The sequence below is a fragment of the Nonomuraea jiangxiensis genome (genome assembly GCF_900099965.1).
In the GTDB taxonomy this organism is placed as follows: Bacteria; Actinomycetota; Actinomycetes; order Streptosporangiales; family Streptosporangiaceae; genus Nonomuraea; species Nonomuraea jiangxiensis.
The window spans coordinates 57,367-112,308 of record NZ_FNDJ01000002.1 but is presented as its reverse complement, the minus strand read 5'-3'; the positions used below and the strand labels follow the sequence as shown (position 1 = coordinate 112,308).

Here is a 54,942-nt window from a genome sequence, read left to right as displayed (position 1 = left end):
CTCGGTGATGGTCCGCGGCTCTCGGTCGGCCGGCGGCGGCACCGGCTGCCCCGGGTCCTCGACGATCACCAGCAGCGGCGGCACGATGTCCGTTTCGTACAGGACCTCGTCAAGGATCCGCAGGAGCCGCGCGTGGACCGGATCATCCGCGTCGAGCACCAGCAGGGCGTACAGTCCGCGACCCCAGCTCGGCCACGGGATCCGCGGCCACTTGCGGTACGCCTGGCGCAGGTCCTCCAGCATCGCGTAGACCAGCAGCTTCTCGATCTCCGGCTCTGACGCGTTCATCAGCTGCAGCGCGTACTTGGGGCGGCTCTCGCCGGCGGTGCGGCGCAGGTCCTTGTACCGGTGGAGGCGGAACCACCGGGAGAAGGCCGTGCCGCGGATGAAGCGCACCGCCTGTAACGCGATCGCGCCGACGCCCAGCAGCAATGCGAGAAGGCCGGGTGCCAGCGGGATCAGGTCGGTGATCCCGGCGTCCAGCCACCAGGCGACCACGGTGGCGACCGGCACGAAGAAGACCGCGGCCCGCACGAGGAAGTCGCCCGCCGCCCACCGCTTGCGGCTGTCGGCCTGCAGGCTGGGACGCACCCCGAACCTGGCCCTGAACCGATGCTTGAGCTCCTCCTGCCCGGGGCGCGAGTCAGGAGGTGGCGGCCACCTTGCCTTCGGCCACTCCTCCGGCCTCTTGTCGCGCTGGGCCCGGGCCCACAACACGAATTCCGTCAGCGGGAAGCGTGGGGCGGGCAGCAGGGTGTTGCCGACCGTGTTGCCGCCCAGAGCGCCATTGGCGCCGGCCAGCGCGTCCACTAGCTCGGCCAGCGATTTGTTCGCGCCCTTCTCCGGCCTCGCGTACGGCAGGCGCGCCTTGAAACGCTCCGCCAGCTGCGCGGCCGCACCGGCCCGCGCTCCGGTGACGACCAACACGGGCAGCGGGAGGTCCCGCCAGAAGGGCCGCCGCAGCAGACCCTCCACCACCTCTCGCGAATCCTGTTCTGAGGGCATGGCGCCACCGCCGCTCTCGCGTCACGAACATGGCAGGTCCTGAGTTCCTCCATTCTGCGGCATTGGGGATCTTTTGGCTGTGGGGTTCTTCTCAGATTCCAGCCCCGGTCCCTAATCAACCCCGCGGGATCAGTCAGGTGGCTGACATCGTGATTCCCGCTGACCTCAAGCCCGCCGACGGCCGCTTCGGCTGCGGGCCCTCGAAGGTACGCACCGAGCAACTGGCCGCGCTCGCCGCCTCCGGCGCGAGTGTCATGGGCACCTCGCACCGCCAGAAGCCGGTCAAGAACCTGGTCGGCCGCGTACGCTCCGGGCTCGCCGACCTGTTCTCGCTGCCCGAGGGCTACCAGGTCGTGCTGGGCAACGGCGGCACCACTGCCTTCTGGGACATCGCCGCCTTCGGGCTGATCCGCGACAAGTCGCAGCACCTGTCGTTCGGCGAGTTCTCCTCGAAGTTCGCGACGGTCACCAAGAAGGCCCCGTGGCTGGCCGACCCGAGCGTCATCAAGTCCGAGGTCGGCACCTACCCCACGGCCGTGGCCGAGGAGGACGCCGACAACGACAAATAGCGATCCCAAAATCACGTCATCAAGCGATACAAGTCACAATCCACAGCGTGAAGTCAGCGGCGAGGTCTGCGAAATGAAGTGAGGTGTCCCTTGAACTGGGAGGATGGGAGTTCCTACGCTTCCATCGGCCCGCTGCAAAGGACACCTCGTAAGTTGGAATTCTCCCACGCCGCCAGCCGTACGCAGGCGATCTTCGACGACGAGCATGCGATCTCATTCGCGGGACTGGCCCCGGCGCTGCGGCTGGCCCAGCGGTGCGGACTAGAGCGACTGGTCGGCGAGCACGTGGCGCTGGGCACGGCCGACGGGGTCAACGCGCCGGCGAAGGTGGCCTCGATCGTGGCCGGAATGGCCTGCGGTGCTGACAGCATCGATGACCTGGACCTGCTGCGACATGGCGGGATGGACAGGATGTTCACCGGTATCCGCGCCCCCTCCACGCTGGGCTCGTTCCTACGCGCGTTCACCTGGGGCAACGTTCGCCAACTCGAAAAGGTCGCCCGCCAGGTGCTGGTGAGTCTGGCCGCCCACACGCCGTTGCTGCCCGGCAAGGACGTGCTGGCGTTCTTGGACATCGACTCGATGCAGCGGCGCACCTACGGGTATGCCAAGCAGGGCTCCGGCTTCGGCCACACCAAGATCCAAGGCAAGAATGTGCTGGTCAAGGGGCTGAACGCGCTGACCGTCACAGTGTCCACGCCGCTGTCGGCACCGGTGGTGGCCGCCAGTCGGCTGCGCGGCGGCACGACCGGCTCTGCGCGCGGCGCCTCCTGGGCGGTCCGCGAGGCCATCGGCACTGCACGTCAGGCAGGCTGCACCGGCACCCTCGTCCTGCGCGGCGACAGCGCGTTCTACGGCGCCGAGGTGATCGCCGCCTGCCGTGATCACGACACCCGCTTCTCGGTCACCGCCAAGCTGGACCCCAAGGTGAAGGCCGCGATCGCCACCATCGGCGGGGACGCCTGGAGGCCGATCGCCTACCCTCGGGCGATCTTCGATGAGCAGGCCGGTGGCTGGGTCTCGGACGCGCAGGTCGCCGAGGTCGGCTACACCGCCTTCACCAGCAAGAAGGGCAAGGCCGTCACCGCCCGGCTGATCGTGCGCCGGGTCAGGAAGCTCAACGAGCAGGCCGAGCGGGGCCAAGACGAGCTGTTCCCCGCCTATCGCTACTATCCGATCTTCACCGACAGCCCGTATACGCTCCTCCAGGCTGAAGAACAGCACCGTGATCACGCCGTGCAGGAACAGGTCAACGCCGATTTGATCAACGGGCCACTGGCGCATCTCCCCTCCGGCGTCTTCACCGCCAACGCCGCGTGGCTCACCCTGACCGCCATCACCCATAACCTGCTGCGCGCGCCGGGCTGCCTGGCTTCGGCCTTCCACGCCAAGGCACGCGGGGCGACCCTGCGCCGCCACCTCATCAGCGTGCCCGCCCGGCTGGCCCGGCGCGGCCCCGCTGCTGGGCGCGGCCACCTGACCCTGCACCTGCCCACCGGATGGCGCTGGCAGCCCGCCTGGATCAACGCCTTCACCGCCACCCACGATCCACCCGCCGCCACAGCGGCCTGACCAGCCGAAACCCAGGTCACACGCTGCTGACGACCCCTTGCGGTCACCCGCGCCTGCGCGCACCCCGAGCCCCTGACCAACCCCGGACAAGCCGCGACCCGAGCGCGGCGGCCCTCGCACGCCCGAAACAAGGCCTCTACCTGCAGGAGCAGCCCTCATCGAGGATGATGAACCGAAAACGATCAGACGAAATCACGCCATGGATTCAGGCTGAGCCCCTGTTGTCTGCAGGGAAAAGTGCACTTTCCGGGTGAGAGGGCGTATCTCGTCATACCCGCGTTTCCGTGCGTGAAGCCGACCCGGCGACCGCGCTCGGGCCGATCTGGCAGCGCCAAGTCGCCTTCGCCATCGCCTATCCTCAGGCGTTCTGTCGCCCAAAGCTGTAGCTCGCGCTGGCCCGATCCCGGGGGCGAGTAACGCGGGGACAGCCATTGGCGGTGAGATGGATCATGGTGCGGATCGTCACCGCTGGCCTGCGGAAACACTAAAGAGTGCATTATCGCGTCGGGCTATCCCACCATGTCCGGGGCCGAGAAGCTGACTTAACACGGTTGATCGTGCATCGCACTGACCTGGTCGAATAGCCCGTACCGCCAATGGGTGTCCCCGTGTTCCCGACCCCGGAATCGCCAGCCATGCTGCCGCTCGTGCCCGTGCCTGGCAGGGAGGTTTCACCAAATCTCGCCCTTGGCAATCCGTTGAAGCTTGGCGGATCCCTTTGCGCTGGCGCCATGGCTTCGCGTGCCAGGGTTCCCTCATCGTGTGCCACCTTGTTCCACGGCGTGTGGCTATGCCTTGCCGCCACCGCGCCGAATGCCGCCGGCTCGGCGGCCGGCGAGCCAGGCGAGCATCGAGGCTCAGGGGCAGGTGGCCAGGATGACGGAGATGACGGTGCAGGCCGCGGCGGCGCTGTCGTTGACCGGGTTGGGGTCGCCGGGAGCTGAGATGGTGCGGGTGGCGGTGACGTTGACCTGGCCCAGGGAGAGCAGGTTCAGCGGCAGCTGGAAGGTCTTGCTGGCGCCGGCGCCGCTGGCGATGGCGCCGTAGATGCAGGTGACCGAGCCGGGGACGCTGGTGCATCCGGACGACAGGTTGGTGGCGGTCTTGCCCGCGGGCAGGGTCGCGGTGAGGGTGGCGGAGATGACCGCGTCAGGGCCGGTGTTGTCAGCCGTCATCGTGTAGGAGAGATACGGCACCAGGATGCCCAGATGCGGCTGGGCGCCGAGGTCAACGTCGATGTCGGCGGCTTGAACGGTCGTGTTCTCGGCGTCGCTGTCGTTGGCCGAGGTGGGGTCGGGCTCGTTGCCGTCCACGCCGCCGGTGGCGATCACCGTGCCGGTCGCGGCCGGGGAGATGACCACATCGATGGTGGCCGAGTCGGAGCCGGCCAGGCTGCCCAGGCTGCAGGAGAGCGAGCTGGTGACCGTGCACGAGCCCTGCGAGGGGGTCGCGGACACGATGGTCGCCGAGGCGCCGGTCAGGGCGAGCGTGGCGGTCACACCGGTGGCGGCGGTGGGGCCGTTGTTGGTGACGGTGATGGTGTCGGTGAACGTGGTGCCGAGGTTGACCGGGTCGGCCGAGTCGGCCACCGACACGGCCAGGTCGGTGCCTGGCGTGTTGATCGTGGTGGACTGGGAGCCGTAGTAGTCGGTGCAGCAGTTGGCGAGCCGGGCCGTGGCGGTGACGGTGCCGGCCGCCGCGGGTGACACGGTCAGGGTGATCGTGCCGGGGGTGTTGATGAAGGGGGAGGCGGTGCACGGCACATAGGTGCTGGTGGCCGCGTGGCAACTGAGGGCGGGGTTGGAGGTGGCCACGCTGGTGACGGACGCGGACGCGCCCGACAAGGTGATGGCGCCGTCCCAGAGTTGGAAGCCGTCGTAGGCGACGGTGTAGGTGTAGCTGGTGCCGACGGTGACCGGGTCGGCCGAGTCGGTCACGGTGACCGAGGCGGCGTGCGCGGGGGTGACCACGGCCAGCACGCTCGCCGCGGCGAGCAGCACAGCGGCGGCCAGGCCCAGCAAACGGCCAGGCCAGCCGCGCCGGCCGCGGACACGTGGTGAGGGGATAAGCGCATCATGCGGAGTTCCTCCATTCGTGCACGCCCGTCCCCGGCCCGGCCCGGTGGCCGTGAACATCCGTGACGGCGTACCAGGGCGAGGCTCCCCGCAGCGTGCTGGACGCAGGACCAGCGCAGCCGCAGGGGCGCCCGGGGTCGCAGACGGTGAGAGCGTTCCGCCACCTGGCGAGAAGTCCCGCTCTCTTGCCTGACGGGGACTGGTCGCGGTGCGCTTTTTGAAAGGAGTCGGAGTCTCGTCTGTGCCCCGGGTCGGTTCGCCCGCCCGATGGTGCGCCCGCACCAAGGCCGACACAAGGGCAAATGCGCTACCGAACGGGCATTGGCCGAACCTGGCCACCAACAGGCCTGGACACTGGCTCCTGGCTTGGCGGCGGCCCTGGAGCACGACGGGGCGGTCATCGTGCAGGCCTGCCAGCTCTGGCTCCTGCTCGGCGAGGCCGACCCCGAACTCGTCTACGACCTGGACGGCGCCGAGGACGCCACGCACGAGCGGATGGACGTCCAAGCCCACCACCGGCTGGAGGCCGCCCTGTATGCGCAGGCGCCACTGACCGCCGCGGCGATGAACGCGCTGGCGGACGCGGAGTTCATCCTCCGCAACGCCGAGGACTTCGGAGGCCCGTGACAATGGCCAAGGTCCTGCCGCTCACTGGCGGCCCGACGCTGGCCGAGGCCGCCACCGCATTCCTGAGCCGCCGCGACCTGGACGCCGACGCCCTGCGCTCCTACCGCCAGACGCTGACCCGCCCGCGCACCCGAGTTCGGTGACGGCGCCATGCTGACCGACCTGACGGCCGAGCAGACGGCAGCGGTGTTCACCGCGGCGTGGGGGAACGCGGGCGCGAGGCGCTCGCGCTCACCGTCGCCGCGTGGGAGACGCCTCGCCAGCTTCCCCAGCCCGGGACAGCACCCCGCAGCTGATCATCATTCGCGACTGGACACTCCCTCACCGGGATCCTCCGCGTCCTCCAGGTCGAGGAGCAGGGGTTCGGCACCCGGGATCAGCAGTACGGCGGTGTGTGGGACTGGGCCGTACATCTGGCGAATGGCCACCAGCATGTCACTGGCCTGACGCAGTGGCCGGTGCCAGCAGAGCCGTTCTTCTGTGCCGTCCCCGTGCCAGTAAGTCACTCCGATGGCGCACGCCATGCGGCTCCGAGGCAGGTCCACCCCGCGCTCACCCACGGTTCCGTCGGGGGCGGCCGACCGCTGCCAGTCCGGCGCGCCGTTGAACCTGGTGAACGCATCGCCTTCCTTTTGCGCCGCCTCCAGGCCGATGTACCAGACGGACTCGGTGTCGAAGTCGTGGCCGAACCGCATCGCCACCCAGATGGCGCCGCCCGTGTTGTGTTCCATGATCTTCCTTCCCTCGCATGAGGGGAGAAAGAGTGCCGAGCCGATCGCCTTACGTCCTTCCACGACGGCACACCCAGCGGCGAAATCTGCCCACAACCGCTCAGGGCTCCCGAGTTCAGGCAGCGGAACAAGCTCGGACTGACAGTGCGGTCTGGCGTGTTCTCGCAGGTCGTCCTGCTCAGTGTCCATCACGATGTCAGCCGGTCAACATGATCATCAGCGCTTATCGCTGCTGGCTGCTCGGCTGTTCCCCAAGGCCGTGGTTGACCATGGCGGCACTGTCCAGCACCGTCACCCTCGCCATGTCGCCTCCGCCCTCCGTCGATGTCCTCGATCCCCCGGGGTTCGCCGGTGCAGCCCGCGCCGCGTCTGCCGAGACCCTCACCGGACCGACCGCCGTCACCGGCCCAGAGCATCCCCGCCGCCCGCGCTAACCCCCGACGCGCTACGCCGCGGTCATGGATCGGTGGAAGACCGCGGCCGGCTAAAAACGCTCGCCCCATGAGTTTTCCAAGTCGTACCAACTGACGTCTTTGGCCCAGAGGTAGACCGTGCCGAGCAGGTACGCGTAGGTTCCATGCCTGGGCGTTCCCTTGATGGGGCCGAGGCTCGGGCCCAGGAGCGGATTGCGCTTTTTCCAGTCGGGGCATGACGAGCATCCGAACGAAAAGTCCCGTTAGCAGAGCGGAGTTGAGCGGCTTGCCGTGACTTTTTCGTTCGGATGTGTCTCGCCGAAGGGTTGTCCGAGGTCACGGCCTATGTGCCTGGGTGGCCTCGACGGCCGTAACACGGGCGGCGTACACCCGGTGCGCCTTGCGCTCAGCCGGGCCGGCGCTGTCGGCGGCGGCAGCACTTTGCTCCAGCATGGCGCGGTGAAGTGCAAGCGGGGCCACTATGCGGACCGAATAGCCGGGGCCGCGGCGGAAGCCGCCCGCGAAGCGGCCCGGCGCCTGGCGGGGCAGGTCCATGTGGTGGGCCGGGATCCCGACGCGGAGCCATGGCGCGCACTCCTCCAGTGGATCAGGTGGGGGCTGTCCGGCCGGCGCCGCGGCCGACCGGTCGCTGCTGTTAGGGACGCGCCGTGGCAGGACATGGTCTCAGGCGAGCGGAGCGATGGATGGCGGACGCGCGCCGCCATCCTGGGCCGTGAGCACGCCTTCGCGGTCGACTACCACCTCTGCCGCCGCTGCCGCCTCGGCTGGGTCGAACACCCCTACACCATGCCCGAGTACCAAAGATGCGGACTGGCCAGCGCCGCCCTCGCCCAGCTGCGCGCCGAGCACCCGGGACTGTCCTGGCACACCCTCGGCGGCCACTTCCGCGAATCCCGGCCGTTCTGGGCCGCCGTCGGCGCCGGCGTGCCCGGCGGCTACCAGCAGCGCAGGGTCTGCCCCCACATCACGAACGGCTGATCCGCGGAACGGTCTGCGGCGTCGGATACACCTGGTCGGGGGTGATGGATGCGCCGACATCACCCCGGCAGAAGAGCCCTGGCACGACGCGGACGCCCTGCTGCCACATGGCCGCCAGCCGATGGCCGCCGTTGGTGAGCTGTACCTGCGTGATGGTGATGGGCTCGAGAACGAGGGCGCGTAGTCCCTCCCGCTCACGCTGGCCAAGCCGCTCCTCGACCTCGCGCAACCGGGCGGGAAGATCCGTGACGACTCCGTCCACGGCGTTGCGCTGCAGGAAGCCGTCGAAGGCCTCGCAGACCCGGTGCCAGTCAACGCGGTGGTACCAAGGCCCGTCCTTCCACAGCTCGTAGGAGCCGACGACACCGGCAACGTCGTCCAGGCGCACCTCGCACCAGATCAGCTCCTCTTCCCGCGCCGTCACGCGCCGTCTCCTGGTCGCCTGCCGGCGGCCTGCTGCGCGGCCTGTTTGGCCTGCAGCCGCTTGCGAACCACGGTGCCTGGCCAGGTGCTCGTGGCCCGCGGCTGGATCCCGTCAGCGGTCATGGCGAGCGGGTACTGCAGGCGAGCGCGATCGCCGGGCGGAGGGACGGAGCTCCTCTGGTCGTAGCCGGTCGCGGGAACGTCCCAGACCCGGATGCGCCACCACGTGTCGTAGTCGTCCTCGAACAAGAAGTACTCGACCGCTTCGGGCGAGACGGCGGCTAGGCGATCCAAGTAGGCGTCGAACGTCGCCCGGCCGAAGTCATGCGGGCTTCCTGGAGCGTCGTCGATCACGCCGCGCCCTACTACGGGGTTGTCGGCGTCGCCGTAGTCCGTGATCCACGACCATGATCCGTCCAGGTTGTCCTTCGTCTCGATCACGAAGGCGTACTGGCTGCCTGACGCGCTCATCCTCTGAGTCTGATCGGCCCTCTCGGCATGCGCCACCGGAACGCGTGTGCTACTGGTCGGTGGGGGCGAGCTCACCCTCGCCAACGAGGGCGGACAGGTGGCGGGTCCGGGCGAGCAGAGCACGCTGCGGATGTGCATGCTCTGGAGCGATCCGCCGCCAGCGGTCGGACAGCTCTACGATCCGATGCGCGAGCAGCTGCCCGAGGCGATGACCTGGCGGCTATCGCCGCAGGACGTGGAGTTGCTCATTGCGGTGCCAGGGTCGACATCGGAGGAGGTCGCGGCCACACGCGGGCGGCTGGGCCGGGCCCGCTTCGCTTTCATTGAGCGCTCGAACGTGCTGGTGTTGTGCCACCGGTTGGGTACGGGCGGGTGGACAGTGCAGCCGTGGCAGGCCGCCCGGCAGGACCACCTCGGCACGTACGCGCCGGACCTGCCTGCCGGTGATCGCTGCTGCAACGACGCGTCGTGCGCATGTCCGTGACGCGCCCGAATGAGGCCAGGAGGTGGTCGGTGAGCTGTGCTGCGCGATCATGAGCGCCATGTGCAGTACGTCAGATCCAAGCGCCGCCTGGCTGAGCAGATGAGCAGGCCACGCAGATGAGCAGGCCACGCTGACGAGACGCTCCTCATCAATGCTTCATCGTGCTCGTATTCGGGGTTCCTTGGCCTGCCTTCTGTCGTTCGCGGTATGCGCGCATGGTCACTTGGCTGCTGCAGCTGGGGCTGCAGTACAGGCCTGAGGAGTTGCGCGTTTTGTCGAAGAAGCCGACGTGGCAGGGGAGGTTGCGGCACATCTTCATGCGTGACCACATGTTCCGCTGGGCAATGTCGGCGATCGCAGCGAAGATCGTCCCGAACATCCCTGGTATGCCCTGCTGTGCGGAGATGAACTCGCATCCATCAGCGGTGATCACCGGCTGGAGAGGGTGCAGTGCAGCCGCCTGGCGAAGGCGCTGTTCCGCCTCGGCCAGCGCCCCCGCGGGTTCCTGCACGTCGACATGGGCGAGCAGGATGGTGACGAGCGCCTGTCGAAGGTCGCGTGCGGATGCCGCGTCTGCGTCGGAGAGCACCCAGTCGCCCAGGTCGATGACAGCCTCTTCGGCCCAGGCTCGCAGGGCGTGGGCGTCACCCAGCCGCTCGGGATCCCCGTTGCCTGTCGCCCGTGTGTTGACGAACCCCAGCACCAAGCCGGCTGCGTTTGGCGCAGTCAAAGGGCCACGGGTTGCCGTTGTCTCCTGCACTGCCCATCCACCTCCTGCTGCCGTAGAGCTTACTTCAGCTCTGATCTGCCTGCGATGAGTGAACAGAGATCACGCATAACGCATTCCCCCAGACTCAGGAAATCGTTAGCAGCTAAGTACTAACGCCATGGGCACGACATGCCACGGGTGCCCGGGAGGACTCGCGGCTGCTGGGGGTGTCCGCGCGCGGACGCCCCCAGCGGGATGGTGGTCTTCGACCTGTCCTCAGCAGCCTCATACGACACCGCCGGAGCAAGGACTTTGGGCACCGACTTGCGGTCGGCCGACAGGTAGTCGTGGGGCTGGCCTACAGGCCTGGCCAGCAGGAAGAGGCTGGCACAAGGTTGTTGCTGCAGACAACTACCAGTCGGTCGCCACGTAGGTGGTTTCCAGGTAGGCGTCGATGCCTTCGTAGCCGCCTTCTCATCCCAGTCCGGACTCCTTCACGCCCCCGAAGGGCTGCCGGGTCGGACACGAGACCACGGTTGAGGCCCACCATGCCGACTTCGAGACGTTCGGCGACGCGCAGTCCGCGGGCGAGTGAGCCGTAGACGTATGAGGTAAGGCCGAACTCCGTGGCGTTGGCGAGTTTGACGGCGTCCTCGTCGTCCTTGACGGGGATGATCGGTGCGACGGGGCCGAAGATCTCCTCGGTTGCCATGGCGGAGTCCCGGGGGACGTCGGTAAGGACCGTCGCCGGGTAGAAGAAGCCGCTGCGGTCGAGGCGTGCTGCACCGATGACGGCTCGGGCGCCCACGGCCACGGACCGGTCGACCTTGTCCGCGATCCCGTCCACGGCTCGCGCGTTGATCATCGGACCGAGTTCGGTGGCCGGGTCGGTGCCGGGCCCGATCCGCAGGGCGCCCATGCGCGCGGCGAGTCGTTGGGCGAACTCGTCGGCCACGCTCTGGTGTACGAGGAAGCGGTTCGCCGCAGTGCAGGCCTGGCCTCCGTTGCGGGGCTTGGCGAGCATCGCGCCCTCCACGGCGGCATCCAGCTCCGCGTCCTCCAGGACGATGAAGGGCCCGTTGCCGCCGAGCTCCATGGAGGTGTTCAGGACATGGTCGGCGGCCTGCTTGAGCAGGGTCCGCCCGACCCCGGTGGAGCCCGTGAACGACAGTTTGTGCACGCGGGCGTCGCTCAGGGCTGTGGTGACGAATTCGCCGGCCTTGTCCGTGGTCAGGACGTTCACCACGCCGGGTGGGGCGCCGGCGTCCTGCAGCAGCTTGGCGATCAGCAGCGCCGTCAGCGGGGTGTCGGAGACTGGCTTGAGTACCACCGAGCACCCGGCGGCGAGAGCTGGGGCGATCTTGCGGGTCGCCATGGCGGCGGGGAAGTTCCACGGCGTGAGGAGGAGGGCGACGCCGATCGGCTTGCGGAAGGTCAGGATGCGATTGGTGCCGGACGGGGTCCGGCGCAGTTCGCCGCCGATGCGGACGGCTTCCTCGGAGAACCAGCGGAAGAACTCGCCGACGTAGGCGGCCTCGCTGTGGGCGTCCTTGAGGGTCTTGCCCATCTCCAGGGCCATGACGAGGGCGAGTTCGTCCTGGTGCGCGACCGTCAGTTCGAAGGCGCGGCGTAGTACCTCGGCGCGCTCGCGGGGTGGGCGTGCGGCCCATTCGGCCTGGGCCTGCGCGGCCGCGTCAATAGCGCGGGCGACGTCATCGGTGGAGGCGCGCGGCACGTGGGTGATCGGTTCGCCGGTTGAGGGGTTGAGGACGGGGAAGGTGCCGGCGCCGCCGGTCCACTGTCCGTCCAGCAGCATCCGGGTCGGTGCGGCTTCGGGCAGGTTCACCGTTGGCTCCCAGGTGATGGTGGGGCTGGCGTCCGCCGCCGCGGTGCCGGACGCCCATGCGGGTCATGTTGCTCTGGGTGGCGATGCGGTGGGTGCGCCTCGGCCGGCCGCGCGGGACGGGCGTTGGGCGGTGTGCTGAGGGCCGGCCTCTGTGTGGTCGTCCGGCCCTCAGGCTTGGTTACAGGCCGGTGGTGAGGACCATCCGGAAGCGGGCGTCTCCGACCAGCATCTTGCTGAAGGCCTGCGGGGCGTCATCCAGCGGTGCGACTTCGACCATCGCGCGGACGCCGGATTGTGCGGCGAAGCGCAAGGTCTCCTCGACTTCCCGGGAGGTGCCCGATGCGTGGCCCCGGAGCGTCTTTTGGCCTGAGATGAGCTGGTAGGGGCTGACTTCGAGCTTCTCCGGAGACGCGCCGACGACGACGAACTCGCCGCGTGCCCGCAGTCCGTCGATGGCAGGGCTCATGGCCGAGGGCTCGGTGATGGTGGCCAGCACGACCTTCGCGCCGCCGAGGGCCTGCAGGGCCTGCGCGACGTTCTGCGCGGTGCTGTCGATGTAGTGGTCTGCGCCGAGTTCCCTGGCGAGGGACTCCTTGCCGGGGCCGCGGGCGATCACGGCGGTGTTGAAGCCCATCTTGTGGGCGAACTGCACGGCCAGGTGCCCGAGGCCGCCGAGGCCGAGGATGGCCACCAGGTCCCCGGGCCAGGCGGAGGTACGGCGCAAAGCGTTGAAGACCGTCACGCCCGCGCAGCCCATCGGCGCGGCCTCGACGGCGGACAGCCCGTCGGGGATGCGCGCCAGAGCGCTGACCGGGACGACCAGGGCTTCGGCGTAACCACCCTGGTAGGAGACACCCGGGACCTGCCCGTTGATGCAGTTGATCTGGTCCCCCTCCCGGCATGTGAGGCAGTGACCGCAGTTGCCGCCGAACCAACCCACGGCGACGCGGTCGCCGCGCTCCCAGCCGTCGACGCCCGCGCCGACGGCGTCGATGCGGCCCGCGATCTCGTGGCCGGGAGTCAGCGGGAACGGCCCGTCGCCGAAGTCACCTCGGGCGATGTTGTGGTCGCTGTGGCAGACCCCGCAGGCTTCCACGGTGATCCGCACCTGACTAGCCCCAGGTTCGGGCCTGGTCAGGTCAGTGAGGCCGAGTGGGCCGTTGATCTCGGGAATCTGTACAGCGCGGATGGTGCTGGACATGGCTCTCCTCATGACGGACAGGCGCCATCGGCGCCGCGCTGCACAGAAACGCTGCAGCGATTTAGTTATGACAGTATCAGATTAGCCACTAACATCCATGAGAGCACCTGGGGCATCTGATGGCATTTTATCTGCAAAGAAGTCGCGTTTTTCGGGGCGCTCTTGTCGATGGGCGTTATCTGCGTCTAGGTTTAAGTCATAACGCCGGGCTTCGGATCCCAAGAAAGAGGATCACCATGACATCAGTCCTGCTGGTCGTGTCGGCCGCATCCAAGTGGACCCTCAAGGACGGCAGCGCCCACCCCACCGGGTTCTGGGCCAGCGAGTTCATCCACCCGCACCAGGTGTTCACCCAAGCCGGCTACGACATCACCATCGCGACGCCCGGAGGCGTGGCCCCCACGGTCGACGAGGCCAGCCTGTCGCTGCCGATGAACAACAACGACCAGTCTGCGATCCAGAACCAGCGCGACTACCTCACCGGCCTCGCCGACACTCTCGCCTCCCCCGCCCGACTGGAGGACGTGGACCCCGACGGCTTCGACACGGTCTACGTCTCCGGCGGCCACGGCCCCATGGAGGACCTCGCCGACAACCCCACCATCGGCGCGATCTACGCCGCGCTGACCCCGAACCCGCACAAGGTCGTCGCCGCCGTCTGCCACGGCGTCGGCGCGCTCCTGCCGGCCAAGAAGGCCGACGGCAGCTGGATCTTCGCCGGCCGTAGGCTCACCGGCTTCACCGACGAGGAGGAGACAGCCCTCGGCTTCGGCGACAGGGCGCCCTGGCTGCTGGAGAGCCGACTGCGCGAGGCCGGCGCGCTCTTCGACGGCGGACCCGCCTTTGCCCCCCAGATCGTCGTCGACGGCAACCTCGTCACCGGCCAGAACCCCGCCTCGGCCCAGCCCTCGGCCGAAGCCGTCGTTCAGCTGCTGACGGCCCGGACGGTCTGACCACTCCTGACCGGCCGGGTATGCACCCACCCCTAGCGCGTACCCGGCCACCACTCGGCTACCGATCACGGTAGCCGGACGGAGTGCAGTTGTGACAGTTAATATGAATTATCTGTCACACTGACCCTCGCGGCCGGGACTACGCCCAGCTCGCGGCGAGCCGGCCGGGACGCGACTCGGCCACATTATGTGTCACATCGACGTGCAGGAGCTGCAGTGACGGTCGTCTCCTTCCTCGCGCCGAGCTCCGATGCTCTGGCAGGCGGGCAGAGTGTCGCGGCCGCGGTCGGCCGCTTCCTCGACCAGGTGCAGGCCGCCACTACCCGCGCCGGCTACGCCGCCGCCCTCACCCGTCTGACCGCGCTGGCCGGCACCCGGCCCACCGCGAGCCTGAGGCCCGAGGACTAGCGGCGCCGGCGGTCGTCGGCCTGCTGCTGGCGGGCCCGTACGGCGTTGCCGCCTATCTGCTATCTGGGGTCTGCCGTCAGGGCGAGTAGCATCATCGCCTCATGGTCGGGCGTGCCCGGCGTGGTCTGATAGATGGCGAGTCGTATGCCGTCGGGCCCTGTGTCGAGGCTTTCGTAAGTGAAGGTGATGGTGCCGACGGCCGGGTGGTGAAAGGTCTTCTGGTCGGTGCGGCGGTGGTGGATGTCGTGGTGCTGCCACAGGTCGGCGAATATAGGGCTGGCCTCGGTGAGTTCGGCGACGAGGGCGGCCAGCCCTGGGTCGCGGGGATCGGCGGCGACGGCGGTACGGAGCTGGGCGACAGTCATGGCGGCGGCGTGCTGCCAGTCCGTGTACAGGGTTCTGGCGGTGGGATGAAGGAGGGTGTACCGGGTGGTGTTACGGCGGTCGGCGGGCCACTCGTCGATACCCGCCAGGACTGCCAGGCCTTCCGGATTGGCGGCCAGGATGTCGTTGGTGCGGTTCCGGACGTACGCAGGGCAGGGCCGCAGCGTCTGCAGCAACTGGCGGATGCCAGGCCGTACAGCCTGGTCGGCGCGGCGTCGCGAGACGCGCCCGGCGGCGTGGTCGGCGAGGGCGTAAAGATGCTCGACTGCCTCGTCGTCCAGACGCAGCGCGCGGGCTAGTGCGTCCAGCACAGGGCCGCTGGGGTTGGATTCCCTGCCTTGTTCCAGGCGCATGTAGTAATCAATGCTGATCCCGGCCAGAGCCGCGAGTTCCTCGCGTCGTAAGCCTGGCGTACGCCGCTTTCTCGGTCCTGCGGGGAGACCCAGGTCCGTAGGGTGCAACCGGGCGCGGCGGGCCCGCAGGAACTCCCCCAGTGCCGCCCCTGACGATGAACTGCTCACGCCTGCCAGTTTGGCACCGAGCCCGGCGACCCTTCGAGCTGATGGGTAGCCCTGGCACTACCAGGCTGGAAACCCTCGCTGTCCGGCGGTCTTCCTGTAACCGGAGCTTCCTCGCAAGCTGGGCCGTATCGAACAACTTCGAAGGAAGGACTCTGGTGTCATGACGGCTCCTGCGGATCAGGCGGCCCCCACCCGCCCCGTGTCGCCTCCTCGACGCTGGAAGATGTGGCTGCTCACGTGCCTGGCGATCTACCCGATCATCACGACGCTGGGCTATATCCTCCAGGCCGTGGCGGGTGACCTGCCGGTCTACGCGCACTTCCTCATCCTGGTTCCGATCGCGGTGGCACTGCTGATCTTTTCGGTGATGCCCACGCTGACCAAGCGGTTCGGCCGCTGGCTCAGCCGATGACGGCGACCGCCTTCGGCCAGGACTCCACGGCTCTGCAGGTGATCGCGGGCCATGACCTGACCGGGAAAGAGACGATCGTGACCGGCGGCGCCTCCGGTCTGGGATACGAGACCGCACTCGCGCTGGCCACCGCCGGCGCGCGGGTCGTCCTGGCCGGCCGCGACGATGCCAAGGGCGAACAGGCGGTCAAGGCGCTGCGTGCGCGGACCGGCAACGAGAAGGTGGTGCACCGGCACCTGGATCTGGCATCACTGGAATCGGTGACGACCTGGGCCCGCAAGCACTCGGCCACGGGCAAGCCGCTGCACATCCTGGTCCTCAACGCCGGAGTCATGGCGCTCCCGCTGATCCGGACCGTGGACGGCTTCGAGTCGCATTTCGCGGTCAACCACCTCGGCCACTTCGCGTTCACCATCGGCCTGTTGCCCTCGCTCCGCGCAGCCGGCGCAGCCCGGGTGGTATCGGTGTCCTCGCGCGCTCACCGGCGCAGCGACGTCATCTTCGAGGACCCCAACTACGCGCACCGGCCCTACGACGCCTGGGAAGCCTACGGTCAATCCAAAACCGCAAACGCTCTGTTCGCGGTGGGCCTGACCACGCGGTACATCGGACACGGCATCACCTGCAACGCGGTCAGCCCAGGCGGAATCAAGACCGGGCTGCAGCGCCACATGTCGCCGCAAGAGATCACCTCAAGAGGCTGGGGCGCGCCCGTACCCTCCGGCTGGAAGACCCCGGAGCAGGGAGCGGCCACCTCTGTCTGGGGAGCGCTCGCCCCTGAACTGGACGGTGTCGGCGGCAAGTACCTCGAAGACTGCGCGGTCGCCGCCCCCTGGACCCAGGACGACAACGACTCACTACCTTCCGGACATTACCTTCCACGTGCCGTGGACCCGGACCGGGCTGACCGGCTATGGACCCTGTCCGAACGACTCATCACCGATAGCGGCCACCCTCTTTAGGCCTGCCTGGCAAAGCGACACTGGACGCGCCAGCTGTCCGTGGCCATGTAAAAGTGGATCTGGCCCGGGTGTGTCCAGTCAGTGGCGTGCGCCGTGAGGACGGCCCGAGGAACAGAAGCCCTGCGGCGTGTGCCACGAGGCGCTGGTTGACCATGCGGGGCAGTCACCGTACGGGCGTAGCTGAATCGGCGGGCCGGAATCGGCACATGGCTATCACCTGGTGTGGAACTTCAGCAAGGCGCCGTCCTTGTTGACGGTAAGGGCTTGAACGGTGAGTTCGTCGCCGCCTTTGCTGAATTGTCTGCTTCCGCCGGAGGCAGGCGTGATCTCTCCTATAGTGCCGCCGGGATGGGGAGTACGCCGGACTTGCCTTGCGTGTGGCATCTTCGTCGAAGTGATTCTGTCGCGCTCGCCCGCGCGCGTAAGGCCGGTCCGGAAAGTCCAGTAACCCGGCTCCCTTCCAGGGGAACCGGGGACGAAGAGAGCCCCGGCCCCCCTCGCAGGCGGCGCCGCCGTCACCGACAACACCATGCTCTCCATGGCCCTGCACCTACGCGCCCAGGACCTCAGCCTGCGCGACATCGCCGCCCGGCTCGACATCACCAAGGGCAAGAAGAAGGGCCGCCACCCCTCCCCGGCCACCGTCCTGCGCATGCTGCGTGAACACGACGGAGCAGCCGCAGTGCCGACGACCATGGGGTGAGGGGACCCCTTCGTCTCCTGTCGCTCACCATGGTTCGTCGCGGGCGGCCAGCACGTGCTTGGTGACGAGCGCGGCCAACGCGGTGCGCAGCACGGTGATCCGGGCGGCGGCGTCCGTGCCGTAGATCCCGACCGTCACGGTGGTCTCGGTGGCGTGGAAGGTGGTGCGGCGCTGTTCGGCGGCGCTGCGTGCGGCCGCGAGGATCCGGCCGCGCAGCCGCATCGCCTTTCGCGGGTCGCCTTCGCGGTCCAGGCCGTCGACGGTCAGGTAGACCAGGAACGGGGAGTCCGGGACGGTGTCGGTGCTGCCGGGCTCGGGTTCGGCGTCCAGCGCACGCCGCAGCTCGGCACGCTCGTCACGGGTCAGGGGCCGCCGTCCGAGCAGGTCGGGCCATCCGTCGGAGCGGGACGGTACGGTGAAGCCGAGCCCGGCCCGTGCCGACTCCGGACCTGCAATGGAGTCGTCGCTCACTAGGTGCCCTATTCCTCCGGCTCGTCCTCGACGGCATTGGGATCGCGCAGGTCCCGCAGGCGTCCTTCCTCCAGCTGGGGGCGGTGGAAGGGGTAGGAGCCGTGGAAGTTGATGCGCTGGCGCATTGTCAGCGATGCCGCTGCCGGTAGGCCGTCGGGGTGAGGCCGTAGGTCGCGCGGAAGGCCCGGGAGAAGCCGGTCACGTCGCGAAAGCCCCATCGCAGAGCCGTGGCGCGGATCGGACGCCCCGCGAGCGCGGGATCCAACAGATCACGCCGGCAGCGGTCCAGCCGCCACGACCGGATGAGCCCGGCGACGGTGTCGGCCTCGTTCTCGAACAACCGGTGCAGGGTGCGGAGGGACATGTGGTGGGCGGCGGCGATGCCTGCCGGGGAGAGCGCGGGGTCGGCCAGGTGCACCTGGATGTAGGCGTAGATCCGGAACAGCATGGACTGCCGCCCGGCCTCCACGGATATGGTCGTCACCTCATCGAGCTGGTACGCCAGGAACGCGGTGATCAGGTCCGTCAGGACGATGCCGAGCCGGCCCAGATCGGCCTCGCGGTATGACTGCGTGCCCCTGGTCAGGGTGAGCAGGAAACCCGACAGCAGCGCGCCGATCCCCTCGCGGCCGGAGAACGCGGTGGCCGCCAGCCGCTCCACCTTCCGGTGGGCGATCGGCAGCAGCGTTCCGGGGAACGTCAACATCAGCCCACGCGAGTTCTCCGTGCGGTTCACACCGGTCTCGAAGTAGAAGGGTCTGGAGGTGTGATACAGCACCAGATCCGACGGCCGTAGCACAGCACGCCGTCCGTTCTGCTCAATGGCGGAGTGCCCGTGTGTGTTGACCAGCAAGTAGAACATCTCCGGGTCGGACTGGCGGATCATCGCCGCCGTCCGCCGCCCCCTGCAGGCGGAGACGTCCTGTGTGGACAGATGCACGGCGCCCAGATCTATGACGTCGACGACGGCGCGGAAGCGGGCACGGTCATCACAGGTGGCCCCCACGGGTGCGACCGTTCGCGACACGTGCTCAAGCCAGCGCTCGAAACGCTCCGCCACCGGCAGATCATCGGTGGACAGCGCTATCGCCACTTACCTGTCCTCATGAGTTCTGGGAGTAGCCATCCGGCAGACTCCGTAGTAGATGGTGGTTGCCCGCAGGTGAGCACTCTGATGTCCTGGACATTGAGTCCTGAAGAAGGCCATGCCCCTGCCGGTTGGCCGAGAGAGTCGACATGCCCGGCGGGGTTCGGGTCTTCATCGGCTCCGGGCTGCGCGTTAGAAAGACGTCCTGAGACCCGGAAGGGCCTTGGAAGTTGAGCTGGATCAGACCGGGCCTTGGGGGGCGTTGCGTCAGTTCCCGTACTGCTTGGTGTCCGGGTGCTCGATGAGCAGGACATGGGCGGTCTTGTCGGCAACGGGACGGTGCCGCATTCCTCTGGGAACGACGAACAGTTCGCCCGCTTTCGGCACCACCGGGTTTTGCCCCTCCAACTGGATCTCAAAGCTGCCGTCCCAGCACAAGAAGAGCTCGTCCTCATCGTGGTGATGCCACGGGAACTCGCCTTCCAATCGAGCCAGGCGAACAACGGTGGTGTCGTTCACCGCCGCCAGATTGTGCTGCTGGAAGGGCCCTGGGAGCGCGGTGATGGCCTCGGCCACCGAGACCGCAGCAAGGTGACGCGAAGCTTCATGTTGTGTGGTCATGCCACAATCCTTGCCTTTCAGAGTGGTCCGATGACAGAGCCAATCTGCGAAAATTGGTCCTCTTAGCGGACCAATCTTCTGAAATCATGCTGATCCGAAGCGGGGCTATTGGACGATCCTCTTCGTGGCCGAGTTGGCGTCACTCTGATGCGATGACTTCGTTGACGGCGGCTCGGGCGGCGGACTCGTCGACGATGGTCTTATCGGCGATGAAAGTCGCCAGTAGAGCTTGGATGGCCAGGTTGTTGATCGCGCGGGGGTAGCCGCGGCTGGCCGTGTGGATGAGCGTGAGGTGAGGGCGGCGGAGTTGCGCAGCAGCCAGCCGGTGGCCTGCCGCACTGTGGGCGGGGGCGGTGGTGGCGGTTGCCGCACCTCCTGCAGGTCGTCGGGGATGTATCCGAGCCACGCCAACGTGCACAGTTGTACGGCAAGCCCCAAGCGCGCTTCCGGTCCCCGACCCGGCGCATCCAAGAACGCGTGCTCGCGCGACGTCAGCGTGAATTACTTGATCAGTTCCTCGCGCCCGATGTCCGGGAACGACCGAAGACGCTCCAACTGCTCATCCGACAGAAACCTCGTCGACATCAGCCACTCCACGCGCCGAAGTGAACACGCGGATCCGTTTGATGGATCGCCCCGACCTGCCCTCGCGATTGTCGGCAGGACTCGTGCAAGGTACACGCGATTACATAGCCTGACCTGCCGTCGGCTTGTACTCCACGAATGCCCGTGCCCTATCGTCGCGCTGTTCGGCCCCCTGCTCGGGTCGGTGTCACCCGCCGCAAAGTAACGCTCGGTAACCAGGGTTATGCGATGTAGCCATGGGCTCCGTGGGGAGTCCGGCCGCAACGTAGCAAAGCGTTATGTCTCCGGCGCGTTGCGTCGCCATCACGGGTGCGACATACCAGTCGGTAGCCGGACGGTTACGGCCCATGTTTCTCCTGGCCCTCGTTGGAGGTCCGGGAGAAGGGGTGCGGGACATGCGACGCGAATGGGAGATCGAGGATCTGATCGAGTGCTGGACGCTGGATGAGGAGGAACTCGCGCTGCTGGGGGCCGTGCGCGCCTCGGGCCCGAGTTCGGGCAGAGGCGCGGCCGCTTTGTTGTTCCACTCGGCGTAGAGAAAGCCGATCGCGTTCTTCAGCGCGCCGGAGTTCGAATGGTTGTATTCGGGGGTCACGAAGACGTACGCGTCGAAGGACGCGATCTTCTCGGCCCAGCTGCGGGTCTGCCGCCGGTCGTACTGGCTCATGGCGGCGCTCCCGCCGCGTCGAGCAGGGATGAGGTAGCCGTTGGGCAGCGACTGGGTAGCGCGGGACAGCCGCTGCTTCGCCCAGGCCGCATCGCCGAGCGGCCCGTCGGGGCTGATCTGGACGGGCTGGCCCTCGGAATTCACCTTGCGGGCGGCATCGCCTGCTGGTGGCGCTCGCCACCCTCGCGACGATGATCAGCTCGGCCCCACCGCCCGGCTGCCCCTCCCAGTGGCCGTTCCGTAGCGGCTCAGTGGTGGCACCGCGTGCGGCACGGATGTCCAGCTGCGTGCCGCCCGCCAGACTGGCCGTACACCGTCGAACAAGGAGATCACGATGACCGTTGCCCACCGGGTCCAGCGAAGGCCGGCGTCATGACCGACGCCGACCTGGACGCCCACGCCCGTAGCCTGATGGACGCCAACCTGTACGCGGTCGTGGGCACCGTCGACGCCGACGGCATCCCGTGGACGTCGCCCGTCTACTTCGCGACCGCCGACTACGCGGAGATCTTCTGGGTGTCCGGCCGCGACCTGGACCGCGGTATCGAGATCTACCCCGGAGAGCCCAGCCGGGGCGGGGCCGCCCTGCCGCGGCCGGAACAGGTCGCCAGGAAGCGGCGCGCACAGCCGTGTCTGCCTCGCCGGCGACACCACACGCCCGAACGACGTCGCCGGCATATCCCCGTCCCGACGATCGGGCCGTGTCGGTAAGAACCTGTCCATTCATGAAACCCGAAGGAGTACCAACCATGTCCCGCGTACGAGTACAGAATTTCGCGATCTCGCTCGATGGATTCGGCACCGGCGAAGGCCAGGACCGCGACGCGCATTTCGGGCACGCCGGCGAACGGCTCCACGAGTGGATGTTCGCGACCGACTGGTGGGAGCCCGGCGGCAGCACCGGAATCGACGACGCCTTCGTCCGCCAGCACGACGACGCGAAAATCGGCGCCGAGATCATGGGCGCAGGAAAGTTCGGACACCCGGGGTGGCACGAGGACCCGGAGTGGAAGGGCGCTTGGGGCCCCAACCCGCCGTTCCACACGCCGGTCTTCGTCCTCACGCATCACACGCGCCCGTCGATCACTATGGAAGGTGGCACAACCTACCACTTCATCAACGACTCACCTGCTGAGGCGTTGGAGGCGGCGCGCAAGGCCGGCGGCGACCGAGATGTCCGCATCGGCGGCGGTGCGACGGTTATTCGCGAGTTCCTTGCCGCCGGCCTCATCGACCACATGCACGTCGTGATAGTCCCGATCCTGCTCGGCCGCGGGGTGCGGCTCTGGGACGGGCTCGAAGGCATCGAGAAGGCTTACCGGATCGAGAGCGTCTCTTCGCCCAGTGGCGTCACGCACGTGACGTTCAACCGTGCGGGTGTCTAGACTGCCACGCTCCGACTACAGCCGCGGCGCACGGACCTTCACCGGTGTTGACCGAGCTCTCGGTCACATCGGCTGACCGCAACTCCCCTGAAGTCGTTCCCTCTAGGGCCCCTTAGCGACGAGGACTTTGACAGTGGGGCAGCGTTTCATGCTGCTGCGGGGAGGCGGGCCTGGGCCATGCGCTGGTCCAGGTGTTGTTCGATGGCGGCGATGGCGGTGGTGAGTTCGGTGGGTGGAGAGTGCGGGCTCGGCGCTCACTGTCGGTGTCACTCTGGCGGCGGCGGCAGCTCGGCGATGGCGCGCAGTTCGGCCCGCAGCGTGGCCGGGTCGGCGCCGAACACCTGCTCGTCCAGGCCACGGACGATCTCCACGGCCTGCCCGGTCAGTGTCCTGCCCGCCTCGGTCAGGCTCAGGCGCAGCGCGCGCCCGTGCGTCTCATGGGCGTCACGGGCGACCAGACCGCGCTCCTGCAGCGTCCGGATCACGCGTGAGGTCATCTGCCGGTCTACGCCCGCCTCGTCGGCCACCCGCTGCTGGGTCGGCGGCCCGCCGATGTGTTCCAGCCAGCCGGTGGCCGCCAGCAGCATGAACTGCGTGTACGTCAGGCCCAGCGGGCTCAGGCTCGCCTCCATGCGCGATCGCCAGGTCAGCGCCGCGCGATAGAGCCAGTACCCGGGCGAGAGCATGGGCCCGGACTCCTCACGGGTCACGCCGCTCCCTCGACCCGTCGCTCCAGCCCGGCCCGCCGCCACGCCTCGCGCTCCAGGGCCGCGAAGGTCCGGTACATGTCCCTGCGGATCCGCCGCCCGAAGTACAGCCGGAACAACGGCACCAGCGGCCCGCTCACCCGGACCGTCTTGACGCACCGGACCCGCCCGTCCCCGTGCCGCTCGAACGTGTTCACGCCTGCCAGCCCGCCCCCCGGCAACCCGCACTCCGACGCCCATCGCTCGCAGGGCACCACCTCGGTGATCGTCCAGTCCGTGGCGGGACCGCCGTGCGGCTTGGACCAGCCCCGCCCGCCGACGGCGAACTCCCCGTCCAGCCGGGCCGCCTCCTCGTGCGGATCCCACGCGGACCAGCCGCCGACGTCGGTCGCGGTCTCCCAGATGACCGCGAGGTCCCCGGTGATGACCGTTTCGGCCGTGATCTCGTACATGCACGCCTCCTTGTTGTCGCGACACCAGAATAATGGTGTCGCGACAACAAAGCAAGCCCTGCACGGTGAACCCATCAGCTGCGGCACCAACTCCTCGGCGCAGACCTGCAGCGCCACCAGGAGGAGCACGGGGAGTTCACCGAAGAAGAGCCGGCTCAGGCCCGCTCAAGGATCTCCGGGGAGACGGGTCCCGGCGATTCGGCAAGCACGGCGTGATCGAGCACCTCGAAACCGTCGTCCTGACGCCGACTTCATCATCGGGGCCAACACGCGACCGTCGCCGAGATGGCACCGCGCCAGCACGGCCCGGCCGTCATGCTGACCTCCGATGTCGACGACATGGGCTGGACCTGGTCCTGGAGGGCATCGCCGACCGGCTCAGCCCTCGGCTGTGCGCGGCCGCCAGAACGATCCGCACCGACATCGGCCCCACCGATCTGAGCGCCGCGCTCGAAGGCATCGCCCTCACCTCGGCCGGTCCCGAACAACGCCAGCAGGCCGAACGTCTGCTCGCCCTCACCCTGGACGGCGCAAGCTGCGCAGCCATTCACGCTTTGAAGCCGTCGTCACGGCCCACCGCCTCGGCCTCCTGCCCTGACCTCAGCACCCTCGCGTGGACAGGGCACCCAGGAGCTCGAGCGTGCGCTGCCGTTCCTGGGCAGTGGTGAGCCCGGCCGGGCTGGCGACGAAGTGCGTGACGCCCGCGTCCGCGAGGCGGGCGATCTGCCGTTCGACATACCGCTCATCGCCGACAATCGCCACGTCAGCCGGTGAGCTGGCGCCCTCACGGTCCAAGACCGCGCGATATGAGGGGACATTCAGGTAGAACGCGAGGTTGGCTGCGGCTCTCTCGCGGGCCTCGTCGGGCTCGCCGGTGACGCAGACGGGCAGGCTGGCGATCACCTGCGGGGCCGGGTTCCCCTCTGCGGCGGCGTGGAGAATTGGGGCGACATGGTCGCCGATGGTCCGTGCGCCGGCGAGCCAGGTGATGGTTCCGTCCGCGAGCTCACCCGTGACGCGCAGCATGGCCGGGCCCATCGCGGCCACCAGAACGGGCGGCGCCGGTACGCTCCCCGGCACCCGCGCCAACCAGCCGCCCGTATCCGCGACGAGCGTCTCACCGCGGAAGCTCACCTCACCGTCGCGCAGGAGCGGACGAAGTGCCCGCAGGTATTCGCGCATACGGTGGGCGGGCCTGGCGTAGTCCTGGCCGTAGCGCTGCTCGACAGTGTTGCGGTTGCCGACGCCGAGCCCGAGCAGCGCGTCGCGGCCGGCGTCCATGGCCAGGTAGCGCCGGGAACCGTCCGGGCGGGGACAGCTCCAGCCGGCCGCGCTCGATCAGCGGTGCCCACCAGGCGCCGCGCGGGCCGGGCACGCCAGACTGAGGCTGCCGGTCGGGCAGCACCCCGATCTGCGGCGGGTCCAGGGGCGCGCCAGTGTGCTCGTCGTAGAAGCGACCACGCACCCACAGGGTCAGGTGCCCGTCGTCGATGTCCTTGAGAGTGCGCCGCAGTGCTTCTTCCTCGCGCGGGCCGTGGGGACGGTGGATCATGGCCACCGCCTGTGCGGCAGGGCGTCATTGGGATGCCACCCGTCGGCGCGGCTACCAGCTCGCCCGCTGTCCCGGCGGGTGGGTGATCGGCGGCGACGGCGAGCAGCGCGGCGGCCAGAGCCTGAGCTTGGGCGTCCGTGGTGGGTGAGGCGCCGAGCGGGATCTGGGTGCCGTGGTGATACAGCACAACGGCGCCGTCGGGATGCCGGGTGACCGCGTCGATGGCGGCCTCGGGCAGGAGCACGCCGCGGACCCCGGCGCCGAGGGCCTGGGCCAGGTCGGCCGGGTCCGGCAGGACCAGCCCGGTGGCGGCCTGAGCGGCGGCCACCCGGACGCGCGCCTGCTGCAACTCCTCGCGGGTGAGCTGGAGGCAGGTCTCGGCGGCGGCCACGGCGGCTGCCGCCGCGGTGGCGGCTTCGGCCTGGGCTTGACGCGCCTGGTCGGCCTGCTCGCGGAGCCGGTCGCGCTCGGCATGGAAGCGCTCCCGCTCGGAGGCTAGTTCGGTGCTACTCCAGGTGGTCACCTGCTCTTGATCTGATCCTCGCTGTCCTTGACCACCTGGTGCCAGGGCCGGCGCACGGCACCCGGCGCGAACGGCTCCGGCCTGCCCTTGAGCCGGTCGGAGGAGTGGAGCTGCCACGGCACGCTCGTCACCATGACCCCCGGCTTGAACAGCAGCCGCGCCTTCAGCCGCAGCGCGCTCTGGTTGTGCAGCAGGTGCTCCCACCAGTGGCCGACCACGTATTCCGGGATGAACACCGTCACGACGTCCCGCGGCGAGCGCCTGCGCAGCGTCTTGACGTAGTCGAGGATCGGCTGCGTGATCTCCCGGTACGGCGAGTCCAGCATCTTCAGGGGCACCGGGATGCCCCGCCGCTCCCACTCCTCCTGCAGCTTGCGTGCCTCCTCGCCCTCGACGCCCACGGTGACGGCCTCCAGCGTGGAGGGCCGGGTGGCGCGGGCGTAGGCGAGCGCGCGCATGGTCGGCTTGTGCAGCTTGGAGACGAGCACGATCGAGTGGTTGCGCGCGGGCAGCGTGGACGGCTCGTAGTCCTCGGTGAGCTCCAGCTCGGCCGCCACGTTGTCGTAGTGGCGCCTGATGGCCTTCATCATGAGGAAAAGGATCGGCATCGCGATGCACACGATCCACGCCCCCACCAGGAACTTCGTCAGCAGTACGACCACCAGGACCAGCCCCGTCATGACCCCGCCGAAGAAGTTGATCACGCGGGAGCGGTGCATCTGGTGGCGGACCTTGGGGTCGGTCTCGGTCTTCAGGTGGCGGGTCCAGTGGATGACCATGCCGGTCTGGCTGAGCGTGAAGGAGACGAAGACGCCGACGATGTAGAGGTTCAGCAGGCGGCTGACGTCGGCCTGGAACCCCCACAGCAGCAGGCACGCGCCGAGCGCCAGGATGATGATGCCGTTGGAGAAGGCCAGCCGGTCGCCGCGGGTGTGCAGCTGACGCGGCAGGTAACGGTCCTGCGCCAGGATCGAGCCGAGCACGGGGAAGCCGTTGAAGGCCGTGTTGGCCGCCAGGAAGAGGATCAGCGCGGTCACCGCCGAGATCACCACGAACGGCAGCGACCCGCCGCCGAACACCGCGTCGGCCACCTGCGAGATGATCGGCTGCTGGTAGTAGCCGGGGCCGACCGGCGTGCCGTCCGGCCTCAGCAGGTCGTGGGGCACCACGGAGGGCTCGGCCACCTTCACCCCCGACGCCAGGCCGAGCGCGATGATGCCGCCGAACATGGTGATCGCCACCAGGCCCATCATGAGCAGCGTGGTAGCGGCGTTCTTGCTCTTGGGTTTGCGGAAGGCGGGCACGCCGTTGCTGATGGCCTCGACACCGGTCAGGGCCGCGCACCCGGAGGAGAACGCGCGCAGGATGAGGAAGGCCGCGGCGAAGGTGGCCAGGTTGGTCTGCTCGGGCTTGATCGTGAAGTGCGCGCTCGGCGCGTGGATCTGCTCGCCCAGCACCAGCAGCCGGAACCCGCCCCAGAGGACCAACCCCAGCACGGCGATCATGAACGCGTAGGTGGGCACGGCGAAGGCGGCCCCGGACTCACGGATGCCGCGCAGGTTGACCACGGTGAGCAGGATGACGATGGCGATGGCGATGGCGGGTTTGTGCTGGCCCACGAACGGGATGGTCGCCCCGACGTAGTCGACGCCGTTGGCGACGGACACCGCGACGGTCAGCACGTAGTCGACCATGAGGGCGCTGGCCACGGTGAGCCCGGCGTTCTTGCCCAGGTTGGTGGTCGCCACCTCGTAGTCGCCGCCGCCGCTGGGGTAGGCGTGCACGTTCTGCCGGTACGACGCCACGACCGTGAGCATCACCACCACGACGGCCAGGGCGACCCACGGACTGTAGGAGTAGAAGGAGACACCGGCCAGCGACAGGATGACCAGGATCTCCTGAGGCGCGTATGCCACGGAGGAGAGCGCGTCGCTGGCGAAGACGGGCAGGGCGATGCGTTTGGGCAGCAATTGCTCGTGGAGTTGCCCGCTACGCAGGGCGCGCCCCACGAGCACGCGTTTGACAAGATCCGTTACCTTCGCCACGTAACGAGATGCTAGCCCCACGCCGATGCCCTAAACGCGGCGCTCCCCCATCACGCCATACTGGTGTCCAGCAAGCGGCCGACCGCGACGATGCGGGGGGAAATGCATATAGTGATCATGGGGTGTGGCCGGGTCGGATCGACTCTGGCCCACATCCTCGAAGACAGCGGCCATTCCGTTGCCATCATCGACCGTGACCCGCAGGCGTTCCGCCGGCTTCGCGCCGGTTTCCGGGGTCGCCGGGTGACGGGTGTGGGCTTCGATCGCGACGTGCTCACCGAGGCGGGCGTCGAGTCGGCTGCCGCCTTCGTCGCGGTCTCCAGCGGTGACAACTCCAACATCATCTCGGCCCGGGTGGCTCGCGAGACGTTCGGCGTGGACAACGTGGTGGCCCGCATCTACGACCCCCGCCGGGCCGAGGTCTACCAGCGGCTGGGCATCCCGACAGTGGCGACCGTACGGTGGACGGCCGACCAGATCCTGCGCCGCATCCTCCCCGAGGGCGCCGAGCCCCTGTGGCGCGACCCCACCGGCACCGTCATCCTGGCCGAGGTCACCGCGCACCAGAAGTGGATCGGCACCCGCGTCGTGGACCTCGAAGGGCGCGTCAAGGCGCGCGCCGGCTTCATCAACCGCATGGGCGAGGCCCTGACCATCACGGACGACACCGTGATTCAGGAGGGTGACGTGCTGCACGTCATCGCCGTCGAAAGCGACATGGACCGGATCAACAAGGTGCTCGCCACGGCGCCGGAAGAGGAAGAGTGATGCGTGTCGCCATCGCCGGGGCGGGCGCCGTAGGCCGCTCCATCGCGGCCGAGCTCCTGGAGAACGGCCACGAGGTCCTGCTCATCGACATCGATCCGCGGGCGATCAAGATCGACAGCGTGCCGCGCGCCGAGTGGCTGCTGGCGGACGCCTGCGAGATCGCCTCGCTCGACGAGGCCGGGCTCAACAACTGCCACGTCGTGGTCGCCTCCTCCGGTGACGACAAGGTCAACCTGGTCGTGTCGTTGCTGGCCAAGACGGAATACGGCGTGCCGCGCGTGGTGGCCCGCATCAACCACCCGAACAACGAGTGGCTGTTCAACGAGTCCTGGGGCGTGGACGTGGCCGTCTCGACGCCACGCCTGCTGAGCGCGCTGGTGGAGGAGGCGGTGAGCGTCGGCGACCTGGTGCGCCTGATGACGTTCCGCCAGGGGCAGGCCAACCTGGTGGAGCTCACCCTGGCCGAGGACGCGCCGGTGGTGGGCCAGCGGGCGGGCTCGGTGCCGTGGCCGCCGGACTCGGCTCTGGTGGCGATCCTGCGGGAGGGCCGGGTGCTGGTGCCGACGGCGGACGACCCGCTGGAGGCGGGCGACGAGCTGCTGTTCGTGGCCAACCAGGAGGTCGAGCAGGAGCTGGCCCACCTCCTCTCCCTACACTGACGGCCCTCCACTCCTGGGCCCCACACTTCCGGGCCCCACACTTCCGGACCCGCACCGACGGCGCCGGTCCGCGCCAAGGGCGGTGCGAAGGGCGGCGCCGGGCCCGTCGCACCACCCTTCGCCCTCCGGATTCCCCCTTGTCACGGCCTGATAGCAAGGAGTAGGGGGAACAATGGATAGCACCGAGATCCGGACGCGGGTCGGCGAAGCGCGCGTGGCCCGGCTCGCGACCGTGGGCGCCGACGGCGCGCCGCACCTGGTGCCCGTGACGTTCGCCGTCCTGGGCGAGGCCGTGGTGACCGCCGTCGACCACAAGCCGAAGGTGACCACCGATCTGCGGCGGCTGCGCAACATCCGGCACAACCCGCAGGTGAGCATCCTCGTCGACCATTACGAGGAGGACTGGACCCGGCTCTGGTGGGTTCGCGGGGACGGCACCGCGGTCGTCCACTCCGACGGGCCGGCCTGGCAGGACGCGGTGACCGCCCTCACCGGCCGATATCCCCAATACCGGCAGCGCCCGCCGCGGGGCCCGGCCATCGTGATCACCATCAGCCGCTGGTCCGGCTGGGCGTACTCGGGATAGCTCGATGGCCTCGGCATCCGTCAGCGTCGGAGTTCCGCTGTCGCTGTCCGGCGCCTTCGCCCGCTTCGGCGAGCAGGCCCGGCGTGGCCTGCTGGTCTGGCAGTCGTTCCAGGACGACGTGGACCTCGTCATCGAGGACGACCGGAGCGACCCGGACACTCTGGAGCACGTTCTGCGGCGCCTGGCGCGGCGCTGTGACCTGCTGCTGGGGCCCTATTCGACGCGGCTGGCGCGGCGCGCGGGCGACCTCGCCGCCGCGAGCGGCCTGCTGCTCTGGAACCACGGCGGTTCGGGCGACGACGTCGAGCGGGCGCATCCCGGCCACGTCGTCTCGGTGCCCACCCCGGCGAGCCGGTACGCCGACCCCTTCGTCCGCCACCTTGCCGCCTCCGGTCGGGCCCGCCACCTCTGGATCGTGCGGGGAAGGGGCAGCTTCGGGCGGCAGGTGACCGCCGGGGCGGAGAGCGCGGCGCGTTCGATCGGACTGTCCTGTACGCGGGGTGAGAGGCTGCCCGGGGAGATCGACGGGCCCTGGAGCCTGTTCTGTGCCGGCACCTTCGAGGAGGACGTCGAGACGGTCAGACAGGTGCGGGAGAGGCGTACCCCGCCGGTGGAGATGTGCGCAGTCGCGGCGGGCGTTCGCGAGTTCGGCGCGGCGGTCGCCGGCCCTGAGGGGATCTACGGGGTCGCGCAATGGGCCCCCGGCGTCGGCCGTACGGCGGAGGTCGGCGTCCCGGAGCCCGACTTCCTGGCCCGCTACGCAGCGCTCGCGGGCGGGCCTCCGGACTACCCGGCCGTGCAGGCGGTAGCCGCCGCCACTATCGCCACCCACTGTCTGGCGCTGGCGGGCGGCACCGAACGAGAGGCCCTCTGGTCGGCGGCCTCGACTCTCGACACGACGACCCTGTTCGGGCCGTTCCGCATCGATCCCGGAACGGGCCTCCAGACCGGCCACCAAGCACTGCTGACCCGCTGGACCCCCACCGGACCGATCCCCCAACCCTGACCCACGGGTGTGCCGGCCATCCGACGGAGGGCGAGCAGGCGGCGGAGGCGAGCAGGCGGCGGGCTGGTGACCGCCGCCTGGACACCGACCGACTACCTACCAGTCAGGGAACGACACCCACGGAGCCGGTGCCCACCCGCTCTCGGGCTCGTCCCACTGGTTCGCCCAGGCCGGCTCGTCAGTGTCGGCCAGCGCGCAGCTGGCCCTCCGCGCCTCCGCGAACAGGGGCACGATGACGTCCAGGAGGCGCGGCTCATGGTGACCGCACGAGGTTCGGTGCGGCCCGGCGAAGTCGTCATCGGCCACCGCGGGCCCTGCGGCCAGGAGCAGCGCGGCGGCAGTGGTGGTGGCGGCGGTGACGGCACGTCTGTACATGGTGATCCCCCGATGCGAGGTGCGATGATCGTTCGGCAGCTTCATACCCCCGCAAGTGGATCAAGAGCTTAAGAGATTGATCCGGAGCTCTTTACCCCACGCCCAGAACCCAGCGCCTCACCCACCGCGCTTGATACAGGCACCACCTCGAACCCGGACACCACACAGCCAGAGTTCAAGCACCACCACTAACTCAGGCGTCACAGCCCGCGCCAGAGGCCCATCCACCACCAGTCAGGCCAGACACCACCACTGAGCCAAACACGACCACTCAGGCCAGACACCACACCGTTAAACCGGCGCCATCACCCACACGGGACGCCAAACCCCGACCAGGACACCGTGCGCCCTCTGGCCCCCGCCCCGCCACCTCCACCCAGCGCGCCGCCTCCTCAGCCCCGATGCCACGCCCTCAAGCAATGCCCGTCGGCCCCCACCCAGAGACGCCGCAACCAGCGAACCCGACACCACACCCTCAAACCAGGCGTCATCACCGCGCACAGGACACCGCGCCCTCGCATCTTGCGCCCATACTCAAGCCCGGCGCCGTCACCCAGGGGCACCGCCACCAGCGAACCCGACGCCGCAACCCCAGACCAGGGCGCCATCGCCTCACACGGGACGCCGCGCCCTCAGACCTGACGCCCGACCCTCAGACCGGGACACCCTGGACCTCGACCCGAGAACCCGCGCCCTCAGCCCGACAACCCCACGCCCTCAGCCTGAGAACCCCGCCCCTTCAAGCCCGAGGACCTCGCGCCCTCAGGCCCGATGTCGTGACCTCAGGCCGGGGCGACCGGGGGTTTGATCGGAGTGCGGCCGCGACCGAGGAGCCAGAGCATGGCGGCCAGCGCGGCCACCTGGAGCGGCCAGCCCATGACGATCTTGGCGAAGCCGAGCGCCGCCACAGCCTCATCCCCGCCACCGAACAGGTAGACAGGCCCCTGCACGGCCACCCGCACCGCGCACGGCAGCATGAGCAGCCACGTCAGCCGCGAGCACAGCCTCACGATGCCGGGGTCCTTGTGCCAGCCGGTCGGGTCGCCGGTGACCGACCCGATCAGGAAGCCGACGACCGGCCACCGGGTGACGATCGACACCAGCATCGCCACCATGTATCCGGCGTTGTACAGGATGCCGGGCAGGAAGTAGTCCTTCGCGTCACCGGTACGGCTGGCGAAGAAGGCACCGATCGCGATGCCGATCAGGCTGTTGATCACGAACTGCGGCGTCGACCGCTGCACGATCCTGACCAGCAGCAGCACCACGGACAGCGCGATGCTGATGATCAGGGACATCTTCAGGTCCTCGGTGGAGATCCACGTCACCGTGAACGCGATCGTCGGCACCGCCGCCTCGATGATGCCACGCACCCCACCGAAGGCCTTGGCGAGCTGGGCTCGCACCGCCGCCTCAACGGTGTCGTGGGCAACCTCTTCCGCCTCAGCACTCACCTGATCAACTCCCTGGGCGCAGCTCGTATCGCGGGTTGAACATCACTTTGCGCCCATCCTGCATGCTGACCAGCCCCTCGGCCTTCACCGTGCGGCCGGGCTCGATGCCCGCGATCTTGCGGCGGCCGAGCCAGACCAGGTCGATGACGTCGGACCCGTCATAGAGCTCGGCCTCGAGAGCGGGGGCGCCGCCCCTTGGACGCAATGTGACCGTACGTAGCGTACCCGCTACGCAGAAGCGCCGACGGCCGCCACACGACACGATCGGCGTCGCGCCGACTTCATCGGCGTCCTCGCGCAGCTCCTGGGCCTCGATCTCGGACTGGGGTGATGCCAGCCGACTGAAGAACCCACGCAATCCCCCGCGTTTGGGGGGTTCTGCCGTACTCATGATGACTCAGCCTATGTGATATCAGCTCTTAGCGAATCTCACTGATTTCAGGTCCTCGCTTGAACGGGTTGAGGCCCGGGCCCTGGTCTGCCACTTCTCCGGTCTGCTCGTTGGGACGGCGCAGCGGAATCGGCTCTTCACGGGCCATCGGCTCGTCGCCGCGTACGACCACGACGTCCTTGATGAAGTCGACGAACGCCTCGGAGATCGCCTCGTCGTGCGTGCCCTTGCCGGAGACCACCCCGAGCAGGAACCAGCGCGGCCCGTCGATCCCGAGATACCGGACCGAGCGTGGGCCGCCTTCTGCCTTGATCTCGCCGGTCAGCTCGCTGCCGAACGGTCCCTCCTGCTCCGTCAGGTCCTTCGCCTGCCCCCGGATCTTGGTCTTGACCTCGTCCCAGAGACCCGAGCTGCGCGGCGCGGCCAGGGCCTGGAGCTGCAGCGTGCTCTCCTGGTAGAGGACGACCACGCCGACGTGCTGATCCCCGACCGAGGCCAGCCGTACGTCGAAGTCCGGGTTGTGCGGCAGCCGCAGGCCGCCGAGATCGATCCTGTCGTTGTCCGGATGGGGCTCGTCGGCGTCCCACGGGCCGGTCTCTCGCACGGGGGCGGCTCGCTCCTGCTCGAACGCCTGCTCCGGCTGCTCACGACGACGACGTCGGAACACTTTCGTCACTCTCCCTGCTCATCGGGCCACCCACGGGCCCTTGTCCTCAGACCGCCAAGACGGCCATCCGTATACCGGGCCACCAACCGGCCCTGCACTCGCAGAACCGCCAACCGGCCTCCACCCACCAAACCACGGGCCGCCGCTTCGCCCACAGAACCACCCACCGGTGCGCCGACCAGGCTTTTGCCCGCAAGACGGCTGGCCAGGCCTTTGCGTGACGGATCGCCCAGCCCCGCCATTTGGATCCGTGGCCCTTTGCCGTCCATCGGTCAGCGTCCCGTCGATCCGAACCCGTTGTCGCCGCGCATCGACCCCGGCAGGCGTTCGACCTCGTAGAAGGCCGCGCGCTCGACCCGCTGGACCACGAGCTGGGCCACGCGGTCACCCCGCTGGAGCCGGAACGGCTCCTTGGCGTCGGTGTTGATCAGTGTCACCTTGATTTCGCCGCGGTATCCAGCGTCCACCGTACCGGGCGCGTTGACCAGCGTGATCCCGTGCCGGGCCGCCAACCCGGACCGCGGGTGCACGAACGCGGCGTAGCCATCGGGCAGGGCGATCGCCACACCCGTACGGACCACGGCCCGCTCCCCCGGCAACAACTCGACGTCCTCGGCCGCGTAGAGGTCGGCGCCCGCGTCTCCCGGATGGGCGTAGGAGGGCATCGGCAACTCGGCGTCGAGCCGCTGGATGAGGACCTCAACCTTGCTCAAGGATTCACCTCGTAGTCCTGATGTTCTGCGGCGATGGCGGCGAGGTCGCCGTACTTCGCGAAGTGTTCCATGCCCACCTCGATGAACAGCGCTGCCGCGCGGACGGCGACCGGTCCGTCGGGGGCGCCGATCCGCCCCTCAGCCTCAAGGTACGCCTTTCTGCCCGCGATGCCGTTGCACCAGGCACGCAGGTGGAGTGTCGTGCCCACGGGAACCGGGAGAAGGTAGTCGGTCTCCAACCGCCCCGTCACATAGGGCTTGTGCAACAGGTAGACGGACATTCCGATGACCTCGTCCATGGCGGTGGCCAGCACGCCACCGTGCGCCAGCCTGGGCGCTCCCTGATGGGCCTCCCCCACCGTGAACTCGGCCTCGACCGTGGCGCCGTCCGGCGTCCTGGCCGTGAGGTGCAGTCCGGTCGGATGGTCCGTGCCGCAGCCGAAGCAGCGGCTGTAGTGGGAGGCCAGCGGGGCACCCGGCGGCGGGGCCCCCGGATGAGCTGCGGGCAGGACGGCGCCCTGCGGCGGGGTGGTGAGGGAGGAACGCGTCACGGGTGACGAGGTTACTCTGTGTCCACCCGCCCGCCGTCCTCGGTGGCCGTTTTCCCCACCCGCGAAAACCCACGCCCGCTTCCCTCGCCGCCGCGCCCGGATTCGGCCTCGACAGTGCGCCCGGCATCCGAATCGCCAGTGCGCCCGGCACCCCCCTCACCACCACGCTCGGCACCGCGCCCGGACACCACCTCACCACCACGCTCAGCACCGCGCGCCGAAGCCACCTCACTACCGCGCCCGGACACCGCCTCGCCACCACGCTCGGTGTCATCGTCCCGGGGCGCGGAGTCGTCGTCCGGTGGTGGCCCGTCGTCGACGGACACCTCCTCGGAGGATGGCGGTGGCACCGACGGTGGTCGATGCCGGAGCTCCGGCAGTGCCCGGTAGATGACCGCCGCCACGGGCACCGCGACCGCGGCCCCGGCGATCCCGGCCAGGATGCCCCCGATGGACAGCACCAGAATGATCGCCAGCGGGTGGAAGTTGAGCGCCCGGCCCACGATCAGCGGCTGCAGCACATGGTTTTCGAGTTGCTGCTCCACGATCAGGATGCCCAGGAAGATCAGTGCGAGGACGAGTCCCCTGGCGCCCAGAGTGACGAGGGTCGCGACCGTGCCGGCGAAGAAGATGCCGACGATGGGGATGAAACTGGCGAAGAAGATCAGCACGGCCAGCGGCGCCCACAGCGGCACTCCCATCCCGGCCAGCACGATGCCCATGATCACCCCGTGCACGGCGGCCACCGCCACGGTGCCCTGGACGTAGTGGGAGAGCGTGGCCCACGCGGCCCGCCCCGCCCTGTCCACCCGAGGCGCCACCCCGCCGAACGCCTTGAGGAACCACCCCCAGATCCGGTCGCCGTCCTTGAGCAGGAAGAACGTCACGAACAGCAGCAGCACGATGGACGCCAGCACCTCGAACGCCACCGCGCCCGCGGACAGCACGGTGCCCGTGATGGCCGTGCGTTGCGCGTTGACCAAGGCGGCGATCTCGTCGACGTAGCCGGTGATCTGCGCTTCCTTGAGGTGCAACGGCCCGGTGATCAGCCAGTTTTGCACCGATCGGGCGGTCGCCTGCACCTGCTGCACCAGGTTGGGGAACTCCTCGCTCGCCCGCGCCCCCACGAGCCACCCGGTGCCGACGAGCACGGCCAGGGCCACCAGCATGGTGATCCAGGTGGCGTAGATGGGCCGCATGCCCGCGCTGCGCAGGCTCCTGGTGAGCGGGAAGAGCAGCGCGGTCAGCAGCAGCGCGATCGCCACAGGCAGCGCCACGAACGTGAGCCTGGCGATGACCTGAACAAAGAAGTAGACGACCACGCCGACGAGGATCAGACACCCGCACCATGCGGCCATCGTGGCGAGCACGGGCGGTACGAGCTTGGTGGGGCGGTCGGGTAGCACGTGTTCAAGACTGGCACGTCCGGCCCGTAGATGCGCGCCTCAAAACGGACATGCCTGGTGAAGGCCCGCTTCGCTGTCCGAGAACGGACGCCCACTTCCAGAGAAACCATCCGCTAACGGACGCTGAGCGTTCTCCCGAGGGCTCGAACACTCGCCCGGGAACGAATAACGGACGCTCACCACCCAGGGGAACCGTCGCGCAATGGACCCTCACCACCCGGAGATCGGGTCTGTGCAAGAAGTGGACCCCGTGTCACCGTCATGGTCATGAAGGCTGTGGTGGTCCTGATCGTGCTCGCGTCCCTCATCGGCTTACCCTCCCCCGCACACGCTTCCCCCGCACACACCTCCCGCTCCGGCCTCGCGCTGGACGTCCTCTCCAGCCGCGCCGACCAGGTCACCGGCGGTGACGCCCTGGTCAGGGTCCGCCAGACCCGCGGCGACGCCGCCCCCAGGATCCTGCGCAACGGCGAGGACGTGACCGCGTCCTTCAAGAAGACCGGGGACGGCCTCACCGGCCTGGTCACCGGCCTGGCCGAGGGGGACAACACGATCACCGCCGTCGCCGGGCCGCACCGGCAGACCCTGAAACTCCGCAACCACCCGATCGCGGGCCCGGTCTTCTCGGGCGCGCACCAGTACCCGTTTCTGTGCAAGACCGAGCGCAGCGGCCTCGGCCCGCCGGTCGTGGACAACCAGGACGGTCAGGGCATGCGCGTCGCCGGCGGCTGGAGCCGCGACTGCTTCGCCCCCACGGTGACGGACCGGCTCTACCGGTCGACGGACGGCACGTACAAGCCCATGCCCGCGGGACGCCCCGCCGACCTGGCCACGACCACGCTGCTGGACGGCCGTACGGTCGACTTCGTGGTACGCCGGGAGCGCGGCGTGATCAACCGCTTCCTCTACTCGATCGCCACGATCGAGGGCGGCTGGAACGGCAGGGCGATCTACCGCTTCGACGGCGGCGTGGCGATCGGCCACGACCAGGGCACGCTCGGCGGCGGCGCCCTGGACCCGGAGGGCCTCGGCAAGGGCTACGCGATCCTGCACTCGTCCGGCACCCGCACCTCCACCCACTACAACCTGATCCTGGGCGGCGAGACGGCCCTCATGGTCAAGGAGCGCTTCATCGAGCAGTACGGCGTCCCGCTCTACACCGTGGGCGTCGGCGGCTCCGGCGGCGCCATCCAGCAGTACATCTACGGCCAGAACTACGGAACCCGGGTGATCGACGCTGCGATCCCGCAGTATTCCTATCCGGACATGGTCACCCAGACCATCCACGTCGGCGACTGCGAACTGCTCGAACGCTACATGGACCACAACCCCCGCTGGGCGAAGTGGGACGACAGGACCGCCCTCATCGGGATGAACGCCAGCGACACGGTCGCCAACCCGTACACCGGCAGGCCAGGGTCGGACGAATGCGTGGAGGGCTGGCGCGGCCTGACCCCGCTGACCATGAACCCGCTGTGGACCTCCAACAACGACCCCGAGTGGCAGCGCATGGACCCGCCGGGCGTCAAGGACACCGTGCAGTGGACCCACTGGGACGACCTGCGCAACGTCTACGGCGTGAACGACGCCGGGTACGCCCGCTCCACCTGGGACAACGTGGGCGTCCAGTACGGGCTCGGCGCCCTCACCGGCGGGGTGATCACCCCGGCCGAGTTCCTGGACCTCAACGCGAAGGTGGGCTCGTGGAAGGAGGCGCCCGAGATGGTCCAGGAGGGCTGCCCGTTCGTGCCCTCCGCCTGCCCCGCCGACTTCGACCCGTGGAGCGCCCGGAACATCACCCAGGGCGACCCGGCCCCCAGGCGCACCAGCGACCCGATCGCGATCAGGAACGTGGAGCGCAGCGGCCTGGTGTTCAGGGGCGACATCGACATCCCGATCATCGACTGGCGCCACTACCTGGAGGAAGAACTCGACATGCACAACTCGCACCAGTCGTTCGCCTCCAGGCAGCGCATGCTGGACCACGACGGCCGGGCGGGCAACCAGGTCATCTGGTTCACGGACGCGCGCCCGGACGGGCCGAGGTCCGACCAGACGCCCGAGGCGCTGCGGGTGATCGACGCCTGGATGGCCAACATCCGGAAATATCCGGCACGCGGGGTGATCGGCAACAAGCCGCCCCAGGCCGTGGACCGCTGCTTCGCCACCGACGGCACCGAGATCGCGGCGGGCCCGCACGTGTGGGACGGCATCCTCGACCGCCGCTCCCCCGGCGCCTGCACCCGGCACTTCCCGCTCTACTCCACCAGCCGTATCGTGGCGGGCGGCCCGCTGGAGGGCGGCGTCTACAAGTGCCGCCTGCAGCCGGTGGACAGGGCCATCGCCAAGGGCCTGTACGGCTCCTGGAAGCCGGCCCGGGACGAGCGGACCCGCCTGAAGCAGATCTTCCCCACGGGAGTCTGCGACTACTGAGACCACCGCGGCATCGGAAACACGCGCCTCCCCCACCCAGGGGAGGCGCGCCTACCGTCCTCGCTCCCGTGCGCCCCCAGCCTCGCTCCCGCCCGCCTACCGTCCTCCCTCCCGCAAGGCGGCCGGCGCCGCCCCGTCGGCGGGGTGGTCGCGCATCGCGCGGATGGGCCCGGTGAGCAACCACGGCAGCGCCAGGCAGGAACCGCACGCCGCGACCAGCAGCGTCTCCCGCACCCCGATCACCTCGCCCAGCACCCCGCCGAGCAGCCCGCCCAGCGGAACCGTCCCCCAGACGAAGAAGCGCACGGTGGCGGTCATCCGGCCGAGCAGTTCCTCGGGGGTGACGGACTGGCGGAAGCTGAGCTGGGTGACGTTGTAGACGACCACCCCCGCCCCGGTGCAGAACAGGGCCATCATCAGCAACCCCAGCCGCCAGTCGGCCTCCAGCCACGGCAGCGCGAACATCATCGGCGCCGGCACGCCGATCGCCAGCCACATCGTGGGCCCCTGCCCGAGCCACCGGACCAGCCGGGTGTTGGCCAGCGCCCCGACGAGCCCGCCGAGCCCGCCCGCGGCCATCAGCAGCCCGATCGTGCCCGCGGCCAGGCCGAGCTCCCTGGCCAGCAGCAGCAGGAGCATCGGCTGGGCCATGGACCAGAACAGGTTCGAGGTGGCGGTGCACCCGGCGATGCGGCGCAGCAGCGGGTGCCCGAGCACGAACCTGAGCCCCTCGGCGATCTCCCTGCCCAGCCGGACCCGGCGCACCTCCTGGCGGGTCTCCGGCTTGCGGATCGTCGTCAGGCACGCGGCCGACCAGGCGAACCCGGCCACCGTGACGAGCAGCGCGTAGGGCGCGGTGAGGAACTGGATGAGGTAGCCGCCGGCACTCGGCCCGCCGAGCTGCGCCACCGTACGCACGACCTCCAGCGCCGAGTTGCCCTCCACCAGCCGCTCCCGCGCGACCAGGTACGGCAGGTAACTCTGGTACGCGACGTCGAAGAAGACGGTGCACACGCCGAGCACGAGCGCCACCGCGTAGAGCTGGTAGACCGAGAGCACCTCCAGCCACCACGCCAACGGCACCGACAGGAGCGCCAGCACCCGCGCCCAGTCGCTGACGATCATCACCACGCGCTTGCGCAACCGGTCCACGAGCGCGCCCGCCGGCAGCCCGATCACCACGAACGCCACCGTCTGGCACGCGGCCAGCAGGCCCACCTCGAACTCGGAGACCCGCAACGTCGCGACCGCGACCAGGGGCAGCGCCAGGACGAGGATCTGGGTGCCGGCCTGGCTGGCGGTGTCGGCGAGGAACAACCCGCGGAAGTCGTGCTCGCGTAACAGTCCGAATCGGCTCATCCGACGAGCATCGGCGACCGATTGAGAAAAGTCAATCAGTCGCTCGACCGCATAGGGTTGCCCTCCATGGGCACCACCCGCCGCCCCGCCACCGAGGCCGAGGCCCGCGCCCTGGCCTCCGCCGTACGGCTGCGCATCCTGCGGCTCTGCCTGGACCGGGCGCTCACCAACAAGGAGATCGCCGCCCGCCTCGGCGCGAACCCCGCCACCACGCTGCACCACGTGCGCAAGCTCGTCGACACCGGCTTCCTGGCCGCCCAGCCCAGCCGTCCGGGCCGGCGCGGCTCCACCGAGATCCCCTACCGGGCCACCGGCAAGTCGTGGGAGATGGACATCCGCGAGAGCGGCGTGCCCGGCGGCCGCACGGCGATGCTCGACGCCTTCCTGGAGGAGGTCAGGCTGGCCGGCGTCGAGGAGGGCGACTACACCAGGATGGGTCTCAGGCTCACGCCTGAGCAGCGGGCCGAGCTGAGCCGGCGGCTGCAGGAGGTGTTCGAGGACTTCAGCGCGCTGGAGCCGGCACCGGAGGGCGAGCCCTACTCGTTGTTCATGGCCATCCACCGCGACACCACGCGCGAGGACTGAACACAGGAACGCCGGGCGCCCCCCAGGGGAGCACCCGGCGCCCTGCCATCCGGACGTCAGCCCAGGTAGCTAGTCGAGGAGGGTGGTGACCTCCAGGGCCTCACCGTACTGCAGAACGAACTCCTCCACATGCCCGGCCGCGCAAATGTCGTCCTGAGCCTGCCGGACAAGCCCGGCTTCCGGCCCGGAGACGGTCAACCGGGACACCTCCGCCCGCATCGACAGCTGGGCCTCCGACTTGGCCTTGCGCACCCGTCCGAGCACCTCGGAGGCCACGGCCAGCACCGCCGGGTCGCCGCTCCCGCGCTCGACCGCGGGCCAGGGAGCCCGGTGCACCGACCCCGCGCGCCACCATGACCACACCTCCTCGGTCACGAACGGCAGGATCGGCGCGAACAGCCGCAGCAGCACGTCGAGCGCCTGCCGCAACGCGGCGTGGGCGGAGGCGGAGGCCGGACCGGACTCGTAGGCACGGGCCTTGACCAGCTCCAGGTAGTCGTCGCAGAAGGCCCAGAAGAAGCGTTCGACGGCCTCCAGCGCCCTGGAGTGGTCGTAGGCGGCGAACGCCTCGCCCGTCTCCCGCACGACGTCGGACAGGGCCGCCAGCATCGACAGGTCGAGCGGCTCGGTGACCTCTCCGTCGCTCTCGGCCAGCCCGAGCACGAACTTCGACGCGTTGAGGATCTTGATCGCGAGCCGCCGGCCGATCTTGAGCTGCCCGACGTCGAACGCGGTGTCCACGCCGTACCGCCCGCCGGCCGCCCAGTAGCGCACGGCGTCGGAGCCGTGCTGCTTGAGCAGGTCGAGCGGGGTGACGACGTTGCCCTTGGACTTGGACATCTTCTTGCGGTCGGGGTCGAGGATCCACCCCGAGATCGCCACGTTGGCCCACGGCCGCGTGCCGAACTCGTGGTGCGACCTGACCACGGTCGAGAACAACCAGGTGCGGATGATCTCGTGGGCCTGCGAGCGCAGGTCGGCCGGGTAGACCCGCTGGAAGAGGTCGTCGTCGGTGCCCCAGCGGCCGGCGATCTGCGGGGTCAGCGACGAGGTGGCCCAGGTGTCCATGACGTCGGGGTCGGCCATGAACCCGCCGGGCACGCCACGCTGCTCCTCCGTGTAGCCGGGCGGCGTGTCGGAGGTCGGGTCGATCGGCAGCACGTCCTCGGACGGCACGATCGGCGCGTCGTGCAGGGGCTGCCCGGACTCGTCGAGCGGATACCACACCGGGATCGGCACGCCGTAGAACCGCTGGCGCGAGATCAGCCAGTCACCGGCGAGCCCCTCGACCCAGTTGTCATAGCGCACCCGCATGTGCGGCGGATGCCAGGCGGGCTCGCGCCCGCGCTCCAGCAGCCGCTTGCGCAGCTCGGCGTCGCGCCCGCCGTTGCGGATGTACCACTGGCGGGTGGTGACGATCTCCAGGGGCTTGTCGCCGCGCTCGTAGAACTTCACCGGGCGCGACACGGGCCTGGGCTCACCGTCGAGGTCGCCCGACTCGCGCAGCAGCTCCACGATGCGCTCCCGGGCGCTGTGCACGGTCTTGCCGGCCAGCTCCTTGTACGGCTCCTCCTCCACGCCCTCCGGCGGCTCGGGCAGCAGGCGCCCGTCCCAGCCGATGACCGGCCGGGTCGGCAGCTGGAGCTCCCGCCACCAGGTGACGTCGGTGACGTCGCCGAAGGTACAGATCATCGCGATGCCGGTGCCCTTGTCGGGCTCGGCCAGGCGGTGGGCCAGCACCGGCACCTCGACCCCGAACAGCGGCGTCAGCACCGACGTGCCGAACAGCTCCTGATAGCGCTCGTCGTCGGGGTGCGCGACCAGGGCCACGCACGCCGGGATGAGCTCGGGCCTGGTCGTCTCGACCCAGACCGAACCCTTCTCGCCGTAGAAGGAGATCCGGTGGAAGGCGCCGGGCCACTCCCGGTCCTCCAGCTCGGCCTGCGCGACGGCGGTGCGGAAGCTGACGTCCCAGAGCGTCGGCGCCTCGGCGAGGTAGGCCTCGCCGCGCCGCAGGTTGCGCAGGAACGCCCGCTGCGACACCGCCCGCGACTCGTCGCCGATCGTGGTGTAGAGCAGCGACCAGTCCACCGACAGGCCGACCCGCCGCCACACCTCCTCGAACGCCTGCTCGTCGCTGGCGGTGAGCCGGTGGCACAGCTCCACGAAATTGCGCCGGGAGATGGAGATTTCGCGTTTGCCGGGCTTCTCCGGTGGAACGAAGTCGGGGTCGTAGGGCAGTGACGGATCGCAGCGCACGCCATAGACGTTCTGCACCCGGCGCTCGGTGGGCAGCCCGTTGTCGTCCCAGCCGAGGGGATAGAAGACGGACTTGCCGATCATCCGCTGATAGCGGGCCATGATGTCGGTGTGGGTGTAGGAGAAGACGTGACCGATGTGCAGCGAGCCCGACACGGTCGGGGGCGGCGTGTCGATGGAGTAGACCTGCTCACGCGGCTTGGAACGGTCGAAGCGGTAGACGCCCTCGTCCTCCCAGCGAGCTACCCATACCTGCTCCAAGCCATCGAGGGTCGGCTTTTCCGGCATGGCGGCATGGCGTAGTCGCTGCTGAGTCATGCCTCCTTATGGTACGGCTTCGCCGGCCCGGCAAGCGGTAGAGACTAGTGTTCGTTACAAAGGGGAAGGGAGAGCGGCATGGCGGAGGACAAACCCGATATCGCCTGGCGGGTGATCGGCGGCCTGGTGGGGCTCGTGACCGCCTGGGGAGCCCGGAAGATCCTCGGGTTCGCCTGGAAGAAGGCCACCGGCAAGGAGCCGCCGATCGACACCGACTCGCCCGAGGTGAGCCTCGGAGAGGCCATCGGCTACGCCGTGGTCATGGGGGTCGGCATGTCCGTGGCGCAGATCGTGGTCAACCGGACCGCCAAGAAGCGCTACGACGCGTGGAAATCGGTGAAGCAGGTGACTCCAGGGCATTGAGAAACTCATTCGCCCAGCGGTCCACGTCGTAGGTGGCTACCCGGCGGCGCATCGTGCGCATCCGCCGGGCCAGCTCGTGCGGCGTGGCCCGCATCGCCGCCAGCATCTGGCGCTTGACGTCCTCCACGTCGTACGGATTGACCAGGTAGGCCTGGCGCAGCTCGTCGGCGGCCCCGGCGAACTCGCTGAGCACCAGCGCTCCGTGCAGGTCGTGGTGGCACGAGACATATTCCTTGGCCACCAGGTTCATGCCGTCGCGCAGCGGGGTCACCACCATGACGTCGGCGGCGAGATAGAGCGCGGCCAGCTCGTCGTGGTCGTAGGACTGGTGGAAATACTGAACCGGCTGGTAGCCGAGCTGGGCGTGCTCGCCGTTGATCCGCCCGACCTGTAGCTCGATGTCGTCCCGCAACCGCCGGTATTCCTCCACCCGCTCCCTGCTCGGCGTGGCGATCTGCACGAACACGGCCTCGTTCGGCACCAGCTTCCCGTCCTTGAGCAGCTCCCCGAACGCCTCCAGCCGCTGGCCGATGCCCTTGGTGTAGTCGAGCCGGTCGACGCCGAGCAGCACGTGCTCGGGGTCGCCCAGTTCCTTCCTGATCTCCTTGGCGCGATTCACGATCTGCGGGTCGCGTACCAGGGAGTCGAGGTGCGCGAAGTCCACGGAGATCGGGAACGCCTGCGTGGTCACCACCCGGTCGTCGAGGAAGATCTCGTTCCCCTTGTACGGCAGCCCGAGCAGCCGCCGGCACAACCGCCGGAAGTTCGAGGCGCCGCCGGGCAGCTGGAATCCCACCAGGTCGGCCCCGAGCAGCCCTTCGACGAGCTCCTTGCGCCACGGCAGCCGGAAGAAGAGCTCGGTCGGCGGGAAGGGGATGTGCAGGAAGAACCCGATCCGCAGGTCGGGCCTGAGTTTGCGGAGCATGGCGGGCACCAGCTGGAGCTGGTAGTCCTGCACCCAGACGACCGCGCCCTCCTCGGCGGCCGCCGCGGCGGCGTTGGCGAAGCGCTCGTTGACGCGGCGGTAGGTCTCCCACATCGTCCGGTGGTAGACGGGCGGCGCGACCACGTCGTGGTAGAGGGGCCACAGGGTGGCGTTGGAGAAGCCCTCGTAGTAGAGCTCGACCTCGCTGGCCGACAGGGGGACGGAGATGAGGTTCATGCCGTCCTGCTCGAAGGGCTCCAGCTCCTCGTCGGGCGCCCCGTGCCAGCCGGCCCAGGCCCCTTGGCGGCGTTGCATCACCGGCGCGATGGCGGTCACCAGCCCGCCCGGACTCCTACGCCACGAGGCCGTTCCGTCTGGCTCGATCGTCCGGTCCACCGGCAGCCGGTTGGCCACGATCAGAAACGAGCTACGGCCAGTCACGCAGTCCTCCTCGGGGTCAAGCGTCAGGCGAGCCGCGAAGCACTCGGCTCACGGCGTCCACCACCAACTCCGGACCCGCGTGGGGGATGATCGCGGCGATGTGACTGTCAGGCCTGATGACCCATGCCTCATCCGGTCTGGCGTCGAGTTTCTCGGCCAGCGTGCCGGACCCGTCCATCTCCGCGAGCCCGCGTACGGCGAGCGGCGCCGTAATGACCTTGCCCAAGACCTGCGCAAACAAACGCGAATCGCACATTTCGCCCACCAGAATGAGGAAACCGTCCCGGCTGAAATCTCGTAGCCTTCCCGCTGGGAGCCGCACATCAGGCAGGATGACACCGGGCGCGGGCACGCACGGCGCCCCCTTGGGCGGCCTGCCCTGGAACGGGCGTTCCGGTTCGGGGGTGGTGAGCGGCGAGTCCACATACCAGTACGGCTCGGCGAACCGCCCCGAGTCCACCTCCTCGATCCGCCCTCCCTCCAGCGCCGCCCGCCGGCGCATGCGCTCCTCCACCGTCCTCGGCGCGAGGAAGCGCATGGTGGCGGCGGTGACCTCCAGGTTCTCCCTGGCGGCCGCGTGCCGCTCGATGTGGTACGTCTCCAGCAACTCCTCCTCGGCCCAGCCGTTGAGCACGAAGGCCAGTTTCCAGGCCGCGTTCTCGGCGTCGGGCACGCCGGAGTTGAGCCCCCGCGCGCCGAACGGGGCCACGAGGTGGGCGCAGTCGCCCGCCAGCAGCACCCGGCCGACGCGCATGCGGGAGGCGATGCGCGCGTGGAAGCGGTAGGTGGTGTGCCAGAGCAGCTCGTACGACCGTTCCCCAATGATTTGCCGGATTTTTCGCGAAATATCGTTTTCTGTTGGGATGAAGTCGGGCGCTATTTGCCAATCAATCCGGAACGTGCCCCCCGGGCAGGGGTGGATGAGCACCTGCCGGCCCGGGTTCCACGCGGGATCGAAGTAGAAGCGGCGCTCGTTCTCCCAGCCGGGCAGGTCGGCCCTGATGTCGCAGATCAGGAACTGGTCGTCGAACGTCTCGCCGTCGAACGAGACGCCGAGCGCCTGCCGCAGCGGCTGCGACCGCGCCCCGGCGCACGCGACCACGTAGGAGGCGCGCAGCAGCCGCTGGCCGCAGCGCACGGTGACCCCGGCGGCGTCCTGGGTGAGGCCGGTGACCTGGTGGTCCCAGCGGACCTCGATCAGCGGCTGGGCGGCCACGGCCTCGTCCAGCAACTGCTCGGTGCGGGCCTGGGAGATGTTCACGCAGGCCGGCAGCAGCCCGTCGTGCTCGAACGACCAGGAGAACAGCTCCCGGTCGCGGTAGTAGGTACGGGCCGTGGTCCACGCCAGGCCCTCCACCGCCACCTTGCCCGCGCCGGCGGCGGTCCAGATGTCGAGCACGTCGCGCTGCTGGCAGATGGACCTCGACCCGACCGGTTCCCGGCCCGGCCGCTGGTCCAGCACCAGCACCTGGACGCCCCAGCGGGCCAGCAGCAACGCGGCGCTCAGCCCGACGGGCCCCGCGCCGACCACGATGACCTGCGCCTGGCTGTTCATGTCTGCAGCTGGTCCCACACTTCGCGGTCACGCTCGGCCGTCCAGATCCGCGGCCGCTCGACGCCGTGGAGCTCGTCCCACAGCCTGGAGACGTTGAACGGCAGGCAGTGCTCGAAGATCGGCCAGGAGCCGTACTGAGGCGCGAGCGCCCGGTGGGTGCGGCGGAAGGCCTCCTCCAGGGAGCCGGCCGCGCCGACCTCGCGCAGCATCACGGCCAGGAAGTCGCGGGTCTGGGCGATGGCCGCGGCCACCGCCTCCTCCCCTCGCGCCACCGCGCCCCGCCCTCCGACCAGGGTGTGCGCGCCGAACGCGGCCACCCGGTCGAGCGTCGCCGACGACCAGTCGCGGTGGAAGGCGTCGCCGGTGTAGAGGGCCGCCTGGGACTCGACCAGATCGCCGGCGAACATGATCCGCTGCCGGGGCAGCCACGCCACCAGGTCGCCCTCGGTGTGGCCACGGCCGCAATGGTGCAGCACCAGGTCGCCGCGCGTGCCGCCCAGGTCGATGGTGAACCTGTCGCTGAAGGTCGCCGTGGGCCACGTCAGGCCCGGGATCGAGGCAGGCTCCCTGAACAGGCGGGGCATCCTGGCGTACTCGCTGGCCCAGTCCTGCTCGCCGCGCTCGGCGATCAGCTCGCGGGTCTTCTCGTGCGTCACGATCACCTCCGCCCCGAACGCCGACGCGCCCAGCACCCTGACGGCGTGGTAGTGGGACAGCACCAGGTATCTGATCGGCTTGTCCGTGTGCTCGCGCAGCCGCGCCAGCCACTCCCTGGCGGCCACCGGCGTGGCCAGCGCCTCGAAGCAGACGAGGAAGTCCTCGCCCTCGATCGCGCCGACGTTCGGGTCGCCCTCGGCCGTGAGCGCGTAGACGCCCTCGGCCAGTACCTCCAGCGACTGCCGTTTCTCCCCCAGATCCGCCGACGAGGCGAACGGCCTGGCCATCAGCCCTCCTCCCGAAACGCGATCACCACTCGTAGAACCCCCTTCCCGCTCTTGCGGCCCAGCTCACCCACAGCCACCTTGTCCCGCGGCAGCCGCGGCGGCTCGAACCGGGGGCCGAGCCGGGCATACAGGTATTCGGCGATGGCCAGCCCCGCGCCTCCACCCATGGTGTCCACCTCTTGACAGAGATCGGCCAGACGGTGAAGTGTTTACCGAACATTCGGTCAGTTGACAAGGGAGACTTGCGTTGGGGAGCGCGCGTCGCATGATGGACGCCGGGTGGCCGCCGAGCTCCGCGGCCGCGGCAGGGAACTGAGATGAGGGTGTGAGGCGCATGAGACTCGGCGATCCCCCGGCGCGGGACCAGCTCGACCCGATCGAGCGGGCCTCCCGTGACGAGCTCGCGGCACTCCAGCTCCGGCGACTGCAATGGACGCTCGGCCACGCCTACGAGAACGTCCCGTTCTACCGGGAGAAGTTCGACAGCGCGGGCGTGCACCCGGGCGACTGCAAGGAGCTCGGCGACCTGGCCCGCTTTCCCTTCACCACGAAGCAGGACCTGCGCGACCACTACCCCTTCGGCATGTTCGCCGTCCCGCGCGAGCGCGTGGCCAGGATCCACGCCTCCAGCGGCACCACCGGCAAGCCCACCGTGGTCGGCTACACCAGGAACGACGTGGACGCCTGGGCGGAGGTCATGGCCCGCTCGATCCGCGCGTCCGGCGGCCGGCCGGGGGACATCGTGCACGTGGCCTACGGCTACGGCCTGTTCACCGGCGGGCTGGGCGCCCACTACGGGGCCGAGCGGCTGGGCTGCACGGTGGTGCCCGTCTCCGGCGGCATGACCGCCCGCCAGGTGCAGCTCATCACGGACTTCCGGCCGCGGGTCGTCATGGTGACGCCGTCGTACATGCTGGCCCTGCTGGACGAGTTCGAGGCGCAGGGCCTGAACCCACGCGAGTCGTCGCTGCAGATCGGGATCTTCGGCGCCGAGCCGTGGACCGAGCGGATGCGCGTGGAGATCGAGGAGCGCTTCGACGTGCACGCCGTGGACATCTACGGCCTGTCGGAGGTCATGGGCCCCGGCGTGGCCAACGAGTGCGTGGAGACCAAGGACGGCCTGCACGTCTGGGAGGACCATTTCTATCCGGAGACGGTCGATCCGCTCACCGGCGACCCGGCGGACGCGGGCGAGCTGGTCTTCACCAGCCTCACCAAGGAGGCCATGCCGGTCATCCGCTATCGCACCCGCGACCTGACCCGGTTATTGCCGGGCACCGCGAGGCCCGCGTTCCGGCGCATGGAGAAGGTGACGGGCCGCACCGACGACATGATCATCCTGCGCGGGGTGAACGTGTTCCCGACCCAGATCGAGGAGCTCGTCCTGCGTACGCCGGGGCTGTCGCCGCACTTCCAGCTCCACCTGACCCGGCCCGAGCGGCTGGACGTGATGACCGTCAAGGTCGAGGCGCGCCCCGGACTGACCGAGCGGGCGGCGGCGGGCGAGGCGCTGCGCCAGGCGGTCAAGGACACCGTCGGCGTGCGCGTGGAGGTCGAGGTGGTGGACCCGGAGACGCTGGAACGTTCGGTCGGCAAGCTCAAACGCGTCATCGACAGCCGGGCAACCAGGGATAATTAGCACTATGGCCGCCCCGACCCCCACCCGCCCGCGCAGGCGCGGACATGATCCGGAGTCCGTCCTGTCCATCGCCGTGCACGTCTTCAACGAGCGCGGCTATGACGGCACCAGCATGGAGGACCTGGCCAGGGCGCTCGGCGTCACCAAGTCGGCCATCTACTACCACGTGCCCGGCAAGGAGCAACTGCTGGGGCGGGCGCTCGACCGGGCGCTCGACGGGCTCTTCGCGATGGTGGCCGACGAGCGCGCCGCCGCGGGGCCGGCGATCGAGCGCCTGGAGTGGGTCGTACGGCAGAGCGTGCGCATCCTCGTCGACCGGCTGCCCTACGTGACGCTGCTGCTGCGGGTGCGCGGCAACAGCGTGACCGAGCAGGCGGCGCTGGAGCGGCGGCGGGAGTTCGACCGGTTCATCAGCCGGCTGGTCAAGGAGGCGGCGGCGGACGGCAGCCTCCGGCCCGACGTGGATCCGGCACTGGTCACGCGGCTGCTGTTCGGGACCGTCAACTCGATCGCCGAGTGGTACGAACCCGCGCGCGGCAACGCCTCGCCCGACGACCTGGCGGACGCGCTGCTCAAGATGGCCTTCAACGGCCTGCGCAGCCGACCGGCCGCACAGGGCTGAGGGGCGCGGCACCGGGCCGGGTGGCTAGCTCTCCAGCTCGTCGCGCCGTTCGGGGCTCACCTCCGGCTGCCGGGGGCCGCGCCGCACCGGTTGCTTGCCTCGGAGGTCGTCGCGTACGGCCTTGCCCAGCTTCTTCGTCGCCGTCCGGTTGAGTGCCCCGCCCGCGATCGCGCCGGTCAGGAAGGGGCCGAAGGTGGTCAGGTGGCGGCCGAGCGTGCGCATCAGGCGGTTGCGGAGGGCCGTCTTGGTGGCCGCGCCGAGCGCGAGCGAGACGGAGGCGGGGGCGAGGGGGTCGATGCCGCGCTGCCTGGCCCAGGCCGCGGTGAAGGCGACGGCCCGCTGGGCGCCGGTGCCGTCGATGCGTACGCCGTAGACCTCGTGCAGTTCGGCCAGCAGCTTGACCTCGATGGCGGCGACGACGAGGGTCTCCGCGACCAGCTGCGCCGGGGCGGAGAGCAGGAGGGGTGGGGCTGCGAACTGGGCCGCCGCGAGCGCTCCGCCGATGGCGCCGACCGTCATCGTGCCCTTCTGCGCGGTGCGCACCAGATCGTCGGCGAGCTCCTCGCCGGTCAGGCCGTGATGGTGCTCGGAAAGCGTCTGCAGATCCCTGATCGGGATGCGGGGCGCGATGTTGAGGAAGACGTCGGCCACCCAGCGCCCCCGGCCCGCGCCGGTCACACGCGCCTTCTTCGCCCCGGTCGACAGGGCCTGGGCTAGTCGGCCGAGCAGCCTGCGCCGCTCGGCCGGCTCCAGCTCACCGGGCGTGGTGAGCCTGCCTACGAGCTCGCCGACCTCGTTATCGGGGTCGGCGATCTCATTGCCCGGTCGGTGGTGGTCTTTCTCCGGTACGGCCACGCGAATGCCTCCTTATCAGGCGGCGCACTCCCTGCAGACCTGCTGGCCGTTCCGCTCGGACGCCAGTTGGCTACGGTGATGCACCAGGAAGCAACGCGAGCAGGTGAACTCGTCGGCCTGGCGGGGGATCACCCGCAGGGAGAGCTCCTCGTTCGACAGGTCGGCGCCGGGCAACTCCAGCGACTCCGCCAGATCGGTCTCGTCGATGTCGATACTGCCGGACGACTTGTCGGTGCGCCGCGCCTGGAGTTCCTGGAGGCTGTCTTCCCCCAGGTCGTCGTCGGTCTTGCGCGGGCTGTCGTAGTCGGTAGCCATTGTGCTTACTCCATCCCCCTCATCTATATGTCCTCGCGCTCGTCGCGCGTCTTCTAACGTCCGGGAGGCCCATCTTGTGCCCGTTCCGTCGGGGAGATTTCCCATCGGTACCCCGCTGGAACGGACAACGAACCTCCCAACACGTCAGTGCCTGCTGCCGTCGGCAATGGTTAGCCAAATATGGCGAAACCCACAGCCTTGGCCGCTTGCACCACCGTGTTCGACGGCACATCCAACCACATGTGCGCCGAGAACGAGACGCCCCCTGTGCATCAACACGCTGACGAACCCCCGGAGCATGCCGCGCGTCAGCGTCCAGGAAGCCGAATGGTGACCACGAGTCCGCCACCATCGCGCGGCACGGCGGCCACATTTCCGCCGTGCGCCTGCACCACCGCACGGACGATGGACAGCCCCAGTCCTGCCCCCTTGGCTGATTCCACGCGGTCCGCATGGAGCCTCCTGAACGGCTCGAACAGGCTGTTCACCTCGTACGCCGGGACGAGTTGCCCCGTGTTCGCCACCTGAACAACCAAGCCACTGCCTGCCATTCCCGTCCGGATCCATACTTTTCCGTTTTCGGGAATGTTGTACTTCACCGCGTTCTCCAGCAGGTTGCTGATGCAACGCTCCAGGAGGACCGGGTCACCTGTGGTAGGCGCACTGACCAGTTCGGTGGTTACGGCGACACCATGTTCGTCGGCGAAGGGCGTGACCTGTTCGACCGCCGTCTGAGCGACTTCCTGAACGTCGAGCGGTTTGCGTACCGCGAGTTCCCGTTCGCTCCGGGCGAGCAACAGCAGCCCCTCTATGAGCTTCTCGTTACGCGCGTTGACTTCCAGCAGTGTCCTGCCCAGCGCTTTGAGGTCCTCGGACGCCACCGGGTCTGACAGCGCGATCTCCAGCACGGTCCGGTTGATGGTCAAGGGGGTTCGCAATTCGTGGGAGGCGTTGGCCACGAATCTCCGCTGGGTGTCGAAGGCGACGTTGAGCCGGGCGAGCATCGCGTCGAAGGTGTCGGAGAGCTCCTTCAGCTCGTCGTTCGGGCCCTCCAGGGCGATGCGCTGGTGGGCGAGGGTGCTCTCCGACAGTTTGCGGGCGGTGGCGGTCATCTGGGCCACCGGCCGCATCGCGCGGTCGGCGACGAAGTAGCCGATGATCAGCGCCAGGATGCCCACGCCGAGCAGCGCGAGGAAGGCGCTGTTGAGCAGCGCGCCCCGGGCGTTCGAGACCGCCAGTTGCTGCCACTTGGTCCAGGTCTCCTGGTACTGGCGATCCAGGCTGGGGGGCAGCCCCGTGTCGAGGGCCGGCCACGCGTTCTCGATGGCGGTGCCCAGGATCATGTAGACCGAGAGCAGCAGCACCGCGGACGCGATGAAGACGAGCGCGCCGTAGGTGAGCGTCAGGCGCCAGCGGATGCTGACCTTCTCCGGGAGCCCCTTCATCCACGCCATGGTGCTTCGCTGCACCGGCGGCTGACCAGGTGGGGGCGGGCCGTCCCAGGCGGGCGGCCCGACGGGCGGCGGCGCCTCCTGCACCCGCGTCGCCTTTCTCGACGAGTGCGGGCTGATCATCGGATGCGTCGGCCCTGCCTCGCGGTCCGGCCTGTCAGTCACAACTTGTACCCCACACCGGGCACGGTCTCGATCACCTGAGGGTCGCCCAGCTTCTTCCGCAGCGTCATCATGGTCACCCGCACCACGTTGGTGAACGGGTCGATGTTCTCGTCCCACGCCTTGTCCAGCAGGTCCTCCTGGCTGACCACGGCGCCCTCGGCGCGCAGCAGCTCCTCCAGGACCGCGAACTCCTTCTTGGTGAGCACGATCTCCCTGCCGTCGCGCTGCACCAGCCGCTTGCCCGGGTCGAGCGTGATCCCGCTGCGCTCCAGGACCGGCGGCAACGCCGGGGCCGAGCGCCGGCCGAGCGCCCGCACCCGGGCCACCAGCTCGATGAACACGAACGGCTTGGCCAGGTAGTCGTCGGCCCCGAGGCCGAGGCCCTCCACCTTGTCGTCCACGTCGCCGGAGGCGGTCAGCATGAGGATCCGCGAGGCTGACCGCTGCTCCACCAGCCGGCGGCACACCTCGTCGCCGTGGACCACCGGCAGGTCGCGGTCCAGCACGATCACGTCGTAGTCGATGTAGGAGGTCCGCTCGAGAGCACCGCCCCCGTCGTAGGCGACGTCGACCGCCATGGCCTCGCGCCGGAGCCCGGTCGCGATCGCGTCGGCGAGCACCCGCTCATCCTCTACCACCAGCACCCGCACGCTCGGTACACCTCTCTCCGATTCGGTCACTCATTCTGCCCACAGCCTCGATAAGCGCACGGTAAGGCATGTGCGGGGATGCGTGACCCCCCGGTGAGACGAACCACACGAAATTCATGTTTCGGGAGCGGACCGGGCGGGGTATGGCTGCGGACACCCATTGCCCGGATATCAACCAGCTATGGGAAACTTCGCCCCGCGCATGACACGGGCCCCATGAAGGTAGGTGAGATGGGCGAGTTCACGACCACGATCGAACAACGCCTCGACCAGGCTTACAAGGGCCTGCGGGAGGCCCGTAGCGTCGGCGACGACTACCTCGCCGACACACTCACCGCCGAGATCGAAGACCTGCGCCGCCTGGCCGTCGATCACGGCATCCCGTTGCCTCGCTAGACATGGCGGGACGGCCGGAGCGCGGCTCCGGCCGTCCCGCGCATGCGGCACTCACGTCGCATGCGTCACGCCTGGATCAGGCGTCACGCTCGGGGTCGAGTGACACCAGCAGGTCGTGCAGGTCCTCGAACAACCCCGGCGCCGCGCACAACGCGAACTCGGGGCTGACCGGCCGGCCGCGCAGCCCGTCGAGCCGGGCGCCGGACTCGGTGGCCACCAGGCCCGCCGCGGCGAAGTCCCAGTAGTTGACGCCCCGCTCGTAATAGGCGTCCACCCGGCCCGCCGCGAGCGAGCACAGGTCGACGGCGCACGAGCCGCCGCGCCTGATGTCGCGCACCTTCGGCAGCACGGCCGCGACCACCTCGCCCTGGACCGCGCGCCTGGCCACCGAGTAACCGAACCCGGTCGCGACCAGCGCCTGCGCCAGCGGCACGCCGCTGTTGCAGCGCAGCGGCACGCCGCCGAGCCAGGCGCCCGCGCCGAGCGCGGCGGTGTAGACCTCGCCGCGCGCCGGCACGTTGACGACTCCGGCCACGACCTGGCCCTTCACCTCGACGGCGATCGACACCGCCCAGTCCGGCAGGCCGTACAGGAAGTTGACGGTGCCGTCGATCGGGTCGACGATCCAGCGCACGTCCGAATCGCCCGGCGCCTCGCCGCCCTCCTCCCCGAGGATCCGGTCACCGGGCCTGGCGGCCCCGACGCGCTCACGGATGAGCTGCTCCGAGGCCGTGTCCAGGGCGGTCACCACGTCCGTCGGGCTGGACTTGGTCGCGATCTCCGCCGACATGGTGGGGCGCTTGGCGATCAGCATCTCCCCCGCCTCGCGGGCGATGTCCTCGGCCAGCCGCAGGAAGTCGGTCATCAGGCCACCGAGTCCGGGCGCTTCCACTCCTGGCCGAGCACGTGCTGGGCGAGGAAGGCGAGCACGGTCTCGTACCAGGCGACGGCGTTGCCGGGCTTGAGGACCCAGTGGTTCTCGTCGGGGAAGTAGAGGAACTTCGCGTCCACCTCGCTGCGCTGCAGGTCCCACCACAGGCGCAGGCCCTCGCCGATCGGCACGCGGTAGTCCTTGTCGCCGTGGATGACCAGCATCGGGGTGGTGATCTTGTCGAGGGAGTGGTGCGGGGACAACAGGTCGTACCGCTCGGAGCCGGGCGCGCCGAACTCGCGCTGCCAGTACACGGCGGAGTCGGTGGTGCCGGCGAACTGGTCGAGGTTCCAGAGCGAGGCGTGGGTGACGATGGCCCGGTAGCGGTCGCTGTGGCCGGCGACCCAGTTGGCCATGTAGCCGCCGAACGAGCCACCCATCGCGCCGATGCGCTCGCTGTCGATGTCGTCCCTGGCCAGCGCCACGTCCACGATCGCGTCGAGGTCGGCCATCGTGCGCGGGCCCCAGTTGCCCCAGCCCCGGTCGATCATCTCCTGGCCGTAGCCGGTGGACAGGCAGGGGTCGGGCAGCAGCACGGCGTACCCGTGCTCGGCCATGATCGCGGGCTGCCAGCGCCACGCCCAGTCGTTCCAGGAG

At 69.2% G+C, this 54,942-nt stretch carries 60 protein-coding genes and 2 pseudogenes (2 of these 62 cut by a window edge); 25 read left to right on the top strand and 37 right to left on the bottom strand.

Annotated elements, in window-relative coordinates; genetic code table 11:
* A protein-coding gene (locus BLS95_RS57575) for an ABC transporter substrate-binding protein (RefSeq protein WP_245764814.1) crosses the window boundary here: on the bottom strand, positions 1-1,005 show its 5' end (the start). It extends 1,581 nt beyond the left edge of the window; the window shows 1,005 of its 2,586 coding nt (coding positions 1-1,005); the start codon lies at positions 1,003-1,005; its stop codon lies off the left edge, out of view.
* A gap of 137 nt (positions 1,006-1,142) precedes the next feature.
* Here BLS95_RS57575 and BLS95_RS03760 point away from each other — a divergent pair.
* Both BLS95_RS03760 and BLS95_RS03755 read left to right on the top strand, forming a co-directional pair.
* Positions 1,143-1,562 (top strand): annotated as a pseudogene (locus BLS95_RS03760) (PLP-dependent aminotransferase family protein); the annotation flags it as partial.
* Positions 1,563-1,727: 165 nt separating this feature from the next.
* Positions 1,728-3,146 (top strand): IS1380 family transposase, encoded by a 1,419-nt coding sequence (locus BLS95_RS03755; protein WP_090929366.1) that lies wholly within the window; start codon positions 1,728-1,730, stop codon positions 3,144-3,146.
* An 857-nt stretch (positions 3,147-4,003) separates the two neighbouring features.
* Here BLS95_RS03755 and BLS95_RS58890 read toward each other — a convergent pair.
* Entirely contained in the window at positions 4,004-5,167 is a 1,164-nt protein-coding gene (locus BLS95_RS58890) for a DUF11 domain-containing protein (protein WP_090929364.1), read from the bottom strand.
* Between the two features lie 420 nt (positions 5,168-5,587).
* Here BLS95_RS58890 and BLS95_RS03745 point away from each other — a divergent pair, with 420 nt between their 5' ends.
* Together BLS95_RS03745 and BLS95_RS55400 are read left to right on the top strand one after the other, a co-directional pair.
* Positions 5,588-5,848, top strand: a complete 261-nt coding sequence (locus BLS95_RS03745) for a hypothetical protein (protein WP_090929362.1) — start codon at positions 5,588-5,590, stop codon at positions 5,846-5,848.
* Positions 5,845-5,991, top strand: a complete 147-nt coding sequence (locus tag BLS95_RS55400) for a hypothetical protein (RefSeq protein ID WP_176993004.1) — start codon at positions 5,845-5,847, stop codon at positions 5,989-5,991. The genes BLS95_RS03745 and BLS95_RS55400 overlap by 4 nt, the downstream gene beginning before the upstream one ends.
* A gap of 156 nt (positions 5,992-6,147) precedes the next feature.
* Here the strand turns inward: BLS95_RS55400 and BLS95_RS03740 are convergent, their stop codons facing one another.
* The gene (locus BLS95_RS03740; protein WP_090929360.1) at positions 6,148-6,579 is read right to left on the bottom strand and encodes a hypothetical protein; all 432 of its coding nucleotides are present in this window, start codon (positions 6,577-6,579) and stop codon (positions 6,148-6,150) included.
* Between the two features lie 872 nt (positions 6,580-7,451).
* Here BLS95_RS03740 and BLS95_RS56695 point away from each other — a divergent pair.
* On the top strand, positions 7,452-7,991 hold the full coding sequence (locus tag BLS95_RS56695) for a hypothetical protein (protein WP_218135583.1): 540 nt from the start codon (positions 7,452-7,454) through the stop codon (positions 7,989-7,991).
* On the opposite strand, the gene BLS95_RS03725 is transcribed toward BLS95_RS56695, so the two are convergent.
* Both BLS95_RS03725 and BLS95_RS03720 read right to left on the bottom strand, forming a co-directional pair.
* Entirely contained in the window at positions 7,978-8,415 is a 438-nt protein-coding gene (locus BLS95_RS03725; RefSeq protein ID WP_090929357.1) for a hypothetical protein, read from the bottom strand. The genes BLS95_RS56695 and BLS95_RS03725 overlap by 14 nt on opposite strands.
* Positions 8,412-8,885: a hypothetical protein gene (locus BLS95_RS03720; RefSeq protein WP_143043572.1), complete on the bottom strand. Its 474-nt coding sequence runs from the start codon at positions 8,883-8,885 to the stop codon at positions 8,412-8,414. Before BLS95_RS03720 ends, BLS95_RS03725 begins: the two co-directional genes overlap by 4 nt.
* A 46-nt stretch (positions 8,886-8,931) precedes the next feature.
* Between BLS95_RS03720 and BLS95_RS03715 the strand changes: the two genes are divergently transcribed.
* The gene (locus tag BLS95_RS03715; protein WP_090929353.1) at positions 8,932-9,369 is read left to right on the top strand and encodes a hypothetical protein; all 438 of its coding nucleotides are present in this window, start codon (positions 8,932-8,934) and stop codon (positions 9,367-9,369) included.
* 148 nt (positions 9,370-9,517) lie between these two features.
* Here the strand turns inward: BLS95_RS03715 and BLS95_RS03710 are convergent, their stop codons facing one another.
* The 3 genes from BLS95_RS03710 to BLS95_RS03700 all read right to left on the bottom strand — a co-directional run bounded on the left by BLS95_RS03710 (position 9,518) and on the right by BLS95_RS03700 (position 13,125).
* Complete coding sequence (locus tag BLS95_RS03710; protein WP_090929898.1) at positions 9,518-10,072, bottom strand: CGNR zinc finger domain-containing protein; 555 nt, start codon at positions 10,070-10,072, stop codon at positions 9,518-9,520.
* Between the two features lie 364 nt (positions 10,073-10,436).
* Positions 10,437-11,924: an NAD-dependent succinate-semialdehyde dehydrogenase gene (locus tag BLS95_RS03705; RefSeq protein WP_245764813.1), complete on the bottom strand. Its 1,488-nt coding sequence runs from the start codon at positions 11,922-11,924 to the stop codon at positions 10,437-10,439.
* 178 nt (positions 11,925-12,102) lie between these two features.
* Positions 12,103-13,125, bottom strand: coding sequence for an alcohol dehydrogenase catalytic domain-containing protein (locus BLS95_RS03700; RefSeq protein WP_090929351.1), 1,023 nt, complete (start codon positions 13,123-13,125; stop codon positions 12,103-12,105).
* A gap of 236 nt (positions 13,126-13,361) precedes the next feature.
* Here BLS95_RS03700 and BLS95_RS03695 point away from each other — a divergent pair, with 236 nt between their 5' ends.
* Both BLS95_RS03695 and BLS95_RS03690 read left to right on the top strand, forming a co-directional pair.
* A complete protein-coding gene (locus tag BLS95_RS03695; RefSeq protein ID WP_090929349.1) occupies positions 13,362-14,078 on the top strand; it encodes a type 1 glutamine amidotransferase domain-containing protein in 717 nt (238 codons plus the stop codon).
* Between the two features lie 216 nt (positions 14,079-14,294).
* Positions 14,295-14,486: a hypothetical protein gene (locus tag BLS95_RS03690; protein WP_090929347.1), complete on the top strand. Its 192-nt coding sequence runs from the start codon at positions 14,295-14,297 to the stop codon at positions 14,484-14,486.
* A 59-nt stretch (positions 14,487-14,545) separates the two neighbouring features.
* On the opposite strand, the gene BLS95_RS03685 is transcribed toward BLS95_RS03690, so the two are convergent.
* Positions 14,546-15,391 (bottom strand): helix-turn-helix transcriptional regulator, encoded by an 846-nt coding sequence (locus tag BLS95_RS03685; RefSeq protein WP_245764812.1) that lies wholly within the window; start codon positions 15,389-15,391, stop codon positions 14,546-14,548.
* Between the two features lie 160 nt (positions 15,392-15,551).
* On the opposite strand from BLS95_RS03685, the gene BLS95_RS03680 reads away from it, so the two are divergent.
* The 3 genes from BLS95_RS03680 to BLS95_RS03670 all read left to right on the top strand — a co-directional run bounded on the left by BLS95_RS03680 (position 15,552) and on the right by BLS95_RS03670 (position 17,468).
* On the top strand, positions 15,552-15,803 hold the full coding sequence (locus BLS95_RS03680) for a putative antibiotic biosynthesis monooxygenase (RefSeq protein WP_143043571.1): 252 nt from the start codon (positions 15,552-15,554) through the stop codon (positions 15,801-15,803).
* Positions 15,800-16,765, top strand: coding sequence for an SDR family NAD(P)-dependent oxidoreductase (locus tag BLS95_RS03675; RefSeq protein WP_090929343.1), 966 nt, complete (start codon positions 15,800-15,802; stop codon positions 16,763-16,765). Before BLS95_RS03680 ends, BLS95_RS03675 begins: the two co-directional genes overlap by 4 nt.
* Before the next feature lie 538 nt (positions 16,766-17,303).
* The gene (locus tag BLS95_RS03670) at positions 17,304-17,468 is read left to right on the top strand and encodes a hypothetical protein (protein ID WP_218135582.1); all 165 of its coding nucleotides are present in this window, start codon (positions 17,304-17,306) and stop codon (positions 17,466-17,468) included.
* A gap of 24 nt (positions 17,469-17,492) precedes the next feature.
* Here the strand turns inward: BLS95_RS03670 and BLS95_RS03665 are convergent, their stop codons facing one another.
* The 4 genes from BLS95_RS03665 to BLS95_RS59715 form a co-directional block, all read right to left on the bottom strand.
* On the bottom strand, positions 17,493-17,939 hold the full coding sequence (locus BLS95_RS03665) for a hypothetical protein (RefSeq protein ID WP_090929341.1): 447 nt from the start codon (positions 17,937-17,939) through the stop codon (positions 17,493-17,495).
* Between the two features lie 127 nt (positions 17,940-18,066).
* Entirely contained in the window at positions 18,067-19,032 is a 966-nt protein-coding gene (locus tag BLS95_RS03660; protein WP_090929339.1) for an AraC-like ligand-binding domain-containing protein, read from the bottom strand.
* Positions 19,033-19,293: 261 nt separating this feature from the next.
* Positions 19,294-19,647, bottom strand: a complete 354-nt coding sequence (locus BLS95_RS03655) for a cupin domain-containing protein (RefSeq protein WP_090929337.1) — start codon at positions 19,645-19,647, stop codon at positions 19,294-19,296.
* A 105-nt stretch (positions 19,648-19,752) separates the two neighbouring features.
* Positions 19,753-20,142 carry a DUF4158 domain-containing protein gene (locus BLS95_RS59715; protein WP_425434690.1) on the bottom strand — a complete coding sequence of 130 codons (390 nt, stop codon included), beginning with the start codon at positions 20,140-20,142 and terminating at the stop codon, positions 19,753-19,755.
* 485 nt (positions 20,143-20,627) lie between these two features.
* Here BLS95_RS59715 and BLS95_RS57565 point away from each other — a divergent pair, with 485 nt between their 5' ends.
* The gene (locus tag BLS95_RS57565) at positions 20,628-20,768 is read left to right on the top strand and encodes a hypothetical protein (protein WP_245764885.1); all 141 of its coding nucleotides are present in this window, start codon (positions 20,628-20,630) and stop codon (positions 20,766-20,768) included.
* A gap of 23 nt (positions 20,769-20,791) precedes the next feature.
* Here BLS95_RS57565 and BLS95_RS59495 read toward each other — a convergent pair.
* Positions 20,792-20,899: pseudogene (locus BLS95_RS59495) on the bottom strand (NADPH-dependent FMN reductase); the annotation flags it as partial.
* Positions 20,900-21,271: 372 nt separating this feature from the next.
* On the opposite strand from BLS95_RS59495, the gene BLS95_RS03635 reads away from it, so the two are divergent.
* Together BLS95_RS03635 and BLS95_RS03630 are read left to right on the top strand one after the other, a co-directional pair.
* The gene (locus tag BLS95_RS03635) at positions 21,272-21,610 is read left to right on the top strand and encodes a pyridoxamine 5'-phosphate oxidase family protein (RefSeq protein WP_090929335.1); all 339 of its coding nucleotides are present in this window, start codon (positions 21,272-21,274) and stop codon (positions 21,608-21,610) included.
* Positions 21,611-21,648: 38 nt separating this feature from the next.
* Positions 21,649-22,284, top strand: coding sequence for a dihydrofolate reductase family protein (locus BLS95_RS03630; protein WP_090929333.1), 636 nt, complete (start codon positions 21,649-21,651; stop codon positions 22,282-22,284).
* 266 nt (positions 22,285-22,550) lie between these two features.
* Here the strand turns inward: BLS95_RS03630 and BLS95_RS03625 are convergent, their stop codons facing one another.
* From BLS95_RS03625 to BLS95_RS03610, 3 genes are all read right to left on the bottom strand, one after another.
* A complete protein-coding gene (locus tag BLS95_RS03625; protein ID WP_090929331.1) occupies positions 22,551-22,994 on the bottom strand; it encodes a MarR family winged helix-turn-helix transcriptional regulator in 444 nt (147 codons plus the stop codon).
* Positions 22,991-23,443 (bottom strand): SRPBCC family protein, encoded by a 453-nt coding sequence (locus tag BLS95_RS03620; RefSeq protein WP_176993003.1) that lies wholly within the window; start codon positions 23,441-23,443, stop codon positions 22,991-22,993. The genes BLS95_RS03625 and BLS95_RS03620 overlap by 4 nt, the downstream gene beginning before the upstream one ends.
* A 600-nt stretch (positions 23,444-24,043) precedes the next feature.
* Entirely contained in the window at positions 24,044-24,724 is a 681-nt protein-coding gene (locus BLS95_RS03610) for a TIGR03564 family F420-dependent LLM class oxidoreductase (RefSeq protein WP_090929326.1), read from the bottom strand.
* Positions 24,725-25,170: 446 nt separating this feature from the next.
* Between BLS95_RS03610 and BLS95_RS03605 the strand changes: the two genes are divergently transcribed.
* Positions 25,171-25,494 (top strand): hypothetical protein, encoded by a 324-nt coding sequence (locus BLS95_RS03605; protein WP_143043570.1) that lies wholly within the window; start codon positions 25,171-25,173, stop codon positions 25,492-25,494.
* A gap of 20 nt (positions 25,495-25,514) precedes the next feature.
* Here the strand turns inward: BLS95_RS03605 and BLS95_RS03600 are convergent, their stop codons facing one another.
* Positions 25,515-27,563 carry an APC family permease gene (locus tag BLS95_RS03600; protein ID WP_090929322.1) on the bottom strand — a complete coding sequence of 683 codons (2,049 nt, stop codon included), beginning with the start codon at positions 27,561-27,563 and terminating at the stop codon, positions 25,515-25,517.
* Between the two features lie 102 nt (positions 27,564-27,665).
* Here BLS95_RS03600 and BLS95_RS03595 point away from each other — a divergent pair, with 102 nt between their 5' ends.
* From BLS95_RS03595 to BLS95_RS03580, 4 genes are all read left to right on the top strand, one after another.
* Entirely contained in the window at positions 27,666-28,331 is a 666-nt protein-coding gene (locus tag BLS95_RS03595; protein WP_090929320.1) for a potassium channel family protein, read from the top strand.
* Positions 28,331-28,990 carry a potassium channel family protein gene (locus BLS95_RS03590; RefSeq protein ID WP_090929318.1) on the top strand — a complete coding sequence of 220 codons (660 nt, stop codon included), beginning with the start codon at positions 28,331-28,333 and terminating at the stop codon, positions 28,988-28,990. The genes BLS95_RS03595 and BLS95_RS03590 overlap by 1 nt, the downstream gene beginning before the upstream one ends.
* 172 nt (positions 28,991-29,162) lie before the next feature.
* Positions 29,163-29,576: a TIGR03668 family PPOX class F420-dependent oxidoreductase gene (locus BLS95_RS03585; RefSeq protein ID WP_090929316.1), complete on the top strand. Its 414-nt coding sequence runs from the start codon at positions 29,163-29,165 to the stop codon at positions 29,574-29,576.
* A gap of 4 nt (positions 29,577-29,580) precedes the next feature.
* Positions 29,581-30,582 carry an ABC transporter substrate-binding protein gene (locus BLS95_RS03580; protein ID WP_090929314.1) on the top strand — a complete coding sequence of 334 codons (1,002 nt, stop codon included), beginning with the start codon at positions 29,581-29,583 and terminating at the stop codon, positions 30,580-30,582.
* 96 nt (positions 30,583-30,678) lie between these two features.
* Here the strand turns inward: BLS95_RS03580 and BLS95_RS03575 are convergent, their stop codons facing one another.
* From BLS95_RS03575 to BLS95_RS03545, 7 genes are all read right to left on the bottom strand, one after another.
* Positions 30,679-30,957, bottom strand: a complete 279-nt coding sequence (locus tag BLS95_RS03575; protein ID WP_143043569.1) for a hypothetical protein — start codon at positions 30,955-30,957, stop codon at positions 30,679-30,681.
* Positions 30,958-31,739: 782 nt separating this feature from the next.
* On the bottom strand, positions 31,740-32,411 hold the full coding sequence (locus BLS95_RS03570; protein WP_245764811.1) for a DUF3159 domain-containing protein: 672 nt from the start codon (positions 32,409-32,411) through the stop codon (positions 31,740-31,742).
* A gap of 4 nt (positions 32,412-32,415) precedes the next feature.
* A complete protein-coding gene (locus tag BLS95_RS03565) occupies positions 32,416-32,802 on the bottom strand; it encodes an OB-fold nucleic acid binding domain-containing protein (RefSeq protein WP_090929309.1) in 387 nt (128 codons plus the stop codon).
* A gap of 28 nt (positions 32,803-32,830) precedes the next feature.
* On the bottom strand, positions 32,831-33,478 hold the full coding sequence (locus BLS95_RS03560) for a DUF3710 domain-containing protein (RefSeq protein ID WP_245764810.1): 648 nt from the start codon (positions 33,476-33,478) through the stop codon (positions 32,831-32,833).
* A 263-nt stretch (positions 33,479-33,741) separates the two neighbouring features.
* On the bottom strand, positions 33,742-34,182 hold the full coding sequence (gene dut, locus BLS95_RS03555) for a dUTP diphosphatase (RefSeq protein ID WP_090929306.1): 441 nt from the start codon (positions 34,180-34,182) through the stop codon (positions 33,742-33,744).
* Entirely contained in the window at positions 34,179-34,733 is a 555-nt protein-coding gene (locus tag BLS95_RS03550) for a PaaI family thioesterase (protein WP_090929304.1), read from the bottom strand. Before BLS95_RS03550 ends, dut begins: the two co-directional genes overlap by 4 nt.
* Positions 34,734-34,744: 11 nt before the next feature.
* Positions 34,745-36,139 (bottom strand): AI-2E family transporter, encoded by a 1,395-nt coding sequence (locus BLS95_RS03545; protein WP_245764809.1) that lies wholly within the window; start codon positions 36,137-36,139, stop codon positions 34,745-34,747.
* Positions 36,140-36,406: 267 nt separating this feature from the next.
* Between BLS95_RS03545 and BLS95_RS03540 the strand changes: the two genes are divergently transcribed.
* Positions 36,407-38,572: a DUF6351 family protein gene (locus BLS95_RS03540; protein ID WP_143043568.1), complete on the top strand. Its 2,166-nt coding sequence runs from the start codon at positions 36,407-36,409 to the stop codon at positions 38,570-38,572.
* A 96-nt stretch (positions 38,573-38,668) separates the two neighbouring features.
* Here BLS95_RS03540 and BLS95_RS03535 read toward each other — a convergent pair whose 3' ends face one another.
* The gene (locus BLS95_RS03535) at positions 38,669-39,931 is read right to left on the bottom strand and encodes an MFS transporter (protein ID WP_090929301.1); all 1,263 of its coding nucleotides are present in this window, start codon (positions 39,929-39,931) and stop codon (positions 38,669-38,671) included.
* Between the two features lie 66 nt (positions 39,932-39,997).
* Here BLS95_RS03535 and BLS95_RS03530 point away from each other — a divergent pair, with 66 nt between their 5' ends.
* Positions 39,998-40,516: an ArsR/SmtB family transcription factor gene (locus tag BLS95_RS03530; protein ID WP_090929895.1), complete on the top strand. Its 519-nt coding sequence runs from the start codon at positions 39,998-40,000 to the stop codon at positions 40,514-40,516.
* Positions 40,517-40,585: 69 nt separating this feature from the next.
* Here the strand turns inward: BLS95_RS03530 and valS are convergent, their stop codons facing one another.
* Entirely contained in the window at positions 40,586-43,093 is a 2,508-nt protein-coding gene (gene valS / locus BLS95_RS03525) for a valine--tRNA ligase (RefSeq protein ID WP_245764808.1), read from the bottom strand.
* Between the two features lie 78 nt (positions 43,094-43,171).
* Here valS and BLS95_RS03520 point away from each other — a divergent pair, with 78 nt between their 5' ends.
* Positions 43,172-43,456 (top strand): DUF4235 domain-containing protein, encoded by a 285-nt coding sequence (locus BLS95_RS03520; protein WP_090929297.1) that lies wholly within the window; start codon positions 43,172-43,174, stop codon positions 43,454-43,456.
* Here the strand turns inward: BLS95_RS03520 and BLS95_RS03515 are convergent.
* From BLS95_RS03515 to BLS95_RS53895, 4 genes are read right to left on the bottom strand one after another with little or no spacing between them, the layout of a single operon-like run.
* The gene (locus BLS95_RS03515; RefSeq protein WP_090929295.1) at positions 43,389-44,822 is read right to left on the bottom strand and encodes an alpha,alpha-trehalose-phosphate synthase (UDP-forming); all 1,434 of its coding nucleotides are present in this window, start codon (positions 44,820-44,822) and stop codon (positions 43,389-43,391) included. The two genes, BLS95_RS03520 and BLS95_RS03515, sit on opposite strands and share 68 nt — an antisense overlap.
* A 16-nt stretch (positions 44,823-44,838) precedes the next feature.
* Complete coding sequence (locus BLS95_RS03510; RefSeq protein ID WP_090929293.1) at positions 44,839-46,377, bottom strand: FAD-dependent monooxygenase; 1,539 nt, start codon at positions 46,375-46,377, stop codon at positions 44,839-44,841.
* A complete protein-coding gene (locus BLS95_RS03505) occupies positions 46,374-47,321 on the bottom strand; it encodes an MBL fold metallo-hydrolase (RefSeq protein ID WP_176993002.1) in 948 nt (315 codons plus the stop codon). Before BLS95_RS03505 ends, BLS95_RS03510 begins: the two co-directional genes overlap by 4 nt.
* Positions 47,321-47,488 carry a hypothetical protein gene (locus tag BLS95_RS53895; protein ID WP_218135580.1) on the bottom strand — a complete coding sequence of 56 codons (168 nt, stop codon included), beginning with the start codon at positions 47,486-47,488 and terminating at the stop codon, positions 47,321-47,323. The genes BLS95_RS03505 and BLS95_RS53895 overlap by 1 nt, the downstream gene beginning before the upstream one ends.
* A 167-nt stretch (positions 47,489-47,655) precedes the next feature.
* On the opposite strand from BLS95_RS53895, the gene paaK reads away from it, so the two are divergent.
* Positions 47,656-48,960: a phenylacetate--CoA ligase PaaK gene (gene paaK, locus BLS95_RS03500; RefSeq protein ID WP_090929290.1), complete on the top strand. Its 1,305-nt coding sequence runs from the start codon at positions 47,656-47,658 to the stop codon at positions 48,958-48,960.
* A gap of 4 nt (positions 48,961-48,964) precedes the next feature.
* On the top strand, positions 48,965-49,582 hold the full coding sequence (locus BLS95_RS03495; protein ID WP_090929288.1) for a TetR/AcrR family transcriptional regulator: 618 nt from the start codon (positions 48,965-48,967) through the stop codon (positions 49,580-49,582).
* Positions 49,583-49,606: 24 nt separating this feature from the next.
* On the opposite strand, the gene BLS95_RS03490 is transcribed toward BLS95_RS03495, so the two are convergent.
* The 4 genes from BLS95_RS03490 to BLS95_RS03475 form a co-directional block, all read right to left on the bottom strand.
* Positions 49,607-50,437: a hypothetical protein gene (locus BLS95_RS03490; protein WP_245764807.1), complete on the bottom strand. Its 831-nt coding sequence runs from the start codon at positions 50,435-50,437 to the stop codon at positions 49,607-49,609.
* A gap of 15 nt (positions 50,438-50,452) precedes the next feature.
* A complete protein-coding gene (locus BLS95_RS03485; RefSeq protein WP_090929286.1) occupies positions 50,453-50,752 on the bottom strand; it encodes a DUF4193 domain-containing protein in 300 nt (99 codons plus the stop codon).
* 308 nt (positions 50,753-51,060) lie between these two features.
* Positions 51,061-52,326: a sensor histidine kinase gene (locus tag BLS95_RS03480; protein ID WP_090929285.1), complete on the bottom strand. Its 1,266-nt coding sequence runs from the start codon at positions 52,324-52,326 to the stop codon at positions 51,061-51,063.
* Between the two features lie 38 nt (positions 52,327-52,364).
* Positions 52,365-53,018: a response regulator transcription factor gene (locus BLS95_RS03475; RefSeq protein WP_090929282.1), complete on the bottom strand. Its 654-nt coding sequence runs from the start codon at positions 53,016-53,018 to the stop codon at positions 52,365-52,367.
* Positions 53,019-53,249: 231 nt separating this feature from the next.
* Between BLS95_RS03475 and BLS95_RS55395 the strand changes: the two genes are divergently transcribed.
* Positions 53,250-53,414 carry a hypothetical protein gene (locus tag BLS95_RS55395; RefSeq protein WP_176993001.1) on the top strand — a complete coding sequence of 55 codons (165 nt, stop codon included), beginning with the start codon at positions 53,250-53,252 and terminating at the stop codon, positions 53,412-53,414.
* A 76-nt stretch (positions 53,415-53,490) separates the two neighbouring features.
* On the opposite strand, the gene BLS95_RS03470 is transcribed toward BLS95_RS55395, so the two are convergent.
* Complete coding sequence (locus BLS95_RS03470) at positions 53,491-54,279, bottom strand: inositol monophosphatase family protein (RefSeq protein WP_090929280.1); 789 nt, start codon at positions 54,277-54,279, stop codon at positions 53,491-53,493.
* Positions 54,279-54,942, bottom strand: the 3' end of a protein-coding gene (locus tag BLS95_RS03465; RefSeq protein WP_090929278.1) for a S9 family peptidase. Its footprint extends 1,325 nt past the window's final position; the window shows 664 of its 1,989 coding nt (coding positions 1,326-1,989); the start codon falls outside the window, past its right edge; its stop codon occupies positions 54,279-54,281. The genes BLS95_RS03470 and BLS95_RS03465 overlap by 1 nt, the downstream gene beginning before the upstream one ends.

Bases quoted from the DNA above. Each gene is read 5' to 3' on its own strand.
- BLS95_RS03740 (WP_090929360.1), bottom strand. From the start codon at position 6,579: ATGGAACACAACACGGGCGGCGCCATCTGGGTGGCGATGCGGTTCGGC.
- BLS95_RS03720 (WP_143043572.1), bottom strand. From the start codon at position 8,885: ATGAGCGCGTCAGGCAGCCAGTACGCCTTCGTGATCGAGACGAAGGAC.
- BLS95_RS03700 (WP_090929351.1), bottom strand. From the start codon at position 13,125: ATGTCCAGCACCATCCGCGCTGTACAGATTCCCGAGATCAACGGCCCA.
- BLS95_RS03695 (WP_090929349.1), top strand. From the start codon at position 13,362: ATGACATCAGTCCTGCTGGTCGTGTCGGCCGCATCCAAGTGGACCCTC.
- BLS95_RS03680 (WP_143043571.1), top strand. From the start codon at position 15,552: ATGACGGCTCCTGCGGATCAGGCGGCCCCCACCCGCCCCGTGTCGCCT.
- BLS95_RS03675 (WP_090929343.1), top strand. From the start codon at position 15,800: ATGACGGCGACCGCCTTCGGCCAGGACTCCACGGCTCTGCAGGTGATC.
- BLS95_RS03670 (WP_218135582.1), top strand. From the start codon at position 17,304: ATGGCCCTGCACCTACGCGCCCAGGACCTCAGCCTGCGCGACATCGCC.
- BLS95_RS03655 (WP_090929337.1), bottom strand. From the start codon at position 19,647: ATGACCACACAACATGAAGCTTCGCGTCACCTTGCTGCGGTCTCGGTG.
- BLS95_RS57565 (WP_245764885.1), top strand. From the start codon at position 20,628: ATGCGACGCGAATGGGAGATCGAGGATCTGATCGAGTGCTGGACGCTG.
- BLS95_RS03635 (WP_090929335.1), top strand. From the start codon at position 21,272: ATGACCGACGCCGACCTGGACGCCCACGCCCGTAGCCTGATGGACGCC.
- BLS95_RS03630 (WP_090929333.1), top strand. From the start codon at position 21,649: ATGTCCCGCGTACGAGTACAGAATTTCGCGATCTCGCTCGATGGATTC.
- BLS95_RS03620 (WP_176993003.1), bottom strand. From the start codon at position 23,443: ATGTACGAGATCACGGCCGAAACGGTCATCACCGGGGACCTCGCGGTC.
- BLS95_RS03610 (WP_090929326.1), bottom strand. From the start codon at position 24,724: ATGGACGCCGGCCGCGACGCGCTGCTCGGGCTCGGCGTCGGCAACCGC.
- BLS95_RS03595 (WP_090929320.1), top strand. From the start codon at position 27,666: ATGCATATAGTGATCATGGGGTGTGGCCGGGTCGGATCGACTCTGGCC.
- BLS95_RS03590 (WP_090929318.1), top strand. From the start codon at position 28,331: ATGCGTGTCGCCATCGCCGGGGCGGGCGCCGTAGGCCGCTCCATCGCG.
- BLS95_RS03585 (WP_090929316.1), top strand. From the start codon at position 29,163: ATGGATAGCACCGAGATCCGGACGCGGGTCGGCGAAGCGCGCGTGGCC.
- BLS95_RS03580 (WP_090929314.1), top strand. From the start codon at position 29,581: ATGGCCTCGGCATCCGTCAGCGTCGGAGTTCCGCTGTCGCTGTCCGGC.
- BLS95_RS03575 (WP_143043569.1), bottom strand. From the start codon at position 30,957: ATGTACAGACGTGCCGTCACCGCCGCCACCACCACTGCCGCCGCGCTG.
- BLS95_RS03565 (WP_090929309.1), bottom strand. From the start codon at position 32,802: ATGAGTACGGCAGAACCCCCCAAACGCGGGGGATTGCGTGGGTTCTTC.
- BLS95_RS03540 (WP_143043568.1), top strand. From the start codon at position 36,407: ATGAAGGCTGTGGTGGTCCTGATCGTGCTCGCGTCCCTCATCGGCTTA.
- BLS95_RS03535 (WP_090929301.1), bottom strand. From the start codon at position 39,931: ATGAGCCGATTCGGACTGTTACGCGAGCACGACTTCCGCGGGTTGTTC.
- BLS95_RS03530 (WP_090929895.1), top strand. From the start codon at position 39,998: ATGGGCACCACCCGCCGCCCCGCCACCGAGGCCGAGGCCCGCGCCCTG.
- valS (WP_245764808.1), bottom strand. From the start codon at position 43,093: ATGACTCAGCAGCGACTACGCCATGCCGCCATGCCGGAAAAGCCGACC.
- BLS95_RS03520 (WP_090929297.1), top strand. From the start codon at position 43,172: ATGGCGGAGGACAAACCCGATATCGCCTGGCGGGTGATCGGCGGCCTG.
- BLS95_RS03510 (WP_090929293.1), bottom strand. From the start codon at position 46,377: ATGAACAGCCAGGCGCAGGTCATCGTGGTCGGCGCGGGGCCCGTCGGG.
- BLS95_RS03505 (WP_176993002.1), bottom strand. From the start codon at position 47,321: ATGGCCAGGCCGTTCGCCTCGTCGGCGGATCTGGGGGAGAAACGGCAG.
- BLS95_RS53895 (WP_218135580.1), bottom strand. From the start codon at position 47,488: ATGGGTGGAGGCGCGGGGCTGGCCATCGCCGAATACCTGTATGCCCGG.
- paaK (WP_090929290.1), top strand. From the start codon at position 47,656: ATGAGACTCGGCGATCCCCCGGCGCGGGACCAGCTCGACCCGATCGAG.
- BLS95_RS03495 (WP_090929288.1), top strand. From the start codon at position 48,965: ATGGCCGCCCCGACCCCCACCCGCCCGCGCAGGCGCGGACATGATCCG.
- BLS95_RS03485 (WP_090929286.1), bottom strand. From the start codon at position 50,752: ATGGCTACCGACTACGACAGCCCGCGCAAGACCGACGACGACCTGGGG.
- BLS95_RS03480 (WP_090929285.1), bottom strand. From the start codon at position 52,326: ATGATCAGCCCGCACTCGTCGAGAAAGGCGACGCGGGTGCAGGAGGCG.
- BLS95_RS55395 (WP_176993001.1), top strand. From the start codon at position 53,250: ATGGGCGAGTTCACGACCACGATCGAACAACGCCTCGACCAGGCTTAC.
- BLS95_RS03470 (WP_090929280.1), bottom strand. From the start codon at position 54,279: ATGACCGACTTCCTGCGGCTGGCCGAGGACATCGCCCGCGAGGCGGGG.